52 protein-coding genes and 1 pseudogene (2 of these 53 running past the window's edge) are annotated in these 56932 nt (G+C 73.9%); 14 read left to right on the top strand and 39 right to left on the bottom strand.

The window, feature by feature from the left end:
• On the top strand, positions 1-1149 hold the 3' portion of the coding sequence (locus RM590_RS23265) for a glycoside hydrolase family 13 protein (protein ID WP_311706623.1). The gene continues 528 nt to the left of window position 1, outside the view; only the last 1149 of its 1677 coding nucleotides appear in the window; its start codon lies off the left edge, out of view; it ends in the stop codon at positions 1147-1149.
• Here the strand turns inward: RM590_RS23265 and RM590_RS23270 are convergent.
• Entirely contained in the window at positions 1146-1517 is a 372-nt protein-coding gene (locus RM590_RS23270) for a GntR family transcriptional regulator (RefSeq protein WP_311706624.1), read from the bottom strand. The genes RM590_RS23265 and RM590_RS23270 overlap by 4 nt on opposite strands.
• Before the next feature lie 25 nt (positions 1518-1542).
• Positions 1543-2007, bottom strand: a complete 465-nt coding sequence (locus tag RM590_RS23275) for a MarR family winged helix-turn-helix transcriptional regulator (RefSeq protein ID WP_311706625.1) — start codon at positions 2005-2007, stop codon at positions 1543-1545.
• A gap of 101 nt (positions 2008-2108) precedes the next feature.
• Between RM590_RS23275 and RM590_RS23280 the strand changes: the two genes are divergently transcribed.
• Both RM590_RS23280 and RM590_RS23285 read left to right on the top strand, forming a co-directional pair.
• The gene (locus RM590_RS23280; protein WP_311706626.1) at positions 2109-2663 is read left to right on the top strand and encodes a DoxX family protein; all 555 of its coding nucleotides are present in this window, start codon (positions 2109-2111) and stop codon (positions 2661-2663) included.
• 37 nt (positions 2664-2700) lie between these two features.
• The gene (locus tag RM590_RS23285; RefSeq protein ID WP_311706627.1) at positions 2701-3489 is read left to right on the top strand and encodes a dioxygenase family protein; all 789 of its coding nucleotides are present in this window, start codon (positions 2701-2703) and stop codon (positions 3487-3489) included.
• Here the strand turns inward: RM590_RS23285 and RM590_RS23290 are convergent.
• The 5 genes from RM590_RS23290 to RM590_RS23310 form a co-directional block, all read right to left on the bottom strand.
• Positions 3477-4808 carry a lysine N(6)-hydroxylase/L-ornithine N(5)-oxygenase family protein gene (locus RM590_RS23290; RefSeq protein WP_311706628.1) on the bottom strand — a complete coding sequence of 444 codons (1332 nt, stop codon included), beginning with the start codon at positions 4806-4808 and terminating at the stop codon, positions 3477-3479. The two genes, RM590_RS23285 and RM590_RS23290, sit on opposite strands and share 13 nt — an antisense overlap.
• Complete coding sequence (locus RM590_RS23295; protein ID WP_311706629.1) at positions 4805-6298, bottom strand: pyridoxal phosphate-dependent decarboxylase family protein; 1494 nt, start codon at positions 6296-6298, stop codon at positions 4805-4807. Before RM590_RS23295 ends, RM590_RS23290 begins: the two co-directional genes overlap by 4 nt.
• Before the next feature lie 269 nt (positions 6299-6567).
• The gene (locus tag RM590_RS23300; RefSeq protein ID WP_311706630.1) at positions 6568-7437 is read right to left on the bottom strand and encodes an esterase/lipase family protein; all 870 of its coding nucleotides are present in this window, start codon (positions 7435-7437) and stop codon (positions 6568-6570) included.
• 154 nt (positions 7438-7591) lie between these two features.
• Positions 7592-8581 (bottom strand): DNA polymerase Y family protein, encoded by a 990-nt coding sequence (locus RM590_RS23305; protein ID WP_311706631.1) that lies wholly within the window; start codon positions 8579-8581, stop codon positions 7592-7594.
• Positions 8578-12024, bottom strand: a complete 3447-nt coding sequence (locus RM590_RS23310) for a DNA polymerase III subunit alpha (protein ID WP_311706632.1) — start codon at positions 12022-12024, stop codon at positions 8578-8580. Before RM590_RS23310 ends, RM590_RS23305 begins: the two co-directional genes overlap by 4 nt.
• A 200-nt stretch (positions 12025-12224) precedes the next feature.
• Here RM590_RS23310 and RM590_RS23315 point away from each other — a divergent pair, with 200 nt between their 5' ends.
• Complete coding sequence (locus RM590_RS23315) at positions 12225-12881, top strand: HAD family hydrolase (RefSeq protein WP_311706633.1); 657 nt, start codon at positions 12225-12227, stop codon at positions 12879-12881.
• 30 nt (positions 12882-12911) lie between these two features.
• On the opposite strand, the gene RM590_RS23320 is transcribed toward RM590_RS23315, so the two are convergent.
• Positions 12912-13790 (bottom strand): LysR family transcriptional regulator, encoded by an 879-nt coding sequence (locus RM590_RS23320; protein ID WP_311706634.1) that lies wholly within the window; start codon positions 13788-13790, stop codon positions 12912-12914.
• Between the two features lie 101 nt (positions 13791-13891).
• Between RM590_RS23320 and RM590_RS23325 the strand changes: the two genes are divergently transcribed.
• Positions 13892-14257, top strand: coding sequence for a YybH family protein (locus tag RM590_RS23325; RefSeq protein WP_311706635.1), 366 nt, complete (start codon positions 13892-13894; stop codon positions 14255-14257).
• A 240-nt stretch (positions 14258-14497) separates the two neighbouring features.
• On the opposite strand, the gene RM590_RS23330 is transcribed toward RM590_RS23325, so the two are convergent.
• Positions 14498-15328 carry a phytanoyl-CoA dioxygenase family protein gene (locus tag RM590_RS23330; protein ID WP_311706636.1) on the bottom strand — a complete coding sequence of 277 codons (831 nt, stop codon included), beginning with the start codon at positions 15326-15328 and terminating at the stop codon, positions 14498-14500.
• Between the two features lie 387 nt (positions 15329-15715).
• Between RM590_RS23330 and RM590_RS23335 the strand changes: the two are divergent.
• A pseudogene (locus RM590_RS23335) lies at positions 15716-15892 on the top strand (helix-turn-helix domain-containing protein); the annotation flags it as partial.
• Here RM590_RS23335 and RM590_RS23340 read toward each other — a convergent pair.
• Genes RM590_RS23340 through RM590_RS23365 form a run of 6 tightly spaced genes read right to left on the bottom strand, consistent with a single transcriptional unit; the run spans position 15859 to position 20398 of the window.
• Positions 15859-16611, bottom strand: a complete 753-nt coding sequence (locus RM590_RS23340; protein WP_311706637.1) for an urease accessory protein UreD — start codon at positions 16609-16611, stop codon at positions 15859-15861. The pseudogene RM590_RS23335 and the gene RM590_RS23340 overlap by 34 nt on opposite strands.
• Positions 16608-17306, bottom strand: coding sequence for an urease accessory protein UreG (gene ureG, locus RM590_RS23345; protein ID WP_311706638.1), 699 nt, complete (start codon positions 17304-17306; stop codon positions 16608-16610). The genes RM590_RS23340 and ureG overlap by 4 nt, the downstream gene beginning before the upstream one ends.
• Positions 17307-17347: 41 nt before the next feature.
• Positions 17348-18022: an urease accessory protein UreF gene (locus tag RM590_RS23350; protein WP_311706639.1), complete on the bottom strand. Its 675-nt coding sequence runs from the start codon at positions 18020-18022 to the stop codon at positions 17348-17350.
• A 27-nt stretch (positions 18023-18049) separates the two neighbouring features.
• Positions 18050-19771, bottom strand: coding sequence for an urease subunit alpha (locus RM590_RS23355; protein ID WP_311706640.1), 1722 nt, complete (start codon positions 19769-19771; stop codon positions 18050-18052).
• Positions 19768-20073: an urease subunit beta gene (locus RM590_RS23360; protein ID WP_311706641.1), complete on the bottom strand. Its 306-nt coding sequence runs from the start codon at positions 20071-20073 to the stop codon at positions 19768-19770. Before RM590_RS23360 ends, RM590_RS23355 begins: the two co-directional genes overlap by 4 nt.
• Before the next feature lie 22 nt (positions 20074-20095).
• Positions 20096-20398 carry an urease subunit gamma gene (locus RM590_RS23365; RefSeq protein ID WP_311706642.1) on the bottom strand — a complete coding sequence of 101 codons (303 nt, stop codon included), beginning with the start codon at positions 20396-20398 and terminating at the stop codon, positions 20096-20098.
• Positions 20399-20616: 218 nt separating this feature from the next.
• Here RM590_RS23365 and RM590_RS23370 point away from each other — a divergent pair, with 218 nt between their 5' ends.
• Positions 20617-21639, top strand: a complete 1023-nt coding sequence (locus tag RM590_RS23370) for an aspartate-semialdehyde dehydrogenase (protein WP_311706643.1) — start codon at positions 20617-20619, stop codon at positions 21637-21639.
• A gap of 70 nt (positions 21640-21709) precedes the next feature.
• On the opposite strand, the gene RM590_RS23375 is transcribed toward RM590_RS23370, so the two are convergent.
• Both RM590_RS23375 and RM590_RS23380 read right to left on the bottom strand, forming a co-directional pair.
• Positions 21710-22792 (bottom strand): S1 family peptidase, encoded by a 1083-nt coding sequence (locus RM590_RS23375; RefSeq protein ID WP_311706644.1) that lies wholly within the window; start codon positions 22790-22792, stop codon positions 21710-21712.
• A 451-nt stretch (positions 22793-23243) separates the two neighbouring features.
• Positions 23244-24164 (bottom strand): S1 family peptidase, encoded by a 921-nt coding sequence (locus RM590_RS23380; protein ID WP_394813947.1) that lies wholly within the window; start codon positions 24162-24164, stop codon positions 23244-23246.
• Between the two features lie 370 nt (positions 24165-24534).
• Here RM590_RS23380 and RM590_RS23385 point away from each other — a divergent pair, with 370 nt between their 5' ends.
• A complete protein-coding gene (locus RM590_RS23385) occupies positions 24535-24978 on the top strand; it encodes a cell division protein SepF (RefSeq protein ID WP_311706646.1) in 444 nt (147 codons plus the stop codon).
• Positions 24979-25012: 34 nt separating this feature from the next.
• Here RM590_RS23385 and RM590_RS23390 read toward each other — a convergent pair whose 3' ends face one another.
• From RM590_RS23390 to RM590_RS23400, 3 genes are read right to left on the bottom strand one after another with little or no spacing between them, the layout of a single operon-like run.
• Positions 25013-26200: a glycosyltransferase family 39 protein gene (locus tag RM590_RS23390; protein ID WP_394813948.1), complete on the bottom strand. Its 1188-nt coding sequence runs from the start codon at positions 26198-26200 to the stop codon at positions 25013-25015.
• Between the two features lie 40 nt (positions 26201-26240).
• Positions 26241-27443 (bottom strand): acyl-CoA dehydrogenase family protein, encoded by a 1203-nt coding sequence (locus RM590_RS23395; RefSeq protein WP_311706647.1) that lies wholly within the window; start codon positions 27441-27443, stop codon positions 26241-26243.
• A gap of 9 nt (positions 27444-27452) precedes the next feature.
• Entirely contained in the window at positions 27453-29030 is a 1578-nt protein-coding gene (locus tag RM590_RS23400) for an MFS transporter (protein WP_311706648.1), read from the bottom strand.
• A 364-nt stretch (positions 29031-29394) separates the two neighbouring features.
• On the opposite strand from RM590_RS23400, the gene RM590_RS23405 reads away from it, so the two are divergent.
• Complete coding sequence (locus RM590_RS23405) at positions 29395-30354, top strand: phosphatase PAP2 family protein (protein ID WP_311706649.1); 960 nt, start codon at positions 29395-29397, stop codon at positions 30352-30354.
• Positions 30355-30384: 30 nt separating this feature from the next.
• Here RM590_RS23405 and RM590_RS23410 read toward each other — a convergent pair whose 3' ends face one another.
• Positions 30385-30600, bottom strand: a complete 216-nt coding sequence (locus tag RM590_RS23410) for a proteinase inhibitor I78 (protein ID WP_311706650.1) — start codon at positions 30598-30600, stop codon at positions 30385-30387.
• Positions 30601-31020: 420 nt separating this feature from the next.
• Here RM590_RS23410 and RM590_RS23415 point away from each other — a divergent pair, with 420 nt between their 5' ends.
• Entirely contained in the window at positions 31021-31827 is an 807-nt protein-coding gene (locus RM590_RS23415; RefSeq protein ID WP_311706651.1) for a hypothetical protein, read from the top strand.
• Positions 31828-31906: 79 nt separating this feature from the next.
• Positions 31907-32239 carry a hypothetical protein gene (locus RM590_RS23420; protein ID WP_311706652.1) on the top strand — a complete coding sequence of 111 codons (333 nt, stop codon included), beginning with the start codon at positions 31907-31909 and terminating at the stop codon, positions 32237-32239.
• Positions 32240-32274: 35 nt separating this feature from the next.
• Here RM590_RS23420 and der read toward each other — a convergent pair whose 3' ends face one another.
• From der to RM590_RS23485, 13 genes are all read right to left on the bottom strand, one after another.
• Positions 32275-33741 (bottom strand): ribosome biogenesis GTPase Der, encoded by a 1467-nt coding sequence (der, locus tag RM590_RS23425; protein WP_311706653.1) that lies wholly within the window; start codon positions 33739-33741, stop codon positions 32275-32277.
• 49 nt (positions 33742-33790) lie between these two features.
• The gene (locus RM590_RS23430; RefSeq protein WP_394813949.1) at positions 33791-34459 is read right to left on the bottom strand and encodes a lysophospholipid acyltransferase family protein; all 669 of its coding nucleotides are present in this window, start codon (positions 34457-34459) and stop codon (positions 33791-33793) included.
• Entirely contained in the window at positions 34438-35127 is a 690-nt protein-coding gene (cmk, locus tag RM590_RS23435) for a (d)CMP kinase (protein ID WP_311706654.1), read from the bottom strand. Before cmk ends, RM590_RS23430 begins: the two co-directional genes overlap by 22 nt.
• A 117-nt stretch (positions 35128-35244) precedes the next feature.
• On the bottom strand, positions 35245-36330 hold the full coding sequence (locus tag RM590_RS23440; protein WP_311706655.1) for a prephenate dehydrogenase: 1086 nt from the start codon (positions 36328-36330) through the stop codon (positions 35245-35247).
• Between the two features lie 65 nt (positions 36331-36395).
• The gene (locus RM590_RS23445; RefSeq protein ID WP_311706656.1) at positions 36396-37364 is read right to left on the bottom strand and encodes a pseudouridine synthase; all 969 of its coding nucleotides are present in this window, start codon (positions 37362-37364) and stop codon (positions 36396-36398) included.
• Positions 37364-37969 (bottom strand): SMC-Scp complex subunit ScpB, encoded by a 606-nt coding sequence (gene scpB, locus RM590_RS23450; RefSeq protein ID WP_394813955.1) that lies wholly within the window; start codon positions 37967-37969, stop codon positions 37364-37366. The genes RM590_RS23445 and scpB overlap by 1 nt, the downstream gene beginning before the upstream one ends.
• Positions 37970-38025: 56 nt before the next feature.
• Positions 38026-39231 carry a segregation and condensation protein A gene (locus tag RM590_RS23455; RefSeq protein ID WP_311706658.1) on the bottom strand — a complete coding sequence of 402 codons (1206 nt, stop codon included), beginning with the start codon at positions 39229-39231 and terminating at the stop codon, positions 38026-38028.
• A gap of 7 nt (positions 39232-39238) precedes the next feature.
• On the bottom strand, positions 39239-39832 hold the full coding sequence (locus tag RM590_RS23460; protein WP_311706659.1) for a hypothetical protein: 594 nt from the start codon (positions 39830-39832) through the stop codon (positions 39239-39241).
• Positions 39817-40851 carry a ParA family protein gene (locus tag RM590_RS23465; protein ID WP_311706660.1) on the bottom strand — a complete coding sequence of 345 codons (1035 nt, stop codon included), beginning with the start codon at positions 40849-40851 and terminating at the stop codon, positions 39817-39819. The genes RM590_RS23460 and RM590_RS23465 overlap by 16 nt, the downstream gene beginning before the upstream one ends.
• A gap of 474 nt (positions 40852-41325) precedes the next feature.
• Positions 41326-42441: an alanine dehydrogenase gene (gene ald, locus RM590_RS23470; protein WP_311706694.1), complete on the bottom strand. Its 1116-nt coding sequence runs from the start codon at positions 42439-42441 to the stop codon at positions 41326-41328.
• Between the two features lie 91 nt (positions 42442-42532).
• The gene (locus RM590_RS23475; protein ID WP_311706695.1) at positions 42533-44671 is read right to left on the bottom strand and encodes a tetratricopeptide repeat protein; all 2139 of its coding nucleotides are present in this window, start codon (positions 44669-44671) and stop codon (positions 42533-42535) included.
• A gap of 54 nt (positions 44672-44725) precedes the next feature.
• The gene (locus RM590_RS23480; protein ID WP_311706661.1) at positions 44726-45370 is read right to left on the bottom strand and encodes an NUDIX hydrolase; all 645 of its coding nucleotides are present in this window, start codon (positions 45368-45370) and stop codon (positions 44726-44728) included.
• Between the two features lie 5 nt (positions 45371-45375).
• Entirely contained in the window at positions 45376-47052 is a 1677-nt protein-coding gene (locus RM590_RS23485; protein WP_311706662.1) for a CTP synthase, read from the bottom strand.
• Positions 47053-47340: 288 nt separating this feature from the next.
• Here RM590_RS23485 and RM590_RS23490 point away from each other — a divergent pair, with 288 nt between their 5' ends.
• Together RM590_RS23490 and RM590_RS23495 are read left to right on the top strand one after the other, a co-directional pair.
• Complete coding sequence (locus RM590_RS23490; RefSeq protein ID WP_311706663.1) at positions 47341-49200, top strand: glycoside hydrolase family 15 protein; 1860 nt, start codon at positions 47341-47343, stop codon at positions 49198-49200.
• A 47-nt stretch (positions 49201-49247) separates the two neighbouring features.
• Positions 49248-49787: a GrpB family protein gene (locus tag RM590_RS23495; protein WP_311706664.1), complete on the top strand. Its 540-nt coding sequence runs from the start codon at positions 49248-49250 to the stop codon at positions 49785-49787.
• Between the two features lie 76 nt (positions 49788-49863).
• Here the strand turns inward: RM590_RS23495 and RM590_RS23500 are convergent, their stop codons facing one another.
• Both RM590_RS23500 and RM590_RS23505 read right to left on the bottom strand, forming a co-directional pair.
• Entirely contained in the window at positions 49864-51015 is a 1152-nt protein-coding gene (locus tag RM590_RS23500) for a beta-1,3-glucanase family protein (protein WP_311706665.1), read from the bottom strand.
• 5 nt (positions 51016-51020) lie between these two features.
• Complete coding sequence (locus RM590_RS23505) at positions 51021-51962, bottom strand: glycoside hydrolase family 16 protein (protein ID WP_311706666.1); 942 nt, start codon at positions 51960-51962, stop codon at positions 51021-51023.
• A 139-nt stretch (positions 51963-52101) separates the two neighbouring features.
• Here RM590_RS23505 and RM590_RS23510 point away from each other — a divergent pair, with 139 nt between their 5' ends.
• The gene (locus RM590_RS23510; protein ID WP_311706667.1) at positions 52102-53145 is read left to right on the top strand and encodes a LacI family DNA-binding transcriptional regulator; all 1044 of its coding nucleotides are present in this window, start codon (positions 52102-52104) and stop codon (positions 53143-53145) included.
• A 6-nt stretch (positions 53146-53151) separates the two neighbouring features.
• On the opposite strand, the gene RM590_RS23515 is transcribed toward RM590_RS23510, so the two are convergent.
• The 3 genes from RM590_RS23515 to RM590_RS23525 all read right to left on the bottom strand — a co-directional run.
• A complete protein-coding gene (locus RM590_RS23515) occupies positions 53152-54279 on the bottom strand; it encodes a glycosyltransferase family 4 protein (RefSeq protein ID WP_311706668.1) in 1128 nt (375 codons plus the stop codon).
• Positions 54280-54464: 185 nt separating this feature from the next.
• Complete coding sequence (gene recN, locus RM590_RS23520; RefSeq protein ID WP_311706669.1) at positions 54465-56264, bottom strand: DNA repair protein RecN; 1800 nt, start codon at positions 56262-56264, stop codon at positions 54465-54467.
• 41 nt (positions 56265-56305) lie between these two features.
• Positions 56306-56932, bottom strand: partial view of an NAD kinase gene (locus RM590_RS23525; protein WP_311706670.1) — the 3' portion only. It continues 288 nt past the right edge of the window; 627 of the gene's 915 nt are visible here — the last part of the coding sequence; its start codon lies off the right edge, out of view; it ends in the stop codon at positions 56306-56308.

The following is a 56932-nucleotide window of genomic DNA, read 5'->3' on the forward strand; positions in this document are numbered from 1 at the left end:
CTGCATCTGTTCGCGCCGGAGCAGCCCGACCTCAACTGGGCGAGCCGGGAGGTGCGGGCGGAGTTCGAGTCCATCCTGCGCTTCTGGTTCGACCGCGGGGTGGACGGGTTCCGCATCGATGTCGCGCACGGCCTGGCCAAGGATCCGGCGCTGCCCGATCTGGGCCTCCCGGAGGAGGCGCTGTTCGACGACGACCGGCGGCGGGAGGAGCATCCGCACTGGGATCAGGACGGCGTGCACGAGATCTATCAAACGTGGCGCAAGATCGCGGACTCCTACGCCGGCGACCGGCTGTTCGTGGCCGAGGCGCATGTGCGCGACCAGCGGCTGCCGCTGTACGTCCGGCAGGACGAGCTGCACCAGGCGTTCAACTTCTCGTTCCTGAAAGCCGCTTGGGCGTACGACGAGCTCCGCTCGGTGATCGACCGCAGCATCTCCGCGCTGGGCACGGTGGGCGCCCCCTCGACCTGGGTGCTGTCCAACCACGACGTGCCCCGGCACGCCACCCGCTACGGCCGCGGCTCCACGCGGACGGTGGAGCACGACGTGGACGCGGGGCCCTGCGACCGGGAGCTCGGGCTGCGCCGGGCGCGGGCGGCGGCGCTGCTGATGCTGTCACTGCCGGGCAGCGCGTATCTGTACCAGGGCGAGGAGCTCGGCCTGTGGGAGGTCGAGGACCTCCCGGAGGAGTCGCTGCGCGACCCCACGTGGGAACGGTCGCGGCACACGGTGCGCGGCCGGGACGGCTGCCGGGTGCCGCTGCCGTGGTCGGGGCTGGACAGCCCGTTCGGCTTCGGTCCCAAGGGCAGCAAGCCGTGGCTGCCGCAGCCGGCCGCGTTCGAGAAGGTGACCGCGTCGGCGCAGTCGGGGATGCCCGGCTCCACGCTGGAGCTGTACCGGGCGGCGCTGCGGCTGCGGCAGGAGCAGCCCGGGTTCCGCGGGGAGTCGCTGCGCTGGCTGGACGCGCCGAAGGGCGTGCTCGCCTTCGAGCGTTCGCCGTTCCTGCGCTGTGTGGTGAACCTCTCCCAGGAGCCGTTCCCGCTGCCGCGGAACTGGGGTGTGCTGCTGGCCAGCGACCGGATCCTGGGCGGCATGCTGCCGCCGGACACCACGGTGTGGCTGTGGGGTGGCGGCGCCGCGCTGGCCTAATCCCGGGCGTAGGCGGCGCGAATCGCGTCCTGGACCGCGGCCAGTGCCGCGGCGCGGTCCAGGCCGAGCCGCCGGGCGCGCTGGGCGTACGCCTGGGCCGCCGCCGCAACCTCCCGCGCGGCGGCGTCCCCGGCGGCGGCGATGAACGTGCCGTGGCGGCCCCTGGTCTCCACGACTCCGTCACTCTCCAGCGCCCGGTACGCCTTGGCCACGGTGTTCGCCGCGAGCCCCAGCTCGTCGGCGAGGCCGCGGACGGTCGGCAGGCGGTGGCCGACGGGCAGCCTGCCGTCCTGGGCCTGCGCGGCGATCTGGGCCCGCAACTGCTCGTAGGGGGCGGTCGCGGCCCCCGGATCGATCCTGATTCGCACCCGCCGATTGTCCCGCAGAACGCCGCTACGCGTTTTTCTCGCGCAGGCGGGCGCTGATGTCGCCCAGGGCCTCGGCGAGGACGGCCAACTGGGCGCGGTCGAGGCCGTCGATCAGCGTCTCGCGGACGCACGTGACATGGCCGGGGGCGGCCTCGCGCAGCTTGCGGGTGCCCTCCTCGGTGAGAGTGGCCATCACGCCCCGGACGTCGGTGGGGCAGGCGCCGCGGGCGACCAGCCCGCGCTTCTCCAACTGGCCTATCTGATACGTGAGTCCGCTCTTGGACGTGATCAGGGACTCGGCCAGCTCGGTCATCCGCAGCCCGGCATCGCCTGCGGCGGCGAGCTTGACCAGGATCTCGTACTGCGGGTGGGAGAGCCCGGCATCCTCCTTGAGCTGCTGTTCCACGACGCGGAAGACCCGGTGGCTCGCCTCCAGGAAAGCCGTCCAGGCCGCCATCTCACGCTCGTCCAGCCACCGCGTTGTCGCCATGACGTCATCATAGGCATGTTGTTCAAATTCGAAGAAACGCGGTACGGTCGTCGCAGCAGTGGTTCCAATTTGAACGAGCCCCCTCATACAGGAGACCGTCGATGACCGCCCCCACGCTCACCACCGCCCCCGCCTCTCCCGGGCCCGCCGCCGCGGCCCCGCACCCGGGGTACGACCTCGGGCTGCTGCTCCTGCGCGTCGCGGTCGGCCTGACGATGGCCGCGCACGGCAGCCAGAAGCTGTTCGGCTGGTTCAACGGCTCCGGCCTCGACGCCACCGGGCAGTTCTTCGACAGCCTCGGCTACCCCTCGGGCGAGACCATGGCCCTGGTGGCCGGGACGTCCGAGACCTTCGGCGGGCTGGCCCTCGCGCTGGGCCTGTTCACCCCGCTGGCCGCCGCCGCGATCGTCGGCACCATGCTCAACGCGGTGGCCGCCGTCCACTGGGAGGGCGGCTTCTTCTCCCCCGCGGGCATCGAGTACCCCATGATCCTGGGGCTGGGCGCCGCGTCCCTGGCGCTCACCGGCCCGGGCCGTTACGCCGCCGACCGCTTCCTGCCCGTTCCGGCGCTGCGCTCGCACCGGCTGGTCACCGGCCTCGCGGCCATCGCGCTCGCCCTGGTCACCGCGGCCCTGGTGCTGCTGTTCCGCGACTGAAAGACACCCGCGAAACCCTGAAAGCCCGAGGAAGAACATGAGCGACACCGCCGACCGCATGCCCGTGCTGTACCTGAGCCATGGGGCGCCGCCCCTGGCCGACGACGGCCTGTGGACCGCGCAGCTCGCCGGCTGGGCGGCCGAGCTGCCCCGCCCGGCGGCGATCCTGGTGGTGTCCGCGCACTGGGAGGCGGCCCCCGTCACCCTGGGCGCGACCACCACGGTGCCGCTCGTGTACGACTTCTGGGGCTTCCCGGAGCGGTACTACCGGGTGACCTACCCCGCCCCCGGTGCCCCGGGGCTGGCGGCGCGCGTGCGCGGGCTGCTCGCCGGCCCCGGCACCCCCGTGCACGACGCGCCGGACCGCGGGCTGGACCACGGCGCCTACGTTCCGCTGGTCGAGATGTATCCGGACGCCGACATACCGGTGCTCCAGCTCTCCCTGCCCACGCTGGAGCCCGAGCGGCTGCTGCGCCTCGGCCGGCGGCTGGCGCCGCTGCGCGACGAGGGCGTCCTGATCGTCGGCAGCGGCTTCTTCACCCACAACCTGAGCGAGCTGTCCTGGGGTTCGGGCCCCGACGAGGCGCCCGGCTGGTCCCGGGAGTTCGACGCCTGGGGGCGGGAGGCGCTGGACGGCGGGGACATCGACGCCCTGCTGGACTTCGAGCACACCGCCCCGGCCGGGCGGCGGGCCCACCCGCGCACCGAGCACTTCGCGCCGCTGTTCGTGACGCTGGGCGCGGGCGAGGCCGACCTGGCCGGCCAGCGTGCCGTCATCGACGGCTTCTGGGCCGGCCTGGCCAAGCGCTCGATTCAGGTCGGCTGACCCGGCTGACCTGGCTGGCCGAAGGTCTGGAACGCGGTGCGGCGCGGGATGCGGAAGACCTCCCGGCCGCTGACCGCGTTCAGGATCAGCGCGCCCCGGTAGGCGCCGATGCCGAGGTCGGGGGCCGCGGCGCCGTGGGTGTGCAGCTCGGCGTTCTGCACATACAGCCCGGCGCCGACCTCGGGCACCGTGGTGACGCGGTGGCCCGCGGTGATGTCGTAACGGCCCTTGGCGTCCCAGGCGATCAGCTTCTCCACCGGTGCCAGGCAGTCGGGGCGGCGGCCGGCGTAGCCGGTGGCCGCGACGACCGCACCGGTGACGCGCGCCGTCTGCCCGCCGGTGTCGGCGTGCGTGATGGTCAGCCGCACGCCGTCGCCCTCGTCCGCCGCGTCCGCCACGGCCGTGGCGGGCAGCAGCGTGACCGGCGGCCGGTCGCCGTCGAGCATGTGGTCGTACAGCTCGTCGTGGATGAGGTCGATCGTCTCCGTGTCGATGCCCTTGTAGAGCTGCCACTGGGAGGCGATCAGCCGGTCGCGCACCTCGGGGCCGAGGCCGTGGAAGTACCGCATGTACGCGGGTGTCGTGTACTCCAGGACCAGCTTGGAGTAGTCCAGCGGGGCGAACCCCCAGGAGCGGGTCAGCCAGGTGACGGCCCAGCCCGCGGTGCGCTGGCGGCGCAGCAGGTCCAGGAACACCTCGGCGCCGGACTGCCCGGAGCCGACCACGGTGATGTCCCGCACGCCGGCCGCGGTCAGGGCGTCGATCCGGTGCAGATACTCGCCGGAGTGGAAGACGCGTTCCCCGGCGGCCTTGGCGAGCGCGGGCGGCAGCGCCGGCTCGGTGCCCACGCCCAGGACGACGTTGCGGGCCTGCCGGACGTGGCCGGCGCCCGTGTCGGTGTCCCGCAGCGTCAGCTCCCACAGGTCGCGGGCGGCGTCCCAGCGGACCTCGTCCACCGAGGTGCCGAAGTGGCAGCCGGGCAGCCGGGCGGCGGCCCAGGCGCAGTAATCGGCATATTCACGCCGGGGCACATGAAAGCGCTCGGCGATGTAGAAGGGGTACATCCGGTCGTGCTCGACCAGGTAGTTGAGGAACGACCAGCGGCTGGTGGGCCGGATCAGGGAGACCAGATCGGCCAGGAAGCCGACTTGAAGCGACGCCCAGTCGAACATCAACCCGGGGTGCCAGTCGTAGGCGGGCCGCCGGTCCCAAGCGGCGAAGGAGAGCCCGTCCACCTCGTCGGCGAGCGCCGACAGCGAGAGGTTGAACGGCCCGATTCCGACCGCCGCCAGGTCCAGCACGTCATCGGTGCCGCTCACGACAGCTCCTTCTCCACGGCCGCGCCGGCCTCGGCCACCGCGGTCAGCACCTCGTCGATGTCGGTCTTGGTGGCCTGCGGGTTGAGCAGGGTCAGCTTGAGCCGGACCGTTCCGGCCGCCTCGGTGCGGCCGATCAGCGCGGCGCCCTCGCGCAGCAGACGGCGGCGGAGCGCGCCGTTGACCGCGTCGGCGGGGGCGTCGGCCGTGCCGGGGAGGTAGCGGAACACGACGGTGGTCAGCACCGGTTCGGCGGCGAGTTCCAGTTGGGGGTGGGCGGCGACGGTGACGGCGGCGTGCCGGGCGAGATCGTGGCAGGCGTCCAGCATCGCGCCGATGCCGTCCCGGCCCAGGGCGAGGAACGTGGCGGCCACCTTCAGGGCGTCGGCGCGGCGGGTCGTCTGCAACGAGTGGCCCAGCAGCCCGTCGTAGCCGGCGGCGCCGTCGTCGTCGGGGTTGAGGTAGGCGACCCGCAGTCCGGTGGTGGCGGTGAAGTCCTCGCCGTCGCGGGCGAGGAGCACGCTGGCCGCGGCGGGCTGCCAGGCCGTCTTGTGCAGGTCGATGGTGACGGTGTCGGCCGCCTCGATGCCGGCCAGCAGGGGGCGCATCCGGTCGGAGAACAGCGCGCCGCCGCCGTAGGCCGCGTCCACGTGCAGCCGGACGCCGTGCCGGGCGGCCACGGCGGCGATCTCGGGCAGCGGATCGACCGAGCCGTAGTCGGTGGTGCCGGCGGTGGCGACGACCGCGAGGGGTACCTCGTTCTCGCCCAACCCGGCCAGGGCGCGGTCGAGTTCGCCGGGGAGCATGCGGTGCCGGGCGTCGGTGGCGACGGGCCGGACGGCGTCCTCGCCGAGGCCGAGCACGGCGCAGGCGCGGGAGACGGAGAAGTGGGCGAGCTCCGAGCAGTACACGACGGGCTGGACGGCCAGGCCGGTCAGCCCGGTGCCGCGTATGTCCCGGCGGGCGCGCAGCGCGGTGTCGCGGGCCATCAGCAGCGCCTGGAGGTTGGAGGCGGTACCGCCGGGGGTGAGCACGCCGCCGGCCTCGGGCCCGTAGCCGGTGAGCGCGGTGAGCGAACGGACCAGGCGGCGTTCGAGTTCGACCGCGTAGGGGCCGCTGTCCCAGGTGTCGACGGAGGCGTTGAAGACGGAGGCGAGCACGTCCGCGGCGGCGGCCACGCTCAGGGACGGCGGCTGGAGGTGGGCGGCGGCGCGCGGGTCGGCGAGGTCCACGGTGTTGGCCGCGTAGGAGCGGGCCAGCGCCAGGACGGCGCCGCGCCCGCCGCCGGTGCGCGGCAGCGGACCCTCCGGGAGCTGGGCGTCCAGCAGCCGGGCCAGCTCCTGCGGAGTCAGGGCGGGCAGCGGGCCGGAGCGGCGGCGCAGGGCGCCGGCGGCCTCCCGGGTCAGCTCGGTGACGAGCCGTCCGACATCGGCGAGACCGGCCGGGTCGGCGGCCAGCAGGTCGGGCTCCAGGAGGGTGGGGGGTGCGGGCACGGGTGGGGCATGACCGGGCATGCTCATGGCTTCTGGGGTGTCCCTTGTCTTGGCCGCGTGGGCGCGGCGTCGTGGCGGCTGGGGGCGCTCGCGGCTTATCGCGCGGGGCTTTCGCGACTCTTCCTGCGGTCTCCGTTCACCCGGCCAATTTAGGTTAGGCATACCTAACCTTGTCAACCGGGCCCGGAGCCGGCCGCCCCTCCCCCGGCCCGGCCGCCGGGACACCTGGGCATACAACGGCCGGGCTGGGGTGAATACTTGATGTGACGTCAGAGAAAGTGCCGGCAGGTGGTCGGTTCGGCGTTGGCCGGATCGAGGGCGTTGGCCACCTCGTGGAAGGCCAGCCGGTCGACCAGCCCGATGGCCAGATGCTCGGAGATGTCCAGCGGACACAGGTCCTGGAGCAGGACGTTGGTGACACCGGGCTCGTTGATGAACTGGCTGCGGTACGGGGTCACCACCTCGTCGTACCGGGTGGCGATGACCGTGTAGGTCACGCCGGGCACGGTATAGCCGTCCGCGTTCAGCTCGGTCATGAACTCCGAGCCGACGACCTGCTGCGTCAGGGCCGGGGTGTGCTCGTCCAGCAGATCGCCAGCGCCGGGGAAGAGGTCGAGCAGCCGGGTCAGGCCGCTCAGGGTGGTGCCGTTGGTGTTGGGGGCGATGCCGACCAGGGCGTTCACCTTGGCCGCACCCTCGGGGTCGTGCTTGAGGTAGTGGCGCGGCAGCACGCCGCCCTGTGAGTGGCCGACGACGTCGACTTCGGCGGCGCCGCTCGCCGCCAGCACCTCGTCGACGTGGTCGGCGAGTTCGGCCGCGGACTCCTCCATCGGGCCCAGCCCGTGGAAGAACGGCACCCCGGGCAGCTCCCCGTAGTCGAAGGAGTGGACGCAGTAGCCCCGGTCGGCCAAGTAGGGCGCGAGTCCGAGCCAGTTGTCCACGGCGTTCCCGAAGGTGCCGTGCACCAGGACGACGGGACGGGGGTGTTCGGGGGCGGGGACGCAGTCGGCGTCGTTCCAGCCGCCGTGCTGCTGGGCGGCGGTGGCCGCGGCACCCGGCGCCAGGGCCAGCGGAACGGCCAGCACGGCGCCGGCGAACAGGGGTCGCGTTCGTTTCAGGGCCTGTTTCCGGGACAGCATGATGTGGTTCTCCTCACTGAGCGCACCTGAGAGGGGGGCGGCACCATCGCTCGGTGTGGTCCGGACCACAGTTACTGCCTGGTTACTCGACAAGTTACGTTCGAGTAATACGGCTGCCCACACGGCGGACCGTGCAGATCTCTCCACAACTCCGTTACGCCGCGTCCAGATTCGCCGCCGGACCGGCCGCCTTCCGGCCGAAGAGCCGGCGGGCGCGGTCGGCCGCCGCCTCCGCGCGGCGGCGGCGCTCGTCGGCCGGGTCCAGGGAGAGCTGCCGGGCGGCGTGTGCCGCGTCCACCAGGTCCTCGGCCCGCAGCGCGACCGCGCGGACCCGGGCCCGCTGGAGGCCGAGCGCGTCGTGCAGCGCGTAGGCCAGACCGGCCAACGCCGGGGTGTGCGCGGTCGGTTCGGGCAGGGTCCGGCCGCGGGTGGTGGCGCTCCGGTCGGCGTAGCGGACGGTGAGGGTGAGGGAACGGGCGACCTGCCCCTCGCCGCGCAGCCGGTAGCCGAGTTCGTCGGCGAGGGTGAGCAGGGCGCGGCGGCGGGTGCCGGGATCGAGCTCGTCGTGGCCGAACCGGTGCTCGGCGGACGCCGACCGGGGCGGGGCGCTCGGGGTGACGGGCGTGGGGTCGACGCCCCGGGCGAGCGCGTGGACGCGGCGGGCCGTGGCGGCGCCCAGGATGCGCTGGAGGGTGGCGGGCGGCGCGGCGGCGACCCGGCCGACGGTGTCGAGCCCGTAGGAGGACAGGGCGCGGGCGGTGGCGGGGCCGACCCCGTGCAGGGCGTCGGTGGGCAGGCCGGCCAGGAACGCGGCCACCGCGGCGGGGTCGTCGGGGACCTCGGCCACCCCGGGGCCGCCGAGCCCGTCGGCGGCCAGCCGGGCCAGCAGCGGGTTGGCGGCCACGCCGATGACGCAGTCGGTGCCGTGCAGGGCCAGCGTCCGGACCCGGATGAGGGCGGCCAGCCGGGCGGCGTCGCGCCCGAAGTAGCGCAGCGCGCCCCGGACATCGGCGAGCGCGGCGTCGGGCGGCAGGGCCTGGACGACCGGGGTGATGCCGTGCAGCAGCCGCAGCAGCGCGGGGTATCCGGCGACCGCGGCGGCGCCCAGGAAGCGGATGTGGAGCACCCGCCGACCGGCCGTCATCCGGCGCTCCCCGGGCTGGCGTGCCACAGCTTGCGGGGGCTCTTGGCGGAGTCGCCGGCCGGCCGCAGGTCGGCCCAGGGGTGCAGGGAGTAGCCGGTGGACAGCTCGATGCGCCGGTCCGTCGTACCGTCGCCGCTCTCGTCCCCGTCGGCACCGTTCTCGGCGTCGCCGTCGTCGTCGCCGCCCCCGGCGAGCCGTTCCGCCACCGCGTCGAGGCCGCCGGTGCGGCGGAGCTCGGCCAGTTCGGCGAGGTCCCAGGCCGCCTCGCCGACGACGCTCAGCGTGCGCGGCCCGCGCCGCTGGACCGTGCCGCGCACCAGCAGCAGCCAGGAGTGGAAGACGGTGTGGGCGCAGGCGGCGTGGCTGTCCTCGAAGAAGGCCAGGTCGACCAGGCCGGAGGTGTCGTCCAGGGTGACGAAGATGACCCGGCGGCCGGACCGGATCGGCGGCGTCTGGGTGGCGGCCTTGGCCCCGGCCACCAGCACGGTCTGCCCGTGCGCGGCCTCGCGCAGCCGGTGGGCGGACAGGACGCCGAGCTCGTCGAGGAAGGCGCGGTGGCCGGCCATGAGGTGGCGGGAGGTCTCCATGCCCAGCACGCCGAGCTCGGCGCCGAGCCGTTCGTCCGGGTCGAGGTCGGGCAGCCCGGCGGGAGGGGCCTCCTCGCCGTCGCCCAGCGGCAGTTGGGGCCCGCCGGATCCGCCGCGCCCGGCGGCCCGGCGCTGCCGGTGCTGTTCGGCGATGTGCAGCAGCAGGTCGCGGCGGTTGCCGCCGAACGCGTCCAGGGCACCGACCTGGGCCAGCCGTTCGGCGACCGGGCGGGAGGGGCCGGCGCGGCCCAGCAGGTCGGTGAGGGAGGCGTACGGGCGCCCGTCGGCGATCCGCCGCGCCTCCTCCTCGGTGATGCCCTGCACCTCGCCGAGGGCGAGCCTGATCCCCCACCGTCCAGATTCAGACTCCAGTTCGATTCGATAAGTGGCGTCGGACCGGTTCACATCCAGCGGCAGCACCGGCACCCCGCGCCGCCGCGCGTCGGCGAGCAGCAGCCGCTTGGGGTACATGCCGGGGTCGTGCGCGAGCAGCCCGGCGTAGAAGGCGGCCGGATGGTGCGCCTTGAGCCAGGCCGACTGGTACGTCGGCACGGCGAAGGCGACGGCGTGCGCCTTGCAGAAGCCGAAGCTGCCGAACGCCTCCACGATCTCCCAGGTGCGGGCGACGGCCTCCGGCGGGTAGCCGCGCCGCTCGGCCTCGGCGGTGAACCAGGCGCGCACCCGCCCCTGGCGCTCCGGGTCGGACAGCGCCCGCCGGGCCTCGTCGGCCAGCGCCCGGTCGCAGCCGGTCATGGTGGACAGCACGCCGATGACCTGCTCGTGGAAGATCACCACGCCGTGTGTCTCGCGCAGCACCGGCTCCAGGTCCCGGTGCGGGTAGCGCGGCGTCCGTTTCCCGTGCCGGGCGTCGATGAACGGCCGCACCATGTCGGCGCCCACCGGACCGGGCCGGAACAGCGATATGTCGACAACGAGGTCGTGGAACGTCCCCGGCTGGAGCCGGCCGACGAGATCCCGCTGTCCCGGCGACTCGATCTGGAAGCAGCCCAGCGTCTCGGTCGAGCGGATCAGCGCGTAGGTGGCCGGGTCCTCCTGCGGAATCCGCTCCAGGTCGATCCGTTCCCCGGTGGCCCGTTCGACCTCGTCCAGCGCGTGCGCCATGGCGGACTGCATCCGCACCCCCAGCACATCGAGCTTGAGCAGGCCCAGGTCCTCCACGTCCTCCTTGTCGAACTGCGACATCGCGAAGCCCTCGCCGCTCGTGGGCACCACGGGGGTGCGCGCCCGCAGGGAGGCGTCGGAGAGCAGTACCCCGCACGGGTGCATGGCGACGCCGCGCGGCAGCCCGTCCAGCGCCTCCACCAGCTCCCACATCCGGGGGCCGCCATAGGCGTCGGCGTCGATGCCGCGCAGCTCCGGGAGTTCGGCCAGCGCGGCGCGCGCGTCCCGGGCCCGGATGTGCGGGAACGCCTTGGCCAGCCGCCCGACCTCGTCCGGGTCCAGGCCCAGCGCGAGACCCACGTCCCGCACGGCGTGCCGCACCCGGTAGGTCTCGGGCATGGCGACGGTGGCGACCCGTTCCTCGCCGAAGCGCTCGAAGATGGCCCGGTACGCCTCCAGCCGGCGGGCGGACTCCACGTCGATGTCGATGTCGGGCAGCGCGCCGCGGCGCAGGGAGAGGAAGCGTTCCATCAGCAGGCCGTGCTCGACGGGGTCGGCGTGGGCGATGCCGAGCAGGTGGTTGACCAGCGAGCCGGCGCCCGAGCCCCGGGCGGCGACCCGGATGCCCAGCCGTTTGATGTCCTCCACGACCTGGGCGACGGTCAGGAAGTACGAGGCGTAGCCGAGGCGTTCGATGACCCGCAGCTCCTCGTCGAGGCGGTGCCAGCGCTCCGCGTCCCGCTCGTGGCGGCGCAGCACCATGCCCGCGGCGCAGCGCGAGCGCAGCACGCGGTCCGCGGTGCGGCGGGCCGCGCCGACCAGCCCCGGCTCGGGGAAGTGCACGCCGCCGAGGCCCAGATCGCGCACGGGGTCGACCCGGCAGGCCGCCGCCGTCTCCTCGGTGCAGGCGAGCAGCCGGTGCGCGGCGGACCGCCCGAAGCCGGCCGCCTGGGCGACGCGGGCCGCGGCCTCCGCCATCGCGGCCGGGTCCTTCAGCCAGCGTTCGCCGTTGTCGAGGCCGCCGCGCGGGTCGATGGGCACCAGCCGCCGCGCGGCGTCCAGCACGTCGGCGACCGGGCCCTGGCCGGGGTCGGCGTAGCGCACGGCGTTGGTGAGCACGGGGGTGACGCCCTGCTCGGCGGCCAGGCCCAGGGTGCGGGCGGCGGTGCGCGCGGAGCCGGCGGCGTCGACCTCCAGCCGCAGCGCGTCGCCGAACCGTTCGCGCCAGGGGGCGAGCAGCCCGGCCGCCAGGTCGGGGCGGCCGGCGGCCAGCGCCCGGCCGGGTTCGGAGTCCGGTCCGAGCAGCACGATCAGGCCCTCCCCGGACGCCTCGGCCCACGGCAGCAGGGGCCGCCCGTCGCCGGCCGCGTGCGCGGCGGTGACCAGCGCGCACAGCCGCGCCCAGCCGGCCACGCCGTCCCGGGCGAGGAAGACCACGCGCGGCGCGGACTCGTCGGTGAAGGCGCCGCCCCGCGCCGGCGTCCGCCGGCGCCGGGGCCCGGCCGCCCGCTCGCCGAGCGCCGGCACGGCCAGGTCGGCGCCGTACACCGGGCGCACCCCGGCCCGCAGGCACGCCTTGGCGAAGCGCACGGCGCCCGCGAGGGTGTCGCGGTCGGTCAGCGCCACCGCGTCCATCCCCCGCTCACCGGCCCGTTCCGCCAGCCGTTCGGGGTGGGAGGCGCCGTATCGCGCGGAGAATCCGGAGGCGACGCGCAGATGCGTGAAGCCCGACATCCGCACCTCCTGTCACGCCCGGCCCCCCTGCCTCGTCGCTGTCCGCCTCCACCATAAACCAGCCATCGAACGCGTGTACGAATCTGACGAACGAGCAGGTCACACCTCGCGCGAACGTCCCCGGCCTGGCCGAAAACGAACGGCCCGGGCAGTGCCCGCCCGCCCCTGCCCCCGTCGGCCCGACAGGTTAGGCTGCCCGGGTGGCCCCTCCCATAGAGCCCTTCGAGCTCCTCATCTTCGACTGCGACGGCGTCCTGGTGAACAGCGAGCCGCTCGCGCTGCGCGTCTGTGTCGAGCTCGGCGCGGAGCTGGGCTGGCCGCTCACCGAGGACGAGATCGTCGACCGCTTCCTCGGCCGCTCCGAGCGCGCGGTCCGCGCGCAGATCGCCGAGCGGCTCGGCGAGGAGGCGGCGGCCCTGTGGGGGGAGCGGTACCGGGAGCGGCTGGACATCGCCATCGACGCCGAGCTGACCGCGGTGGACGGCATCGCCGAGGCGCTGGACGCGATCCTGGTCCCGGGCTGCATCGCCTCCAGCGGCAGCCACACCAAGATGCGCCGCACCCTGACCCGCACCGGCCTGTTCGAGCGTTTCGCGGGCCGGATCTTCAGCGCCTCCGAGGTGACGCACGGCAAGCCCGCGCCCGATCTGTTCCTGCACGCGGCGGCGCGGATGGGCGTCGACCCGGCGCGCTGCGCGGTGATCGAGGACAGCCAGTACGGCGTCCGGGCGGCCCGGGCCGCCGGGATGCGCGCGTTCGGCTACGCGGGCGGGCTCACCCCGGCCGCGTGGCTGGCCGGCCCGGACACGGTGGTCTTCGACGACATGCGGAAGCTGCCCGTTCTCCTGACCTCCTAGGCCGGCCCTCCTTCCCAGGACACCAGGGCGTCACGGCAGGCCGAACGCCCGGCGGGCGTGGGTGAGCGCGGCCCGCGCCGCGGGGCTCGGCGACGGCTTCCAGACCAGGGCCAGCAGGGCGCGCTCCGGCACGTCGTCGATCGTGCGGGCCGTGAGGCGGTCGCGGTAGCCGGCCGCCATGGACTCGCTGAGGATCGCCGCGCCCAGGCCCCGCACGGCCAGGTCGGCGATGGCGTCCGCCGCGCCGGCCTGCAACGCGATGGCCGGGCGCAGGCCGCGCGCCGCGCAGGCGCCGTCGAACAACGCGCGCAGGCCGGTGCCGGGCGGCATGCAGACGACCGGGTGGGCGACCACCTCGCGCAGCGTGACCCGCCGTGCCTCCTTCAGGGGGTGGCCGTCGGGGACCGCCACCACGAGCCGTTCGCTGATGATCGTCATCGCGTCCAGCCCCTCGGGAACGGCGGTGGTGCCGACGAGCGCCAGGTCGAGGGCGCCGGCGCGCACCCCCTCGACGAGCCGGTCGGAGCCGTCCTCCAGCAGCGCCAACTCCACGCCGGGGTGGGCCCGGTGGAACGCGGCGAGGGCGTCGAACAGCGGCGTGACCGTACAGCCGATGACCATCCCGACCGCCAGCCGGCCCCGGATCAGGCCGGTCACCTCCCCCACCGCCTCGCCGACCGCCCCGGCCGCGGCCAGCGCGGCGCGGGCGTGTTCGAGCGCGGCCTTCCCGGCGGCGGTGAGCCTGGCGGTCCGCGCCGACCGGTCGAACAGCTCGGCGCCCAGCTCGCGTTCGAGCTGGCGTATCTGGGCGCTGACGCCGGACTGGCTGATGCGCACGCGCTCGGCGGCGCGCGTGAAGTTCCGCTCCTCGGCGACCGCGACGAAGTACTCGAGCTGCCTCAGTTCCATACGCGTAGATTCTAGTTACCAGCAGAAGCATCTGTTGGACTTCTGACTTCGCCGGGGCCAGGCTGGAGGTGTTCCAGACACCGCGCACATCGGGAGACACCATGCCGGAGTACGAGAAGGCCATGCGGCCGGAGGACATCACCCGTCTGTTCGTCGAGCGGTCCAACGCGGGGGACGCGGCCGGGGTCGCCGCCCTCTACGAGGAGAACGCGGTGGTGGCCTACCCGCCCGGCGAGCGGACGGTGGGGCGGGAGGCCATTCACGCGCTGTGGGAGAAGGTCCTGGCGGGCCGTCCCCACTTCGAGCCGGAGGAGCCGCTGCCCACGCTGGTCAGCGGGGACATCGCTCTCACCTCGACCCCGCCGAAGGACGGCAGCGGCGCCCGGGCGCAGGTGGTCCGGCGCCAGCCGGACGGCAGTTGGCTGCGCCTGCTCGACCAGCCCGAGTTCGCTCCCCCGGCTCGCTAGCGGGCCGCCGGCCCTAGGGCCTGTATCGAGTTCCCGCCCGGGCCCGCGACGCCAGTCACGGCACCTCGCCGCTCCCCCAGACTCCGTCTGGGAGGTGCCCCCAGCCGAATCACGCGAATACGGCCGGGTATGAGCTGCGATCCGGTGCCTTGCTGGGGGTACCTCCCAGGCCCCCAAGGGCCTGGGGGGGCACCGCGTCTGACGCCGCGGGCTGATCCGACCGGGAACTCGATACAGGCCCTAGTGCGGGCCCGCCGGGGCGAACTCCGTGCCGCAGGGGCCCGCGCCCTCGCTCTCCCCCAGTGGGACCGGGTCGCCGCTCATCGACAGCGTGCGGTACCAGTGCCCGATCCGCTCCGCCGAGCGGCCGACGTAGTGGCAGATGAACGAGCGCCGGAAACGGTCGGCGGTCCGGTTCGGCTGCGAGCCGTGCACCAGGCTGCCGTTGAAGAACAGCACGTCGCCCGGCGACATGTCGACCGGCACCGCGGTCAGCCCGGGCGGCGGCGGCACGTACTCGCGGACGAACGACAGCTCCGGATCGGCCTCCTCCGGGCAGAACAGGTCCATCCGGTGGGTGCCGGGCACCACTTCGAGCCCGCCGTTCTCCCGGTCGATCTCGTCGCAGGCGACCCAGGCCGCCACACAGGTGCCGGGCTCGACCCGCAGATAGAAGTTGTCCTGGTGCAGCGCCTGTCCCCGGGCCCCCGGCGGCTTGAAGTAGAACATGCTCTGCGCCGCCAGCACCTCCTCCCCCAGCAGCGCCTCCAGGATCTCCCGCAGCCGCGCGTCGAGCAGATACCGCAGCGCCAGCTCGTTGATCCGGTGCGGGTGCATCACTCGCGGATAGGCGTGCAGCGGGTCCACCGGGCCGTCGCCCTCCCGGCCGCGCGGCTCGAAGTGGCCGGGTATCGGTCCGGCCGCGTGCAGGGCCATGAACTCCCCGCGCAGCGCCTCGATTTCCGCCGCGCCGAACAGGCCGCGCACCACCAGGAAACCGTCGTCGTGGAAGCGCGCGACGCGGTCGTCGTCCGCCCGCGCCGCGTTCGCCGTGGCCGTTGTGGCTGTCATCCGCGTACTCCTTCTCGGTCGGCCTCGTCGCCTGCGACGCTAGGCGCGACCGACCACGCTGAGGATGCCTTTGACCCCTCCCCCAGCTGACTGAAGCAGGAGGATTCCTGGCTCAGGAAGCCCCACAGGCCAGCGACCTGCAAGGTCTTACTCCATCAACACCAGCCGGGACGGAACCTGCCCGGTTTGTTGAGCAAAGTTTGGGTGTGCCGTCTTGATTCTCGACCGGCACGGTGTACGCGCTTGGTTCTCGCAACGCACAGCGTGCAGCTTACCCACTCGTGCGGGCGGTCTATCGCCCCGGCGGAGGGCGCCGGGCGCTGGGCGTTCTGGTGGGTGCACTGCCGGGCCCGGCCCGCGTGGGGCGCCTGGCTCCGGCCGCACGCGCGCGGCGACCGGCTGCGGCACGCGGCGCGGCTGCTGGAGGTGACCGGGCTGCCGGTGGCGCGGGTGGCGGCGGCCTCCGGGTTCGCCAGCGCGTTCCACTTCAGCCGGATCTTCCGGGAACGGTACGGGGTGCCGCCGAGCGCCTACCGCGACAGGTTCAGGACCTCCGCGCCCTGATCCAGCAGCCGGCGCAGCGCCAGCGCGTCGGGGGCGACGGCGGTCACCAGCGCGGCCGGCCCGGCCAGCGGGGTGAGCACCGCGGTGTCGCCGAGCGGCGTGGACTCGGCGGGTTTGTCGGCCAGTTCGGGGTCCACCACCAGAAGCTGGCCCAGCGCGCGGTGGCCGCCCAGGACCGCGCCGCCGTCCCAGCCGGGCGCGCCGGGGCCGCAGGCGAACTCCTGGTCGAGCAGCGGCCGGCCCGCGCGGCGCACCACGAGCCGGGCGGTCAGGCTGCCCGGCTCCTCGCCCGCCCGGCCCAGCACCTGCTGCTCGCGCAGCACGAGGCGGGCGGTGGCGGCCAGTTCGACGCGGGTGGTCATCCGCAGGTCGCTGCCCCGGACGGAGATCAACGGCTCGGGCAGCCACCGCAGTTCGGCGTCCTCGCCGACGGCGAGCGCGGTGTCGTAGGTGGCGGGCCCGGCCGGTGCGCGGCCGGGGAGGGCGAGGGTGGCGGCGGCCGAGGTGACGCGCAGGGCGGCGCCGGGCTCCACCTCGGCGGTGAGCCGCAGCCGGTCGCCGCCGAGCGGGCCGCTCATCGCGCCGACGATCGTGACCTGCGCGTAGGGCCCGGCGGCCCGGGTGCGGCGCAGGGCCAGCGGGCCGCCGCCGCGCAGCACCGGCAGCGCGCCGCCGGGGGCGGCGGTGATCCGGGCGTGGCCGGTGACGCCCGCGGTCACGCGCCGGCCCGGGCCGCCGGCGCGGCGGTCCAGGCGGCGAGCCGCTCCAGCACCCAGTCGGCCACCGGGCGGATGCCGTCCTCGGCGGTGAGCGAGGTGAACGCGACGGGCAGCTCGCCGCGCTGGGCCCGGGCGTCGCGCGCCATGGCGGCCAGGTCGGAGCCGACGTAGGGGGCGAGGTCGGTCTTGTTGACGACGAGCAGGTCGGCGGTGGTGACGCCGGGGCCGCCCTTGCGGGGGATGTCGTCGCCGGCCGCCACGTCGATCACGAAGATCTGCGCGTCGACCAGGCCGGTGGAGAAGGTCGCGGTGAGGTTGTCGCCGCCGGACTCCACGAGGATCAGGTCCAGCGGGCCGGTCCGCTCCTCCAGCTCCTCGACGGCCTCCAGGTTGGCTGAGATGTCGTCCCTGATGGCGGTGTGCGGGCAGGCGCCGGTCTCCACGGCGGTGATGCGGTCGGCGGGCAGCACCGCGTTGCGCAGCAGGAAGTCGGCGTCCTCGCGGGTGTAGATGTCGTTGGTGACGACGGCGATGGACAGCCTGGCGCGCAGGTCGCGGCACAGGGCGGCGACGGTGGCGGTCTTGCCGGAGCCGACGGGGCCGCCCAGGCCGACGCGCAGGGCGCGGCGGGTGCCGTCGGGGCGGTGGCTGTAGCTGTGCCGCTGGGGGTAGGTCTCGGGGTGGTCCAGGTGCATGGCGGGCTCCGGTTCGGAAGGGTCGGAAGGCGACTCGGGGTTCAGGAGGCGAAGAGGCGAACGGGCCAGCTCGCGTGCGCCTCCGCGGCGATGTCCAGCAGCGGGGCCGAGGCCGCGGGCAGCGCGTCGGTGCCCCGGGAACGGACGGCGGCGGCCGCCCCGGCGGCGCGGTCGGCGACCAGGTCGAGGTCGGGGGCGAGCCGGGCGAGAACGGCGGTGGCGTCGAACGGGTCGAGGCTGAGCAGCCGGACGACCGCGGTGGCGGGTCCGCTGACGGCGTCGTAGGCGGCGGCCCGGGCGGCGTCGAGCGGGGTCAGGCCGGCGGCGCGGGCGGCGAGGCCGAGCACGACCGGCTGGTGCAGGCCGCGGGGGTGGGCGGCGGCCAGCGCGTCGAGCGCGGGCGTGGGCCAGGTGGCGCGGGCGGCCCGCAGGAGCTGCCGGCCGAGTTTGCGTGCGGTGGCGCGCAGGGCGAGCGAGGGCGTGCGGGCGTCGGCGGCGGCGTCCAGCTCGCCCGGGTCGTGGCCGTCGCAGGCCGCGGCGGCGAGGGCCGCCGCGACCAGGCCGGTGGTGTGCAGGCGGCCCCGGCAGAACCGCGCCAGCGAGGGCGGGTCGGTGATGCGGCCGGCGCGGACGGCGGCCTCCGCGCCGCCGGAGTGCGCGTGCGCCCCGGCGGGGAAACGGCCGTCCGCGAGCAGCAGCAGCGCCGCGGCGGTCATCGGAGGATGCCCATCAGATCAGGCCCATCAGAAGAGGAAGTACCGCTGGGCGAGGGGCAGTTCGGCGGCGGGCTCGGGAACGACCGGCTCGCCGTCGATGGTGACGGTGAAGCTGTCGGGGTCCACGGTGACCCGCGGTCGGGCGTCGTTCAGCCGCATGTCGGCCTTGGTGGTGGCGCGGGTGTCCTCGATCGCGGCGAACGGCTTGGCCAGGCCCAGCCGGTCCGGGAGGCCGTCGTCGAGGGCGAGGCCGGTGACGAAGTTGACCGAGCCGGCGGCGGCGGCCCGGCCCTGCGCGCCGAACATGGGCCGCGGCAGCACGGGCTGCGGCGTCGGGATGGAAGCGTTGGAGTCGCCCATCTGCGCGTAGGCGATCTGGCCGCCCTTGAGGACGAGCAGCGGCTTGACGCCGAAGAACGCGGGCTCCCACAGCACCAGGTCGGCCAGCTTGCCCGGCTCGACGGAGCCGATCAGATGGCCCAGGCCCTGGGCCAGCGCCGGGTTGATGGTGTATTTGGCGACATAACGGCGCGCCCGCAGGTTGTCCGCGGGGCCGTCGCCCGGCAGCGCCCCGCGCCGGCGCTTCATCACGTGCGCGGTCTGCCAGGTGCGCATGATCACCTCACCGACGCGGCCCATGGCCTGGGCGTCGGAGGAGATGATCGAGATGGCGCCCAGGTCGTGCAGCACGTCCTCGGCGGCGATGGTCGAGGGCCGGATCCGGGACTCGGCGAACGCCAGGTCCTCGGGAACGGCCGGGTTGAGGTGGTGGCAGACCATCAGCATGTCGAGGTGCTCCTCGACGGTGTTGACGGTGTGCGGCCGGGTCGGGTTGGTCGAGCTGGGCAGCACGTTCGGCTCGGAGACGACCGTGATGATGTCGGGGGCGTGCCCGCCGCCCGCGCCCTCCGTGTGGTACGCGTGGATGGACCGGCCGGCGATCGCGGCCAGGGTGTCGGCGACGAATCCGGCCTCGTTCAGGGTGTCGGTGTGGATGGCGAGCTGGGCGCCGGTCTCGTCGCACACGCGCAGACAGGCGTCGATGACGGCGGGGGTGGCGCCCCAGTCCTCGTGGATCTTGAACCCGACGGCGCCGCCGCGCAGTTGGCTGTACATCGCGTCGCGGGAGACGGTGTTGCCCTTGCCGAGCAGCCCGAAGTTCACCGGAACGCCGTCCATCGCCTCCAGCATCCGGGCCAGGTGCCAGGGCCCCGGGGTGACCGTGGTGGCCTTGGAGCCCTCGGCCGGGCCGGTGCCGCCGCCGACGAGCGTGGTGATCCCGGAGGCCAGCGCCTCGTCGGCGATGCGCGGGGAGATCAGGTGGACGTGCGCGTCCACGCCGCCGGCGGTCAGGACGCGCCCGTTCCCGGCGATGATCTCGGTCTCGGGGCCGATCACGAGATCGGGGTGGACGCCGTCCATGGTGTCCGGGTTCCCCGCCTTGCCCAGCGCGACGATCCTGCCGTCCCTGATGCCGATGTCCGCCTTGACGATGCCGGTGTGGTCCAGGACCACGGCGCCGGTGATCACCGTGTCGGGGGTGCCCTCGGCGCGGGTGGCCCGGGACTGGCCCATGGACTCCCGGATGACCTTGCCACCGCCGAACACGGCCTCGTCCCCGGCCCGGCCGGGGCCGCCCGCCAGGTCGTCCTCGATCTCGATCAGCAGGTCGGTGTCGGCCAGCCGCACCCGGTCCCCGGTGGTCGGCCCGAACAGATCCGCGTAGCGGACGCGATCCAGCTCGCTCACAGCTCCCCTCCGATCTCGCCACGGAGACCGGGAACGACGCGGCGGCCCCCGATCGGCACCAGCTCCACCTCGACGGGGATGCCCGGCTCGAACCGCACGGCCGTGCCCGCCGGGATGCCCAGGCGCTGGCCGCGCGCGGCCGCCCGGTCGAATTCCAGGCCCGGGTTGGCCTCCCCGAAGTGGTAGTGGGAACCGACCTGGATGGGCCGGTCGGCGACGTTGCGCACGGTGAGCCGGGTGACGGGGGCGCCCTCGTTGAGCGGCACCGGCGTTTCGGCGAACAGGATCTCTCCGGGAATCACAGCGGAAGCCCCTTCTCGGGTCTCAGGCGATGGGCTCGTGAACGGTGACCAGCTTGGTGCCGTCCGGGAAGGTGGCCTCGACCTGAACGTCGTGGATCATCTCCGGCACCCCCTCCATCACATCCGCCCGGGCCAGGACCCGGCGGCCGGAGTCCATCAGCTCGGCGACGGTGCGCCCGTCGCGGGCGCCCTCCAGGATGTGGGCGGTGATCAGCGCCACGGCCTCGGGATGATTGAGCCGCAGCCCGCGGGCGCGGCGGCGGTCGGCCACATCGGCGGCCACATGAATCAGCAGCCGTTCCTGCTCGTGCGGAGTCAGTTGCACGGTCTCCCACCTCACCGTCTCGGATACGAACCGCCAGGTGGTGGAGATTAGTTCGGCCTCGTTACGGCGGCGTTACTTCCATCCCGAAGTATCCGGCGGACCGCAGCACTCAATGTGACGGGCGTCAAAGAACTGGCCGTCGCCACCCGGTCCGGTGCAGGGTAGGGACAGGGCGGGACACCCACGACAGACGGAACACGCAGGACGTAAGGAGCCACATGAAGATCGGGATCGTCGGAGCCACCGGTCAGGTCGGCGGCGTGATGCGGCAGGTGCTGGCCGAGCGGAAGTTCCCGGTCGACGAGCTGCGGCTGTTCGCCTCGGCCCGGTCGGCGGGCAGCACGCTGCCGTGGCAGGACGCCGCGATTCCGGTCGAGGACGCGGCCACGGCCGACTTCTCGGGGCTGGACATCGTGCTGTTCTCCGCCGGAAAGGGCACCTCCCGGGCGCTCGCCGAGAAGGTCGCCGCCGCCGGCGCTGTGGTGATCGACAACTCCTCGGCGTGGCGCATGGACCCGGAGGTGCCGCTGGTCGTCGCCGAAGTGAACCCGCACGCCGTCGCGCGCCGCCCCAAGGGGATCATCGCCAACCCGAACTGCACCACGATGGCCGCCATGCCCGTGCTCCGCCCGCTGCACGCCGAGGCCGGGCTGACCGCCCTGGTGGTGGCCACCTACCAGGCGGTGTCCGGCAGCGGCCTGTCCGGGGTCGCCGAGCTGGACCAGCAGGTCCGCCGCGCCGTCGCGCAGGACGTCGCCCGCTTGGCCTTCGACGGCGGGGCGGTGGACTTCCCCGAGCCCGAGCTGTACGCGCGGCCCATCGCGTTCAACGTGCTGCCGATGGCCGGCTCGATCGTCGAGGACGGCCTGGCCGAGACCGACGAGGAGCAGAAGCTCCGCAACGAGAGCCGCAAGATCCTGGAGATCCCGGAGCTGAAGGTCTCCGGCACCTGTGTGCGCGTCCCGGTCTTCACCGGCCACTCCCTCCAGGTCAACGCCCGGTTCGAGCGGCCGCTGCCGCCAGAGCGGGCCCAGGAGCTGCTGGCGGACGCCGAGGGCGTGGAGCTCTCCCACATCCCCACCCCGCTGCAGGCCGCCGGTCGGGACGCCAGCTTCGTGGGCCGCATCCGCCGCGACGAGACGGTGGACAACGGCCTGGCCTTCTTCGTCTCCAACGACAACCTCCGCAAGGGCGCCGCGCTCAACGCCGTCCAGATCGCGGAGGTCGTCGCCGCCGAATGAGCGAAGGGGCGGTGGAGCGGCCGCCGGCCGCTCCACCCCCCCCCAGCCATCTGCCTTCCAGGGTGACCGGTTACGGCAGAGTCGCGCCGACCGCCTCCAGGGCGTCGGTGACCGGGTAGAAGAACGTGGTCCCGCCCGAGGTGCAGTCGCCGCTGCCGCCCGAGGTGAGGCCGACCGCCTCGCTGCCGGAGAAGAGCGCGCCGCCGCTGTCGCCCGGCTCCGCGCAGACCGTGGTCTCGATCGTTCCGTAGACCGTGCCCTGCGGGTACGTCACGGCGACGTCCACCGCGGTGACCTCGCCGTCGTGCAGTCCGGTGGTGCTGCCGCTGCGCTGCACCGCCATGCCGACCGTGGCCTCCGCGGCGCCGGTGATCTCCTGCGTGGTGCCGTCGTAGAGGTTGACCTCGCTGGGCGCCTCGACGTCGGCGGTGTACTCCACCAGCGCGTAGTCGCTGTTCGGGAACTCGCCCGCGGTCAGCGTGCCGACCGCCGAGCCGCCGGAGGAGTCCGACCAGGCGCTGCCGACCTCGCCGCAGTGCCCGGCGGTCAGGAAGCCGGGCGCGCCGTCGACCGACACGTTGAACCCGAGCGAGCAGCGGGCTCCCGAGGTGTAGATGGCGTCGCCGCCGGCCAGGAAGGGCTGGAACTGCCCGGCCGACTGCTCCAGCGTGGCCAGGCCGTCGAACGATTCGACGGCCTCGCGGACCCCGGCGAGCTCGGCGCCGGTGACCGTGCTGTCCACGGTGACCCGGACGGTGTTGCTCACCGGGTCGACCGACCAGGCGGTGCCCGGTACGGAGTGCTCCTCGAAGTCGGCCTTGACCTGCGTCAGTTCGGCCAGGCTGTGCTCGACCACCCGGGCCTCGGCGCCCGCCTCCTGGACGGCGGCGACCGCGCCCTCGTCCACCACGTTCACCACGAGGTTCCGGGAGTCGGCGTCGTAGAAGGCGCCGGCGGCGTCGCCGCCGAGCAGGCCGGTCAGGGTTCCGGCCAGCTCGCCGGCCTCGGCCGAGGAGAGGACGTCGGGCACGACCGCGGGGGCCGCGCCGGGAGTGGCGTTCGCCTGTGCGACGGCGAACGATCCGGCGAGCAGCGCGGCGAGCCCGGTGGCCGCCACGGCGATACGCCGGAAGGGGGTACGTCGATGTGTCACGCTCTTTTCCTCCTGTGGGGGTTGGAGCCGCGGGGCTCCGGAGAGAGCACAGACTTGGCCAGCTTCAAGATCGGTCACGTCCATGCCAAGCGGTGCTGGCGAGTATTCCCAGCCCGACCCGGATCACACAAGACCGAGTTCTTGCCCCGGACATACGAACACACCGGGTGTGGTAATGCGCGTAAACCGTTCAGAACACTTCGGGTTTTCCCGCCGTGGGCCGACAGGCCGGGCGACCGGATTCGAACGGGGTGACGACAGGTGAGGGCGGCTGTCGGACCGAGTGAGGCCTAGACCTGTCTGAAAACCGTCGTTACGGTCCGTTCTTCGCGCCTCGGCGTCCGCTTTTCGTGCCGGTGGTACGTGATCTGCGCCACTTCCCGCCGGCGCGCACAGCGAACCGCCCCCGTCCGCGGTGCGGACGGGGGCGGTCGGGGCGGTCAGGCTCCGATCAGTAGACGCTCACACCGTAGGCGTTCAGCGCCTCGACGACCGGCTGGTAGTACGTCGTGCCGCCGGTGGAGCAGTTGCCGCTGCCACCGGAGGTCAGGCCCAGGGCCACGCTGCCGGAGAAGAACGGACCGCCGCTGTCGCCGGGCTCGGCGCAGACGTTGGTCCTGGTCAGACCGGAGACGATGTCACCGCCACCGTAGTTGACCGTGTAGTTCAGCCCGGTGACCGAACCGCTGCGCAGTCCGGTCGTGCTGCCGCTGCGCTGCACGGACTGCCCATTGGTCGCGTTCGCCGCGCTGGTGATGTCGCGCGTCGAACCGTTGTACAGGTTGACCGTGCCCGGGCGCGCGACCGAGCTGTTGGAGTAGCGCACGATCCCGTAGTCGTTGCCCGGGAAGCTCGTACCCGCCGTCGGCCCGATGGACGTGCTCAGGGACGAGTTCGTGTACCAGCTCGGCAGGCCCTCGGTGCAGTGGCCGGCGGTCACGAAGTAGTACGTGCTGCCGGACTGGACGTTGAAGCCCGCGGAGCAGCGCCAGCCGGCGCTGGCGTAGATGGCGTCGCCACCGGCGATGTAGCGCTGGAGCCGGCCCTCGGTGCGCTCGATGGTGAGGGCGCCCCGCAGGCTGCCGGCGCTCTGCCGGAGCTCGGAGATCTCGCCGGCCGAGACGGTCTCGTCGACGGTGACGACGACCCTGTTCGTCGCCTTGTCGACAGTCCAGGCCGTGCCGCCGACGTCGGCGGCGAGCACCGCGTCGCTCACCGAGGCGAGCTGGCTGGTGCTGAAGGTCGACACGGGTTCGGCCTGGGCGGAGTTCGGGATGACGAAGGCCGCCATGGCCAGCAGGCCGGACGCCGCGGCGGTCAGCCCCATGCGTCGCGACAGGCGTCTGTGGGGGTTGGTGCGCTTCATACTCACTGCTCTTCCTCCAGGTAAGGAATCAGGGGGCCGTTGGGTAAGCGGTCCCGTGAGGCGTGGCCAGGGACCGGCCGATAGGGCATGCCCCTGACAAGCGCTGCCCTGAGTCTTCTCAACGTCAGCCTTGTTGCCAAGAACGCCTTTCGGACAGCGGAACACGTTCCGTGTCACCCGGTTGGCGGGGCGTGCGCGACTTACTCTCCGTCAGCGACCCGACACCGCAACGTCGCTGATGGCGCGGCACATCGTATGCACCAGAACCGTTACGAAACCCGGTATCCGTGGCTATCCGCTTGGCGCATCGTCCGCATCATGGACGACCATAGGGGAGCGGACGGGTACGGACCGCGTGAGCAGAGAGGAGGCGTCCATGGGATCGGTGCGCAAGGCGAGTGCCTGGCTGGGCCTCGTCGACGACCGCGACATGCGTTACTACGACGACGAGTACGCCGAGGGGCCCGAGCCGGGCGACGACGCCGCGCCGTGGACCACCGACCCCCGGCTGCGCGTGGCGGCGGAGGCCGCCGAGGAGCAGGGGGGCCGGATCGCCACGGTCACGCCGGGCAGCTTCCGGGACGCCCGGCGCATCGGCGAGCTCTTCCGCGACGGCATCCCGGTCGTCATCAACCTCACGGTGCTGGAGGCCGCCGACGCCAAGCGCGTGGTGGACTTCGCGGCCGGCCTGACCTTCGGGCTGCGCGGCGACATCGAGCGCGTGGCCAACCGCGTGTTCCTCCTGACCCCGGCCGACTACGAGGTCGTCAGCGGCGACAGCCGCCACGCCTCGGACGGCGGCTTCTTCAACCAGAGCTGACCCCGGCTCCGCCGCCACGGCGGAGCCGGGCCGCTCACGGCGGCCCGGAGCCGGTGAGCCAGATGGCGCCGTACACCGCGGCCCCGGCCACCGCGCCGCCCACCACGAGCGCCACGGTGCCCCGGCGCGCGCGGGCCAGCGCCACCGCGGCGGGCAGCAGCAGCGGGAACGCGGGCAGCAGCAGCCGCGGCTTGGACCCGAAGTACCCGGCCGCGCACAGCGCGAGCACCACCATGGCCGCGCCGTAGACCAGCAGCGGCACGGGAAGCCGCAGCCGCACGCACAGCACACAGACCCAGATCAGCAGCGCCACCCCGGCGATCAGCCCCACCCCGGCCAGCGGCGCCGAGCCGGTCAGCCGGTCCAGGACGAACGAGGCGAACGCCCGCCCGCCGTCGAACCCGTTCCCCCACTGCTCCTGGATGTCCAGGTAGCCCAGCGGCTCCCCCGTCCGCCCGGCCACCCACACCACATAGCCCAGCCAGCCCAGCGGCGCCAGCAGCACGCCCAGCAGCATCCGCCGGTGCGCCGACCACGGCACGTCCCGGTCGGACAACAGCGTGACCGCCGCCGTGACGGCCACCGCCGCGGCCACCGCCAGCCCGGCGGGGCGGGTCAGCCCGGCCGCGGCGGACAGCGCGCCCGCCCACAGCCACCGCCCGGTGAGCAGCGCGTACAGCGACCAGGCAGCGAACGCCGTGAACAGCGACTCGGTGTACGCCATGGACTGCACGATCCCGACCGGCACGGCCGCCCACAGCACGGCCAGCAGCACCCCGGCCCGACGGCCGTACAGCCGGTCCCCGATGGCGAACAGACCCCAGGCCGCGGCCAGCGAGGCGACCGCGCTGACCAGCAGCCCCGCCTCCCCCGCCGACAGCGGCGAGACGGCGCCGATCCCTCGCTCCAGCCAGGGCAGCAGCGGAAAGAACGCCAGGTCGGAGTGGACGCCGCCGTCCTCCAGCCGCACGGTGCGCTCGTAGCCGTTCTCCGCGATGCTCGCGTACCAGACCGAGTCCCAGCGCCGGGACAGCAGCCGGACCACGCCCTTCTCCTCGGCCGGGTCCCACAGCGCGAGCACCACCGCGCACAGCAGCCGGACGGCGGCGAAGCCGAGCAGCGCGGGAGCGGCATGGCGCACCGGGGCGGCGAGGGCCCCGAGCCGGCGGGGGCCGGGGCCGTTGCGTACGGGCGGCGCGTCCACGCCGGCGAGGTGAGTCACCCGTCCGATTATTCGCGATCCCCCGACCGCGCTCGCCCCCTCAGCCCCGGAACGCGTCCAGGCCGGTCAGCGCCTTGCCGAGGATGAGCTGGTGCATCTCGGTGGTGCCCTCGTAGGTCAGCACCGACTCCAGGTTCGCCATGTGCCGCATCACCGGGTACTCGAACGAGATGCCGTTGGCGCCCAGGATCGTGCGCGCGGTGCGGCAGATCGCCAGCGCCTCCCGGACGTTGTTCAGCTTGCCGAAGCTGACCTGCTCCGGTCGCAGCCGCCCGGCGTCCATGCGGCGGCCCAGGTGCAGCGCGAGCAGCAGCCCCTTGTGCAGCTCGACCGCCATGTCGGCGAGCTTGGCCTGGGTGAGCTGGAAGCCGCCGATCGGGCGGCCGAACTGCTCGCGGGTGCGGGCGTATTCGAGCGCGGTCTCCAGGCAGGTGCGGGCGGCGCCCAGCGCGCCCCACATGATGCCGTACCGGGCGTGGCCCAGGCAGCCCAGCGGCGCCCGCAGTCCGCGCGCCTCCGGCAGGACCGCGTCGGCGGGCAGCCGGACCCCGTCCAGCACCAGCTCGCTGGTGAGCGAGGCGCGCAACGAGCCCTTGTGCCGGAGGGTGGCGGCGGTGAAGCCCGGCGCGTCCGTCGGCACCACGAAGCCGCGCACGCCCTCGTCGGTGCGGGCCCAGACGACGGCGACGCCTGCCGCCGACCCGTTGGTAATCCACATCTTGCGCCCGGTCAGCACCCAGTCGGAGCCGTCCCGTTCGGCCCGGGTGCGCATGCCCGCCGGGTCCGAGCCGTGGTCCGGCTCGGTCAGCGCGAAACAGCCGATCGTCTCGCCCGCGGCCATCGGCGGCAGCCACCGCTCCCGCTGCTCGGCGGAGCCGAACCGGTGGATGGCGTACATCGCGAGCGAGCCCTGCACGGAGACCAGGGAACGGATGCCGGAGTCGGCGGCCTCCAGCTCCAGGCAGACCAGCCCGTACTGCACGGCGGACGCCCCGGCGCAGCCGTACCCCTGAAGCGTCATCCCGAGCGCGCCGAGCGCGCCCAGCTCTCTGGTCAGGCCCCGGATGTCGGGCAGTTCGCCCCGCTCATACCAGTCCGCGATGTGCGGCAGCACACGGTCGGCCGCCCACTTGCGGACCGTGCCGCGCACCGCGAGGTCGTCGTCGCCGAGCAGCTCGTCGAGGCCCAGCGGGTCGGCCGGGTCGAAGGCGGGGAGGTCGGAGGGGGCGGGATCAAGGGCCATGCGCCGACGTTACGGGCGGGTAACGCCGCTCGGCAAGAGCTCCCGCTCGTCCGCCTTCCGGCCCCGCCCGTCGCACAGTTCGCGCGGCAGCCGCAGCGCGGCGAGGGCGCCGAGCACCAGCATCAGCGCGCTGGCCAGCAGCGTCATGTGCATCCCGTGGACGAACGCGTCCCGCGCCGTCCGCCGCAAGTGCTCGCCCGCCTCGCCCCCGAGCCGGGCCGCCACCGTGTACGCCTCGCCCAGCGAATGCCCGGCCGCCTCGCTGTCGGCCGCGGGCACGCCGTTCAGGCCGCGCACGGCCGGGCCGTACATCGCGTTCATCACGCTGCCCAGCAGCGCGATGCCGATGCCCGCGCCGAACTGGTACGCCGTCTCGCCGATCGCCGCCGCTCCCCCGGCCTGCCCCGCCGGGACATCGCTGAGCATGGACTCGTAGGAGCCGAACAGCGTGGTCTCCAGCCCGAAGCCGAGCAGCACGAAGCCCAGGGTCATGACCAGCGGCTTGTCCTGCTCGCCCAGGCAGGTCAGCGTGAGCACGGCGACCGCGGTCAGCCCGAAGCCGAACGCGACCATGGTGCGCGGGCCCAGCCAGTGCAGCATGCGCGACCCCGCCAGCCCGGCGGCGATCGCGGCCAGGCTCAGCGGCAACAGTCGCAGCCCGGTCTCCAACGGCGAGAGCCCGAGCACCAGTTGCAGATACTGGGCGGCCACCAGCGCCAGGCCGACCAGCGCCAGCACCGTGAGCACGATGCAGCCCACGGAGGTACCGAAGGCGGGCCGGGAGAACGCCGACAGGTCGATCAGCGGATCGCCGCGCCGCCGCTGCCGGCGGACGAACGTGACGAGCAGCGCGGCCCCGAGCCCGGCGGCCAGCGCGGTGCCCGGGGTGAACAGGTCGCCGCCGCCGGCCCGTTTCACCGCGAGGATCACGGCGAACAGCCCCGCCGCGGCCAGCAGCGCGCCCGCCACGTCCCAGGGGCCCGACCGGTCGCCGGTGGACTCGGGCAGCAGCAGGGCGCCCACGGGCAGGCAGAGCGCCATCAGCGGGATGTTGACCAGGAAGACCGAGCCCCACCAGAAGTGCTCCAGCAGCACGCCGCCCACCAGCGGGCCTATCGCGGCACCCACCGCCGCGACCGCGCTCCAGACGCCGATGGCCAGCGCCCGCTCGCGCCGGTCGGGGAAGACCTGCCGCAGGATCGACAGCGTGGCCGGCATGATCATGGCGCCGCCGACGCCGAGCAGCGCCCGGGCCAGGATCAGCACCCCGGCGGTGGGGGCGTACGCGGCGAGCGCCGAGGCCAGCCCGAAGCAGCCGTAGCCCAGCAGCAGCACGCGGCGCCGTCCGACGCGGTCGCCCAGCGTGCCGAAGAGAATGAGGAGTGCCGCGCACACCAGCGGGTAGACGTCGACGATCCACAACAGCTCGACGCCGCTGGGCCGCAGCTCCTCGGAGACGGCGGGCACGGCCACGTGCAGCACGGTGGCGTCGACGGCGACCAGGAGCAGACTGGCGCACAGGACGACGAGGACCATCCAGCGGCGACGGTCGTCTGCGGGGGCTCCGGGCGGGGTCATCCCGGACATCTACGCACCTCCTGCTCTCGCGCCGGTCCCTCGCCACCACGGGGGAGTCCCGGTGGTGGCGCGCACACCGGGCACGGTGGGAGGCAGATGGTCAGACAGACTACGACAGCCCCTCCGGGCCGCCGCACCTGTCCCCCGGGGCCGGCGCCGGCCGCCGTCCGGGGGACACCGTTCACCTAGGCATTTCCGGCGGCAACGCGATCAAGGTGCCCGCCGGCGACCCCCGGAGCGACACATTCCGCGCCGGCGAATTTCTTAAAGCAGGGAAATAGGAGGGCATAAAATATCTGCCCTACATCACATCGCCATTACGAAGGCGGGCCATGGCAGGAAGCCCGCTATCACGGGCTGTAATCTTGCGAGTGTGCGTACCGACCGATTCCTGGCCCGCCTCGAACAGGAGCCACAGCCGCCGAACGTGCCGGCTCCCGTTATGAGCCGTACCCGCATGATGCTCATGTGGGTCACCCTGGGCTTCTACGCGGTCATCGTGGCGGCGGTGCTCAGCACGTCGTGGCTGGTCCGGCTGGACTGGCAGGTGATGCTCTTCCGGCCCTATAAGCAGTGGCCCGGCCTGCACGCGTTTCTCGACTATTTCGTGGTCCTGGGCCAGCGCGGCCCCACCGCGGTGCTGATCGCCGCCTGGCTCGGCTGGCGCTGCTGGCGGCAGCGGACGCTCCGCCCGCTGCTGGTGATGGCCAGCGCCCTGCTCCTGCTGAACGTGAGCGTCGGCGCCGCGAAGCTCGGGATGGGCCGCGAGGGGCCACACTACGCCAACGCCATCGGCTCGAACGAGATGTTCCTGACCGGCGATATATTTCCCTCCGGCCACACCGCCAACGCGGTGGTGACCTGGGGAATCCTGGCCTATCTGGCCACCACCCCCACCGCGCGACGGACCCTGTCGGTCATCGCCGCCGTCTTCGCCCTGGGCGTGGGCGCCACCACCGTCTACCTCGGCACGCACTGGGTCAGCGACGTGCTGCTGGGCTGGGCCGCCGGGCTGCTGGTGCTGCTCGCCCTGCCGTGGTGCGAGCCGCTGATCGCCCGGGTCGAGCGGAGGGTGCTGACCATCCGGGACCGGCTGCGCGGCGCGCCCGCCCGGCCGGACTCCCGGCCCGCCCCACTGGAGGCGGCCCCGCAGCCGATGCCGGCCGCGGCCCGGCAGGGCGAGGAGACCAGGCCGCACAGTGAGCCCGCCGTGGCCGGTGCCCGGCCGGGCACCGCGCCGCGCTCGGTGGCGCCGGTGCGGCTGCGGCAGCCGGGGCGGAGTGCCCACCCGGGCCGCCCGGAGCGGCCGGTCCGGCCGGTCAGCAGTCACTGAGCGGGCGCCCGGCGGCGCCCGCGCCGGGCCTCAGCCCTGCCAGCAGCGGACAACCTCGCCGTCCCGCACCGAGAAGTTGAGGCGGCCGGCCATGTACTCCATGGTGATCACCGCGTCCGGCGGCAGGCGGCGGACGCGGGGCCAGCCTCGGTCACGGGCCCGCCGTTCCGCGGTGTCGGCGTCCAGGCCGACATACGCGTCGGGGCTGTCGTCGGGGGTCTGCGGCTGACGGGGCAGGGGGGCCATGCGGCCACCGTACGGCCTCCGCGGACCACCCGGAAGTCCCGCCCGGATCAGGGGACTGTCACGCTTTTGTCACAGACCGCGGGCCCGCGACCCGTTCGGCGTAACGCGCGCACTCCGTAATTGACGGCCGACAGAAATTTCCGGCGGCCGCGCCGCAGGCCATTTATCGACGCCATTTTCGGGTGGGATTCGAATAATTTCCGGCCACCCACGATTCACCTTTGAAGTGAACACGGTGAACTTCCGGTTTATAGCGGCTCACCGGCGCCCGGCCGTCGCTCAGCCGTGCGACCTTCGGCGGCACGGGCGGAGCCATGGGCGATTCCGGGGCGCCCGGGCGTGACCCCGCGCGCCTCACGCCGTTGTGCACGGGGCACCCCGCCGCGGAGGGCGGGGGAGATCCCGAACCGAGGAGCGACCGTGTCCCCCTTGCTCGACGTCAGCGACGACGTACGCGCCGAGATCGGCGACGAAGAAGCCGACCGTCTGCTCGCCGGGGAGAACGCCCCGGGCAGCTACGACTGCACCTCGTGCCGCACGCCCGGGAACCCGGAGCAGGAGCGCACGAGCACCGTTCTCTTCGTGGGCGGGGAGACCGCGGTGCTCGCCTTCGCCCACGCCTCCTGCATCCCCTCCCAGGTCGTCTCCGTCTCCGAGGAGCAGTTGCAGGGCGCCGTGCGGTCCATCACCGGCGAGACCGCCGCTCCCGCCGCCCCCGCGGCCATCGCCGCGCCGGGCGGGGGCGCCGACCCGGGACAGGCCGTGCTGGGCGTGACCTGCGGCCAGATCCTGATCGACGACGAGCTGCACCCGGCCATCGTGGTGGAGCCGACCGGCCCCGTCGTCCGGCCCGGCTCCACCGGCCCCGGCGACGACTTCCTGCCGCTGCTGATCGAGGCCGGCTTCCTGCCGGTGACCAGCGTCTCCCGGGCGCCCGCGCGGCTGCCCGGCTGGTCGGTGCTGGTCGCCATGGGGCAGTTGCACGCGGTGCTCCAGGGCGACCCGGCCGGCGGCCAGCCGAGCGCCTGGTGGCAGGCGCACCAGCCGCTGCCGCTGACGGACGGCTGGCGGGCCAGCGCCAACCAGCGGCACACCGTGTTCGTCTACGCGGCGCCGGCCGGCGCGATCGGGCAGCAGCCGCGCGAGGACCTGCTGCGCGACGCGCTGGAGAAGGCCGCCGCCGGCGGCCTCCTGGTGTCCGCGGCGATGCCGCTCACCGGCACCTGAGGGTGACGGCGCCTGCGACGATCAGGTAGACCGTCGCGCCGGGCCGCATCCGCCCGCACCGCTTGCTCGTTGGACGGGCGTGCAATCCTATGAACCCTCCCGGTCGCAGCAGACCCACCGCGTCATTCCCGGGATGCGCTCGTCCTACGAGCGGCCCGCCGCCTCCGCCACCCCCATCTACGACGCGCTGTGCGCGGAGTACCGCAGGCAGTTCCGGACGCTCCCCGGAGACCGCTCCGGGGAGGAGGACCTGCGTTTCGTGGGCTTCTCCACCAGCTACGGCGTGGGCGCGGGGAGCTGGCGGTGGCGGGACTCACCGTACTCGGGGTGGAGCGGCGTGGGGTCCACCTCGGCGTCCCGGCTCACCCCGGCGGCGCTGCCCGCGGGCCACCGGGACACCGATCCCCGCTGACCGTCCGGGGCCGCGACGGCCCCGGACAGCCCTGCTCACTTCTTCCGGCCGCGCTTCTCCCGCACCCGCACCGACACCTGGATCGGGGTGCCCTCGAAGCCGAACTCCTCGCGCAGCCGCCGCTCGATGAAGCGCCGGTAGCCCGCCTCCAGGAAGCCGGAGGCGAAGAGGACGAACCGCGGCGGGCAGGTGCCTGCCTGGGTGCCGAAGAGGATCCTCGGCTGCTTGCCGCCCCGGACCGGGTGCGGGTGGGAGGCCACGAGCTGGCCGAGGAAGCCGTTGAGCTTGCCGGTGGGCACCCGGCTCTCCCAGCTCGCCAGCGCGGTCTCGATCGCCGGGACCAGCTTCTCCATGTGCCGCCCGGTGCGCGCGGAGATGTTGACGCGCGGCGCCCACTGGACCTGGACGAGCTCCTGCTCGATCTCCCGTTCCAGGTAGAAGCGGCGCTCGTCGTCCATGACGTCCCACTTGTTGTAGGCGATCACCAGCGCCCGGCCCGCGTCCACGGCCATGGTGATGATCCGGGTGTCCTGAACGCTGATGGGCTCGCTGATGTCGATCAGCACCACCGCGGCCTCGGCCTTCTCCAGGGCCGCCGCGGTCCGCAGCGAGGCGTAGTAGTCGGCGCCGTCCTGGAGGTGCACGCGGCGCCTGATGCCCGCCGTGTCGACGAAACGCCACGTCTTCCCGCCGAGGTCGATCAGCTCGTCCACCGGGTCCCGGGTCGTGCCCGCCTTCTCGTCGACGACTACCCGCTCCTCGCCCGCCACCTTGTTCAGCAGGGACGACTTGCCGACATTCGGCCGGCCGATGAGGGCGATGCGGCGCGGGCCGCCGACCGTGGCGCCGAACGTCTCCCGCGGCGCGTCCGGCAGCACCTCCAGCACCGCGTCCAGCATGTCGCCGGTGCCGCGGCCGTGCAGGGCGGAGACGGGGTGCGGCTCGCCCAGGCCGAGCGACCACAGGTAGGCGGCCTCGGCCTCCATGGAGGGGCCGTCGACCTTGTTGGCGCACAGCACCACGGGCTTGCCGGCGCGGCGCAGCAGCTTGACCACGGCGTCGTCGGTGTCGGTGGCGCCCACGGTCGCGTCGACGACCAGCACGACGGCGTCGGCGGCCTCGATGGCGAACTCGGCCTGGGCGGCGACGGACGCCTGGATGCCCAGCACGTCCTGCTCCCAGCCGCCGGTGTCGACGACCTTGAAGCGGCGCCCGGCCCACTCGGCCTCGTACGTCACGCGGTCCCGGGTGACGCCGGGCCGGTCCTCGACGACGGCCTCGCGGCGGCCAAGGATGCGGTTCACCAGGGTCGACTTGCCGACATTCGGCCGGCCGACGACCGCGAGGACGGGCAGCGGGCCGGACGCGGCGGCGGCCAGTTCGCTGTCGACCTCCTCGGCGTCGAAGCCCTCCTCCGCGGCGAGCTCCATGAACTCCGCGTACTCGGCGTCGCCGAGCGCGCCGTGCGCGTCGGCGGTGCCCGGGTGGTTCTGGTCGGTCATGGAGTCCTGTACCTCGTCGTCGTGGGTGGCTGCGCGGGGTGCCCGCGCATCAAGTGTCGCTCGCGCGGCGCGTGTGGCGCCTGGCGTCCTTCAGATGGGCCGTGAGCCGCTGCCGCAGGCGGTCGGTCGCGGCGTCCAGCGCCGCCCCGGTGCGCCGCCCGCCGCCGACGGTGAACGGGTCGCCGAAGACGACGTCGATCCGGCCGCGCAGCGGGGGCAGCGCGGCTATGACGCGGCCGGGCCGCTCGCCGCTGCCGAGCACCGCGACGGGCACGACCGGCGCGCCGGAGCGCAGCGCGAAGTAGGCCAGCCCGGCGCGGAGCGCCGCGAAGTCGCCGGTGGTGCGCGTTCCCTCGGGGAAGATGCCGAGCACGCCGCCGGCGGCGAGCACGGCGAGCGCCGAGCCGATGGCGGCGCGGTCGGCGCCGGCGCGGTCCACGCGTATCTGCCCCATCCCCCGCAGGAACGTGCCCAGCGGCCCGGTGAACGCCTCCTTCTTGATCAGGAAGTGCACCGGGCGCGGCGCGGTGCCCATGAGCACCGGGCCGTCCACGTTGTGCGTGTGGTTGACCGCGAGGATGACGGGGCCGGTGGCCGGGACCCGCCACGCGCCCAGCACCCGGGGCCGCCACACGGTGTGGATGACACCGCAGGCCAGCCGGCGGCCGGCGACCGCGCCGCGGGCGCCGGGCCGGGTCACCGACCTCGCCGCTTCCACTCTTCGACGAGAGTGACCACGCACTCGATGACCTGCGGCAGGGTCAGCTCGGTGGTGTCGACCTCGACCGCGTCGTCGGCCTTGGCCAGCGGGGAGGTCTTCCGGCCGGAGTCGGCCGCGTCGCGCCGGGCCAGCGCCTCCTTGGTGGTGGCGAGGTCGGCCGCCTCCTTGCCCTTGAGCTCGGCACTGCGGCGGGCGGCCCTGGCCTCCGGGGAGGCGGTCAGGAAGATCTTCACGTCGGCGTCGGGCAGCACGGTGGTGCCGATGTCCCGGCCCTCGACCACGATGCCGCCGGGCGCCTCGGCGGCGAGGGAACGCTGGAGCTCGGTGATCCGGGAGCGCACCTCGGGAACGGCGCTGACCGCGCTCACCGCGGCGGTGACCTCACGGCCGCGGATGGGCGCGGAGACGTCGGTGCCGTCGACGGTGATGGTGGGGTTCTGCGGATCGGTGCCGGAGACGATCGACGGCTTGGCCGAGGCGGCGGCCACGGCCGCGGGGTCGTCGACGTCGATGCCGTTCGTCAGCATCCACCAGGTCATGGCCCGGTACTGGGCGCCGGTGTCGAGATAGCCCAGGCCCAACCGCACGGCCACCGCCTTGGAGGTGCTGGACTTGCCCGTGCCGGAGGGGCCGTCGATGGCGACGACGACGGGAGATTCAGCCACGGCGGTGCGCACCTTTCTCAGACATTCGAACGCGTCGAAGCGCGGGAGGAGGGGAGAGCCGGCGCCCACGGGGCGGGGACCTCGAGGAAGAAGCGTACCGGCACCGGGAGCGGCGCCCTACTGGCGGATGGACCAGCCCCGTTCGCGCAGGGAGGCGATGAGCCCCGGCGCCGCGCTCGGGTCGACCATGAGCTGCACCAGGCCGGCCTGCTGGCCGGTGGCGTGCTCGATGCGGACGTCCTCGATGTTGACCCCGGCCCGGCCGGCGTCGGCGAAGATGCGGGCCAGCTCGCCGGGGCGGTCGGTGATGGGAACGGCCACCGTCTCGTACGCGGCGGGCGCGGCGCCGTGTTTGCCCGGCACCCGCTCGCGGCCGGCGTTGCCGCGCCGCAGCACCGCCTCGATGCCCGCCGCGCCCTGGCCGCGCTTGGCCTCGTCGGCGGACTCCAGGGCCCGCAGGGAACGCACGGTCTCGTCGAGGTCGGCGGCGATCTCGGACAGTATGTCGGCGACCGGGCCCGGGTTGGCCGAGAGGATGTCGATCCACATCCGGGGGTCGGAGGCGGCGATGCGGGTGACGTCCCGGATGCCCTGCCCGCACAGCCGCACCGCGGCCTCGTCGGCGGTGCCCAGCCGGGCGGCGAGCAGGCTGGACAGCAGTTGCGGCGTGTGCGAGACGAGGGCGACGGCCCGGTCGTGGGCCGGTGCCTCCATCACCACGGGCACGGCGCGGCACAGCGCGACCAGCTCCAGCACCAGGTTGAGCACCTCGGTGTCGGTCTCCGGGGTGGGCGTGAGCACCCAGGGCCGGCCGTCGAACAGGTCGGCGGTGGCGGCCAGCGGCCCGGACCGCTCCCGGCCCGCCATGGGGTGCGAGCCGAGGTAGGAGGTCAGATCGGCGCCGAGCGCGGAGAGCTCCCGGCGCGGCCCGCTCTTCACGCTGCCGACGTCCACGTAGCCGCGGGCGGCGCCGCGCCGCTGGAGGGCGTGCACGGTCTCGGCGATATGGGCCGGGGGAACGGCGACGACGGCCAGGTCCACCGCGCCGTCGGGGGCGTCCTCGGTGCCCGCGCCCAGGGCCGCGGCGGTGCGCGGCTGGTCGGGGTCCTGGTCCGTTAGGTGCACCCGAACGCCCCGGCCGGAGAGCGCGAGGGCGATGGAGGTCCCGATCAGGCCGGTGCCGATGACGAGGGCGGTGCGCATTGTCCCAGCGTAATGCCGTCCCGGGAGGCGGCCGACCGCGAGCCGGCCGCCGCCTCCACCGCCCGTTACAGGCCGACCTCCTGCATCAGCCGGCCCACCTCGGTGTTGGTCATCCGGCGCAGCCAGCCGGACTTCTGGTCGCCGAGCACGATGGGCCCGAACCGGGTGCGGACCAGCTTGTCGACCGGGAACCCGGCCTCGGCGAGCATGCGGCGCACGATGTGCTTGCGGCCCTCGTGCAGCGAGACCTCGACCAGGTAGTTCTTCCCGGTGTTCTGCACGACGCGGAAGTGGTCGGCGCGGGCGTAGCCGTCCTCGAGCTGCACGCCCTCCTTGAGCCGCTTGCCGAGGTCGCGCGGGATGGGGCCCTGGATCGCGGCGAGGTAGGTCTTGGTGACGCCGTACTTGGGGTGGGTGAGCCGGTGGGCCAGCTCGCCGTGGTTGGTGAGGAGGATCAGGCCCTCGGTCTCGGTGTCCAGGCGGCCGACGTGGAAGAGCCGCGTCTCGCGGTTCTGCACGTAGTCGCCCAGGCACTGGCGGCCCTCCGGGTCCTCCATGGAGGAGACGACGCCGGCCGGCTTGTTCAGGGCGAAGAACAGGTGCGACTGGGCCGCGATCGTCAGCCCGTCCACCTTGATCTCGTCCTTCTCCGGGTCCACCCGGCGCCCCTGGGAGGTGACGATCTGCCCGTTGACCTCGACCCGGGCCTGGTCGATCAGCTCCTCGCAGGCGCGGCGCGAGCCGAGGCCGGCGCGCGCGAGCACCTTCTGGAGCCGCTCGCCCTCCTCCTCGCCGAACGTCTTGGGCAGCTTGAGGGCCGGCTTGTCGTGCCGCTGACGGTTGCGCTCCTCGATCTGCGCCTCGTACTCGCGGGAACGGGCCGGCGCGGCCCGCTTCTTGCGCGGGGCCGGGCCGCCGCTCTGCCCGTACCTGCGGTCCTCGGGGCGGGGACGGCCGGCGCGCTGCTGCCTGTCGTCACGGCTGTTGCCCGCGCCCCGGTAGTTCCGGTTGCTGTTCCTGCCGCTGCTTCGCATCAAAGTTCCGTTGGGGAGTCGCCGGTGTCGGCTACGTCTGGATCGTCCACGTCGAACGACGGCACCCCCTCCTGGCTCTCGCCCTCGACCTGCTCGGCCTCCGGTAGGAAGGGCGCGAGCTCCGGGAGCTCGTCCAGGCCGCGCAGGCCCATCCGCTCCAGGAAGTAGTGCGTCGTCACATACAGGATCGCACCTGTTTCGGGTTCGGTGCCCGCCTCGGCCACCAGCCCCCGCTGGAGCAGGGTCCGCATGACCCCGTCACAGTTCACGCCGCGGATCGCGGAGACGCGGGAACGGCTGACCGGCTGGCGGTAGGCGACCACCGCCAGCGTCTCCAGCGCGGCCTGGGTGAGCCGTGCGTGCTGGCCGTCCAGCACGAAGCTCTCCACGGCGTCCGCGTACCGGGGCCGGGTGTAGTAGCGCCAGCCGCCGGCGATCAGCCGCAGCTCGAAGCCGCGGCGTTCCCGGGTGTACTCGTCGGCCAGCTCGCGCAGGGCCGCGGACACCGCCCGGCGGGGGTGACCGATGACCTTGGCGAGGTGCTCCTCCGTGGCGGGCTCGTCGACGACCATGAGGACCGCCTCCAGGGCGGGCTTCAACGGCATCGGCTCGTCCTGGTCCTCGCCCTGGTCCTCGTCCGGCCGCGGCTCGGGCTCCTGGCTCATGCGCGTACTTCTCTCCCGGACTCGGGCGGCCCGGCCTGCGCCGTTCCGCCGGGGTCCGCCGTGTTCCGTCCGGCCCGGCCGGCCTTCCCGGCCCGCTCGGGGTCCTCCTGATCGAACTCGTCGGTGACCAGCGGCCGGTTCGTGGCCGCGCCGCTCCAGCGGATGGTCAACGGCCCGAGCGCCTCGTCCTGGTCGAGGACCACGGCCCGTTCCCGGTAGAGCTCCAGCAGCGCCAGGAAGCGGGCGACGACGGTGAGGGTGTCGGGGGCGTCCCCGGTCAGCTCGGCGAAGGTGGCCTCGCCCAGCTCCTTGAGCCGGCCGATGACGATCTCCGCCTGCTCGCGGACGCTGACCAGCGGGGCGTGGATGTGGTCGACGTAGACCTGGGGCCTCGGCTTGGGCTGCATGGCCTTGACCGCGAGCTTGGCGAACCCCTCGGGCCCGACCCGGATCACCACGTCCGGCAGCAGCTCCGCGTGGTGCGGCTCCAGGCCGACGGTGCGGGGGTAACGCCGCGCCTCGGCGGCGAGGCGGTCGGCGAAGATGGCGGCGACGCGCTTGTACGCGCGGTACTGGAGGAGGCGGGCGAAGAGCAGGTCGCGGGCCTCCAGGAGGGCGAGGTCCGCCTCGTCCTCCACCTCGGCGGTGGGCAGCAGCCGGGCCGCCTTGAGGTCGAGCAGGGTGGCCGCGACGACGAGGAACTCGGTGGTCTGGTCGAGGTCCCAGTCGGGGCCCATGGCGCGGATATGGGCCATGAACTCGTCGGTGACGCGGGAGAGGGCGACCTCGGTGACGTCGAGCTTGTGCCGGGAGATGAGCTGGAGCAGCAGGTCGAAGGGGCCCTCGAAGTTCTCCAGAACGACCTTGAACCGCCCGTCGTCACCGGTTTCTTCGCCGGCCGTCTCGTCCGGCGCCGTCTCACCGTCGCCGGAGTCGTCGCGGGCCAGTTCTCCAACGTCCGGTGCCCCAACGTCCGCCTCCCCGACATCCGGTGCCCCGGCGCCCGCCTCCTCGCCGTCCGTTGTCCCGTCCGGCGTCTCCCCGGCGTTCACCGGCGCCGCCGGGGTCTCCTCCGGGGACTCCGGCTCGGGCGGGGGCCCGGTGGGTGACGGGGCCAGGGGCTCCGCCGTCTCGGCGGGCAGGGGTCCGGGCGTGCCCGGACCCGCGCCGAGTTGCCGCCGGCGGCGGGGGGTCGTGCTCATGGGGTGGTCAACGGCCGCGCAGGCGGCGGACGAGGATGCTCGCGTCGCCGCGCGACTCCAGGTCGGCCAGGACGACGGCGACGGCCTCCCGGACGATTCTGCCGCGGTCGACGGCCAGCCCGTGCTCGCCCCGCAGCACCAGCCGGGCGTGCTCCAGGTCCATCAGCTCCTCGGCGGAGACGTAGACCGTGATCTTCTCGTCGTGGCGCTCTCTCCCGCTGGGACGGCGGGCGGAACGGCCCCGGCGCTGGGCGCCGGCGGCGGTGTTGTTGTTGTTCGCGCGACCGCCCTTGGCCGCGCCGGTCTGCGCCGGCCGCGCGGCCTGGTCGCGCTTCGGCTGGCCGGGCACGGCGGCCTCGCGGCCCCCGCCCGGCGTCCGGCCGGTCCTGGCCTCCTCGGGGGAACCCGCCGCCCGCCGGCCGCCCTCGGTCTCCTCCCCCGGAGCGGCCGACTGGTCGCCGCCGGGAGCGGGCACCCGCGTTGCCGCGGGGCCCTCGGCGGTGCCGGTCGCGCTCTCCGGAGGCGTCGAGGGCTGCACGGCGGCCCCGCCGGTACTACGGAACAGTTCGTCGGCCGCCGGGAGACTCACTCGGCGTGGCACCGGGCGAGCACCTCCCTGGCAAGCTGGCGATAGGCCGCTGCCCCCACGGAGTTGGAGGCATAGGTGGTGATCGGCTCGCCCGCGACCGTGGTCTCGGGAAAACGGACGGTTCGCCCGATGACCGTGTGGTAGACGTTGTCGTCGAACGCCTCGACGACCCGTGCGAGGACCTCCCTGCTGTGCACCGTGCGGGAGTCGTACATCGTCGCGAGGATGCCGTCCAGCCGCAGTTCCGGGTTGAGCCGCTCCTGCACCTTCTCGATCGTCTCGGTGAGCAGCGCCACACCGCGCAGCGCGAAGAACTCGCACTCCAGCGGAACGATCACCTTGTGCGCCGCGGTGAGCGCGTTCACCGTGAGCAGGCCCAGCGACGGCTGACAGTCGATGATGACGAAGTCGTAGTCGCTGACGAGAGGTTGCAGCGCGCGCTGAAGGGTGGACTCGCGCGCCACCTCGCTGACGAGCTGCACCTCGGCCGCCGAGAGGTCGATGTTGCTCGGCAGCAGGTCCATGCCGGCGACGGCCGTCTTCAGCAGCACCTCGTCCGGGGCCATCCCCCGCTCCATGAGCAGGTTGTAGATGGTGAGGTCGAGCTCCATCGGATTGACCCCGAGGCCGACCGACAGCGCGCCCTGCGGGTCGAAGTCGACCAGCAGCACGCGGCGTCCGTACTCGGCGAGCGCGGCGCCCAGGTTGATGGCCGACGTCGTCTTGCCGACCCCGCCCTTCTGGTTGCACATCGCGATGATCTTGGCCGGGCCGCGTTCGGTGAGCGGGCCGGGGATCGGGAAGTACGGCAGCGGACGGCCGGTCGGGCCGATGCGCTCCCGGCGCTGCCGGGCCGCGTCGGGCGCGATGGTCGCCGCGTACTCGGGATCGGGCTCGTACTCCGCGTCGGGGTCGTAGAACTGCCCGTCGGGGAGCTCTTCGTAGTCGGGAAAACGGTCGGCGTCGCCGCCCGTTCGGTTACCTGCCATGGCGTTCGCGTCATGGCTGTCCGTGCTCTGATGCGCTGTCATGCTCGGTTGGCTCTGGTGGGTTGCGTAGGTGTGGACAGCGACGGCGCCCAAGCCCGTCAGATCCGAGGCGCCCTGACGCCGCTCCGGGACCCCTGGTTGTCCTCCCCGGGGAGTAATTGTCGACTCATTCACAAGTCGTCTTACCTCCTTGGGGACCAGGAAACTTCTAGACAGAGTCAGCGTTGCACCATGCCGACGTTTGGCGACTCTATGGCGTGTCGGTGGTTCACAGCAACACAATCTGCCGGACCGGCACGGATGTGTCGGCCGTCGAACATTCACTTGTCAAGGCCACAAGACGCGTCACTGGGACGATTCGGCAGCGCGCGAAACGGTTAAAGCACTGCGTTCACGACGAGTTGACCACCGGAGGAGGGGCGACGGACGGCGTGTCCGCCGTTCCCGGTTCGCCTCGCGCGTGGCGTGGTGTGACATTCCCGATGTTGACGCCGGGAGTTGACCGCCTTCCGGCGGTCAGCCGAGCACGGTGCGCAACTCGGTGTGCGGCAGCTCGTGTGCCTCCGCGACGGGTCCGTAGACGACGTGCCCGTCATGGATGTTGAGCCCGAGGGCGAGCGCCGGGTCGCGGCGAAGCGCCTGCCGCCAGCCGTGGTTGGCGAGCTCCACGATATACGGCAGCGTGGCGTTGGTCAGCGCGTGGGTCGACGTACTGGGCACCGCGCCCGGCATGTTGGCCACGCAGTAGAACACCGATTCGTGCACCCTGAACGTCGGTTCGGCGTGGGTCGTGGGCCGCGAGTCGGCGAAGCAGCCGCCCTGGTCGATCGCGATGTCGACAAGGACACTGCCGGGCTTCATGCGGGCGACGGTGTCGCCGGTGACCAGCCGGGGCGCGCGGGCGCCGGGGACGAGCACGGCGCCGATGACCAGATCGGCGCCGAGGACGGCCCGTTCGAGCTCGTAGGCGTTGGAGGCAAGGGTCCGCACGCGGGTGCCGAAGGCCCGCTCCGCGTCGCGCAGCTTGCGGATGTCCTTGTCCAGCACGGTGACCTGGAAGCCCATGCCCACCGCGATCTGGGTGGCGTTCCAGCCGGAGACCCCGGCGCCGATGACGACCGCGGTGGCGGCCGGGGTGCCGGGCACGCCGCCGGGCAGCACGCCGCGCCCGCCGGCCGGCCGCATCAGATGGTAGGCGCCGACCTGGGGCGCGATCCGGCCGGCAACCTCGGACATCGGGGCCAGCAGCGGCAGCGCGCGGTCCGGCGTCTCGACGGTCTCGTAGGCGATGGCGGTGGTGCCCGAGCGCAGCAGCGCGTCGGCGCACTCCCGGGAGGCGGCCAGATGGAGATAGGTGAACAGGACCTGGTCCTTGCGCAGCCGGTGGAACTCCTCGGCCACCGGCTCCTTCACCTTCAGCAGCAACTCGGCCCGGGCCCAGACCTCGTCGGCGCCGTCGAGCACGGTGGCGCCGGCGGCGGTGTAGTCCTCGTCCGGGATGGCGGAGCCGAGGCCGGCGCCCCGCTCCACGAAGACCTGGTGTCCGCCGGTGACGAGCTCGTGCACTCCGGCCGGGGTGATGGCCACGCGGAACTCGTTGTTCTTGACTTCGCGGGGGATGCCGACCTTCACGTGAATCACGCGTCCTTGCGCTACGGAGGAGCGTTACAGAGGGTTACCACACCCATTCTAACGAAGGGATCAGCGTTGTCCAGCCTTGCTTTCAGTCGCTCTGGCGGGGCTCTGGCTGTGTTTCATTAATGTTTCCCTCTGGAGTGACAGAGGATTCCGGCGAGGCGGGACGGGCGTGGGCCAGCAGGTGCTCGGCCGCCGCCCGGTGCGCGGCGGCGGCCGTGCCGCGGCCCAGCCGGTCGGCGCAGTCCGCGAGGCGCAGCCGCAGCGCGGCCTGGAGCCGCCGGTCCCCGGTCCGCTCCGCCAGCCGCAGCGCCTCCTCGCCGGTGCGCAGGGAGTCCTCCGCCCGGCCCGCGTACTCCTGGACCCGCGCGATCTCCGCCACCGCGCGGGCGTGCGCGCGCCCGTCGCCGACCCTGCGGTGCGTCGCGGCGGCGGCCCGCCAGGCGCGCAGCGCCTCGCCCCACTGGGCGGTGCAGGCGAGGGCGGCGCCGACGCGGCCGTGCAGCCGGGCCTGCGCGGCCAGGTCGCCGCGGGAAAGGGCCAGCGCGACGGCCCGGCCGTACCAGTCGGCGGCCCGCTGCCAGTCGCCGAGCTCGCCATAGGTGCCGGCGATGGACTCCAGGGTGCGGCCGACGGCCAGCGGGTCGGCCTGGTCCCCCTCGCGGCGGGCCGTCTCCAGGGCCTCCCGGTAACGCTCCAGCGCGGCGTTCAGCCGGCCGGCGCGGGCGTCGAGGTCCCCGAGGTTGAGCAGCGCGGCGGCCCGCTCCCGGGCCAGCCCCCGGCGTTCGGCGACGCCCAGGACCAGCTCGTGGAGCCGGTACAGCTCCGGCGCGGCGGCGTCCGCGCCGCGGTGCGCGATCAGGGCCCGGCTGAGCGCGGCCACCAGGCGCCGGGCGAGCGTGTCGAGCTGGCCGTCGGCGACGGCGACGCGGGCGGCGGCCATCAGCGACTGTTCGCGGGAGGCGAGCCAGCCGGCGGCGGCGGGCCGGCTGTCGAAACGGAGCGAGCCGGGCAGCCCGGCGAGCCATTGCCGGGCGGGGCTGCCGTGCGGCTCGGTGACGGCCTGACAGGCGCGCAGCAGCCGGACGGTGCGCTCCAGTATGCGGGCGCGGGCCAGCAGCGCCTCGGCGGGCCGCTCGTGGCGGCGCAGCAGCGCGAGCAGCAGCGGTTCGAGGCAGCCGGGCACCAGGTACTGGGGGCCGCCGGGGGCCACGCGGCCGGGTACGGGCCGCAGCATGCCGGCCTCGGCCAGACCGGCCAGCCGGGCGCGGGCCGCCGGCATCGGGCAGCCGGCCAGCGCGGCGGCGGCGTGGGCGTCGACGATCCCGGAGGGGGCCAGGACGAGCAGCCGCAGCATGCGGGCGACGGGGGCGGGCAGCGTGGAGTGGGCCAGCCGGAACGCGCGCCGCAGCGGCTCGTCGGCGGCGTCGGGCGGCGGGTCCTGGCCGGGGTGGGGGGCGTCGCCGGGCGCGTCCTTGTCCCCGGGCTCGTCGTCGTCCGGGGGCGTCCGCATGCGGCGCACGGCGTCGGCGACGGTGGCCTCGGGGTGGGCGGCCAGCCAGCCGCTGGCGAGGAGCAGCGCCGCGGGCAGGTGGCCGCAGGATTCGGCCAGGCTCTCCCCCGCGCCGGGGTCGACGGTGATCCGGACGTCGCCGGCGCCGCGTTCGAGCAGCCGGATGGCGGCGACCCGGTCCAGCGCGCCGAGCGTGCAGGGGCGCACGTCGGGCACCTTGGTGAGCGGTCCCCGGGCGATGGCGAGCACCAGGCAGTGCCGGCCGTCGGGGATCAGCTCGGCGAGCTGGTCGGCGGTGGCCACGTCGTCGAGGAGCAGCACGGCGCGGCGGTCACACAGCGCCTCCCGCAGGGTGTCGGACAGCTCGTCGTCGCCGGCCCCGGGCGGGGCGGCGGCGCCGAGCTCGCCCAGCAGGGCGCGCGCGGCGCGGCCCACCGGCACCGGCTCGCCACCGGGGTCGGTGAGCCGGGCGCGCAGCAGGCCGTCCGGGTAGTCGCCGCCGGCCAGCAGCTCGGCGGCGAACTCCTCGGCCAGCGCGGTCCTGCCGGTGCCGGGGCGGCCGGCGATCAGCAGGACCCGGCCGCGGTCGGCGGGGCGGCCGGCCAGGGTGTCCAGGCCGGCCCGCTGGATGTCGGAGCGCAACGCCGCCAGCTCGTCGCGGCGGCCGAGGAAGACGGGCGAGCCGGACCCGTCGGTGACTGTCTGTTCGGTCACATCCGTCACGGGCCGAGCGTAAGCCACCGGCCCGGGACGGGCCGGTCAGACACGTCAGGCCGGGAAGGGCCTGGCCGGCCAGGGCGCGTTGGCCGGACGCAGCGCCGCCAGGCCGTCGCCCGCGCGGGCGGCCTGGAGGGCGAGCACGCCGACGGCCAGGCAGGTGTTGTGCAGCCGCCCGGCCAGCACGCCGCGCACCAGGTCGGCCACGGGAACCCGGGCGTGCCGCATGTCGGCCTCCTCGGCGAAGACGGCGAACCGTTCGCCCTCCGCCTCGGACAGCTCGCGGGCCAGGAAGACGCGCACCGCCTCGTCGCTGCCGCCGGGGCTGGTGTAGACGTCGGCCAGCACCCGCCAGTCCTCGGCCTTGACGTGCGCCTCCTCGTACAGCTCGCGCTGCGCGGCGTGCAGCGGGTTCTCGCCGGGCACGTCGAGGAGCCCGGCGGGGATCTCCCACAGCTTGTGCCGCACGGGGTGGCGGTACTGCTCGATGACGACGACCCGGTCTTGCTCGTCGAGGGCCAGCACGGCCACCGAGCCGGGGTGGACCTGGTAGTCACGGCGGGCGGTGCCGCCGTCCGGCATCACGACGTCGTCGGCGCGGACGCCGGTCTTCTTGCCGGTGTAGGGGGTGGACGTGGCGGTGACGGACCAGTTTTCCGGGGTGTCGGCGAGGAAGTCGCGCGGCTGCTCGGTCATGGCCGTCAGTCTGCCCCGCCGCCCGTGCCCGCCGGCTCACCGGCCCGCCCGCGCACCGCCGCCCGGATCAGCCCGGCGAACAGCGGGTGCGGCCGGGTGGGCCGGGAGCGCAGTTCGGGGTGGGCCTGGGTGGCGACCAGGTACGGGTGGACCTCGCGCGGGTACTCCACGTACTCCACCAGCTTGCCGTCCGGGGAGGTGCCGGAGAACAGCAGCCCGGCCTTCTTCTCCAGCTCGGCGCGGTAGGCGTTGTTCACCTCGTAACGGTGCCGGTGGCGCTCCTCGACGTACGGCTCGCCGCCGTACACCTCGCGCACGATGGATCCCTCGACGAGTTTGGCCGGATACAGCCCCAGCCGCATCGTGCCGCCCATGTCCCCCTCGCCCGCGACGATGTCGAGCTGCTCCTCCATGGTGGAGATCACCGGGTGCGGAACGGCCTGGTCGAACTCGGTGGAGTTGGCGCCCTCGATGCCGGCCAGGTTCCGCGCGGCCTCGATGACGATGCACTGGAGGCCCAGACACAGCCCCAGCAGCGGGATGCGCCGCTCCCGGGCGTAGGTGATGGCCGCGATCTTGCCCTCCACGCCCCGGTCGCCGAAGCCGCCGGGGATGCAGATCGCGTCGCAGCCGGCCAACTGCTCGGCGGCGCCGCCCGGCGCGCGGCAGTCGTCGGAGGTGACCCACTTGATCCTCACCCGCGCGTTGTTGGCGAATCCGCCGGCGCGCAGCGCCTCGGTCACCGACAGGTAGGCGTCGGGGAGGTCGATGTACTTGCCGACGAGCGCGACGGTGACCTCGTGCTCGGGGTGGTGAACGCGGCGCAGCAGGTCGTTCCACTCGTTCCAGCCGACGTCCCGGAACGGCAGGTCCAGGCGGCGCACCACATAGGCGTCCAGGCCCTCGTCGTGCAGGACCTTGGGGATGTCGTAGATCGACTTGGCGTCGATGGCCGCCACCACGGCGGCCTCCTCGACGTCGCACATCAGCGAGATCTTCCGCTTGATCGCGGTGGGCACCTCCCGGTCGGCGCGCAGCACGATGGCGTCGGGCTGGATGCCGATGTTACGCAGGGCGGCGACCGAGTGCTGGGTGGGCTTGGTCTTCAGCTCGCCGGAGGGGCCGATGTAGGGCAGCAGCGAGATGTGCACCACGAACACGTTGTCCCGGCCGACCTCGTGCCGCACCTGCCGGACGGCCTCCAGGAACGGCAGCGACTCGATGTCGCCGACGGTGCCGCCGACCTCGGTGATGACCACGTCCACCTCGTCGGTGGCCATCCGGCGGATGCGGTGCTTGATCTCGTTGGTGATGTGCGGGATGACCTGAACGGTGTCGCCCAGGTACTCGCCGCGCCGCTCCTTGGCGATCACGGTCGAGTAGATCTGGCCGGTGGTGACGTTGGCACTGCCGTCGAGGTCGACGTCCAGGAACCGCTCGTAGTGGCCGATGTCCAGGTCCGTCTCGGCGCCGTCATTGGTGACGAACACCTCGCCGTGCTGGAACGGGTTCATCGTGCCGGGGTCGACGTTCAGATAGGGGTCGAGCTTCTGCATGGTGACGCGCAGGCCGCGCGCCTTGAGCAGCGCTCCGAGACTGGAGGCGGTGAGCCCCTTGCCGAGCGAGGAGGCGACCCCGCCGGTGACGAAGATGTGCTTGGTCGTCGTGGTACTGGGCGGCATGGCCAACTGGGCGCTCCCGTGGTCGCGAGGTCGGATTCACAACGCCCCACGCGGGGGTACCTCCGGGGGAACGTCGCTGGGGCTCGGAAGATGCACAGCCTCCGGTCCACGGGCTACCAGCCTAACAGCGGAGGGAACCTAAGGTGACGCCGAAGTGTTTCCAACCCAAGTCATCGACATTTCACAACCAAAGTGAACAAGCTCACCCCGCTGCGCCGACCCAACTCCACGGATGTCGCGCCACAGCGGCGGGCGTCGTCGTAAGCTGCTCGGACGCTCGAATGGGCGATGAAAATCGCACGTCCCCCGTGGGGCGGTGCACAGTTCAACTGGAGTGGCAAAGTGGCCGGGCGCATCGAGGATTACGCACTCGTCGGGGACATGCAGACCGCCGCCCTCATCTGCCGGAACGGTTCGGTGGACTGGCTGTGTCTGCCGCGCTTCGACTCCCATGCCGTGTTCGCCGGACTGCTCGGCACCGATGAACACGGCTTCTGGCGGATCGGCCCGGCGCACGGCAAGGACGCGCCGCCGCCGCCCGCCAGCCGCAGACGTTACCGGGGCGACTCGCTCATCCTCGAGTCGGAGTGGGACACGCCGCGCGGGACCGTTCGGGTGACGGACTTCATGCCGCCGCGCGGGACCGACGCCCCCCAGCTCGTGCGCATCGTCGAGGGCGTCAGCGGCCGGGTGCCGATGCGCTCGGCGCTGCGGATGCGCTTCTCTTACGGCTGGGTCGTGCCGTGGGTGCACAAGGTCGACGACCGCACCGTGGCCGTGGCCGGGCCCGACTCGGTGTGGCTGGACACCTCCGTGGACACCTACGGCAAGAACCTGACCACATACTCCGATTTCACCGTCGCGCCGGGCGACCGGGTGGCGTTCACCATCAGTTGGCAGCCCTCCCACAAGGAGCCGCCGCCGGTGCCGCAGCCCGAGGCCGAGCTGGCGGCGACCGAGGACTTCTGGCGGGAGTGGGTCGCGCAGTGCACCTACCACGGCCCCTACCGGGAGGCCGTGGTCCGTTCGCTGATCACGCTCAAGGCGCTGACCTACGCGCCCACCGGCGGCATCGTCGCCGCGCCCACCACCTCGCTGCCCGAGGAGATCGGCGGCTCCCGCAACTGGGACTACCGCTTCACCTGGCTGCGCGACGCCGCCATAACGCTCTCCTCGCTGCTGCGCACCGGCTACCACGAGGAGGCGCGCGCCTGGCGCGAGTGGCTGCTGCGCGCGGTCGCGGGCGACCCGCAGAACCTCCAGATCATGTACGGCATCGCCGGCGAGCGGGAGCTGGCCGAGGCGGAGCTGAGCTGGCTGCCCGGCTATGAGAACTCCCAGCCGGTCCGGGTGGGCAACGGCGCGGCGGGCCAGCTCCAGCTCGACGTCTACGGCGAGGTCACCGAGGCGCTGCACCTGGGCCATATGACGGGCCTGGCGCGCAACGACCACGCGAACCTGCTCCAGCTCAAGCTCATCCGGTACCTGGAGGACCACTGGGACGAGCCGGACGAGGGCATCTGGGAGGTGCGCGGACCGCGCCGCCACTTCACGCACTCCAAGGTCATGGCCTGGGTGGCCGTCGACCGCACGGTCAAGCTGATCGAGTCCGGCGAGGTGGACGGCCCGCTGGAGCGATGGCGCGACCTGCGCGACGAGATCCACCGCTCGGTGTGCGAGCACGGCTACGACAAGGACCGCAACACCTTCACCCAGTCCTACGGCTCCAAGGAGCTGGACGCCTCGCTGCTGCTCATCCCGCAGATGGGCTTCCTGCCGCCGGACGACAAGCGCGTCATCGGCACGATCGAGGCGATACAGCGGGAGCTCTCCACGCTCGACGGCTTCATCCTGCGCTACCCGACCGCGGGGGACCAGGCCGGCGTCGACGGGCTGGAGGGGGACGAGGGGGCGTTCCTGGCCTGCTCGTTCTGGCTGGCGGACGACCTGGCGATGATCGGCCGGGTCGAGGAGGCCCGCAAGCTCTTCGAGAAGCTGCTGGCCCTGCGCAACGACCTGGGCCTGCTGGCCGAGGAGTGGGACCCGCGCCGGATGCGCCAGGTGGGGAACTTCCCGCAGGCGTTCAGCCACGTGCCGCTGATCGACACGGCGCTGCGGCTGACGGCCTCGGGGGCGTACGGCGGCTGAGCGGCCGCGCGGACCGGTCCGCCTCGGCCGTCCGACGGGTGACGAACATGAGCGAAACGCACCTGGAGGTGGCCGACTACGACCCGGCGTGGCCGGCTCTTGCCGCGGCGGCGATCAGGGAGCTGCACGGCGCGCTGCCCGGGGCGTTCCCGGAGATCGAGCACATCGGTTCCACCGCGGTGCCCGGGCTGGCGGCCAAGCCGGTTATCGACCTGATGGCGGCGGCCGACGACCTCGCCGCGGTGGCGGCCCGTGCGGACGCGCTGGCGGATCTCGGCTACCGGCGGCATGCCAACGGCATGACCGACCGCCTGCTGTATGTCCGCCTGGCCGGCCGGCGCAGGACGCACATCCTGCACGTGGTGGCCGCGGAGAGCTGGCCCACCCGGAACCAGCGCATCCTGCGCGACCACCTGCGGCGGCACCCCCGGGACGCGGCCCGCTACGCGGAGCTGAAGAGGGCTCTTGTCGCCGCCGGCACCACCCCCGGTGACTACGCGCGCGCCAAGACGGCCCTGATCCAGGAGCTCACCGACCGCGCCCGCGCCCGGCTCGGCCTGCCGTCGGTGCCCGTCTGGGAGAAGTAACGCGCCCCGGCGCCACGTTCCCCGGCGGAACCCGCGGCCGCCGGGCCGGACCACGCCCGGCCCGGCGGTCGCCTCGTCACAGCGGTGTGAGGGTCAGCGTCATGGCCCGCGGCGCGCCGTCCTCGATGTAGGAGGCGAAGCCTCCGACGTCGTCGAACGCGAAGCCGTAGGCCCGGCCGTCCTCGGCCGCCTCGTGCAGGACCCGGGCGTAGTGGTGCGCGGGCTCCGTCCGGTAGAACGTGGCGGGGTCGGTGGCGGGCTGACGCGGATGGCTGAGCGCGGTGCCCCGGTTCAGGGCGGCGGCCAGGACCGCCGCGACCGGGCCGGTGACGCCGTCGTTGGGCGCGTGCAGCGCGCCGTCGCAGAACAGCACGTCGCGGGTCGTCGGGCGGGCGAAGGAGACCTCGGCGGGGCCGGTGAACACCAGGCGGTCGCCGGTCACGCGGCCGGTGAACTCCCCGGCGCCCGTCGTGACCGTCAGGCCGCCGCCCGCGTAGGCGCTCCACACGCGGTCGACATACGGGTCCAGGTAGTCGGCCGGGAACAGCCCGGCGTCCAGGCCGTGGCCGGGGGCCAGCACCCGCAGGTCGTCCACCACCAGCGGGCCGAACGCCGCGTGCCCGGCCAGTTCGGCGAACACCCGCGCCCGGGCGCCCTCCCGCAGGGTGCCGGTCGTCTGGTCGCGGGCGCCGGTGAGGCGGATCGCCAGCGGCACGCCGAACATGTCGACCATCGTGGTGTTGCAGTACATGCCCGTCGGCAGATGGGTGAACTCGGCGCAGTCGTGCAGCACTTGGTGGTTGGGATCGGAGGCGACCCAGCCCGCGGGGTAGGCGAGGGCCGGATTGCCGTTGCCGTCCGGCACCGCCTTGAACTTCAGCTTTCCGCCGAGCGCCACATAGATCCGGCCGGAGAGGTAGGGCAGCGGGATCGTGGTGTCGCCGGCCGCGGCCAGCGGGATGGCGTAGTCGGTGTAGCCGTCGGGGCCGTTGTCGGCGAGCGCCACGGGCAGCAGTTGGCCGTCCGGGGTGACGCGGACCTGGCGCCCGCCGTCGTTGCCGACGACATAGAGCCAGATCGACTCGTTGCCGAAACGCCCGGTGCGGTTGACCACGGTCAGCGGCAGCCCGGCCGCCGCCCGCGCGGTGGCCGGCCGGAGGAGGGGCGCCGCGCCGACGAGGCCGGCCGCCCCGGCGGCGCCGCGCAGCAGGGTCCTGCGGGTGACCACGCCGCTCACCCCCCGCTGCCGGAGACGGAGACGGACACGTGGTCGACGAGCAGCGAGCCGCCGGAGGCGGTGGCGGCGGTCGGGGTGGCGTGGCCGGCCACGCCGTTGGGGAACGCGCCGCCCATCGCCAGGTTGAGCAGGATGAAGTGGCCGTGGCCGGTGGCGTCGGACCAAGTCCGGGCGTCCATGTCGGCGGAGCTGACGGAGTGGAACTCCCGGCCGTCCAGATACCAGCGCAGATACTCGGTCCCGCCGGTGCGGTCCAGCTCCAGCGCGTACTCGTGGAAGCCGGAGCCACAGGTGTCGCAGGGGGTGCTCGTGCCGCGGCCGTTGGTCTCGTCGCACGGGCCGCCGGGGTTGACGCCGCAGTGCAGCACGCCCCAGACCTGCCCGAGCCCGTTGACGTTCTCCATGATGTCGAACTCGCCGATGCCGGGCCAGTTCCAGTAGTTGCCGCGGTAGTCGGCGCCCAGCGTCCAGAACGCCGGCCAGTAGCCCAGGCCCGCCTCCCCGGTGATGCCGGGCAGTTGGAGGGACGCCTCGATCCGCAGCAGGCCGCCCTCGGGGGCGGCGAAGTCCGCGCGCCGGGTCTCGATGCGGGCGGAGGTCCAGGTGTCGCCGTTCCTCAGCGCGGTGATCTTGAGGTGGCCGGCGCCGTCGAGCTGGAGGTTGGCCGGGTCGGCGGTGTAGGTCTGCACTTCGCCGGTGCCCCAGTTGGGCGGGCCGCCCGGGTAGCCGGTGCCGGTGTCGATGATCCAGTCGTCGCCGGACGGCTGGGATCCGGCGGGCCCGTCGAAGTCCACGCGCCAGACCTCGGCCAGCGGCGCTGGGTCGGCGGCGGCAGTTGGCTCCTCGGCGGCTGCGGCGGTGAGCGACAGCGTGACCAGGGCCGTCAGGGCGGCGGCGCCGGCCGCGAGGGCGGCGGGCCACCTTCGTTTCACGCTCATGACATTACGCTCCAGCGGTGTGGGGGTGTGTGGGGGAATCCATGCGGGGCATGGATGAGAGCGCTCTCATGCCGTGCCAGTGCACACTGCCGCCGCTTGCCGGTACCGTCAAGGGGCCGCGAGGGAAGAGGACTTAAGAGTGCAAGGTGACCACCCCACCCTGGAGGCCGTGGCCGCCCACGCCGGAGTGTCGCGCGCCACCGTCTCCCGCGTGGTCAACGGCACCGCCGGCGTACGGCCCGAGCTGCGGGAGCGGGTCCGGCGTTCGGTGGCCGAGCTCGGTTATGTGCCCAACATCGCCGCGCGCAGCCTGGTCACCCGCCGCACCGGCGCCGTCGCCGTGGTGATCGCGGAGCCGGAGACGCGGATCTTCACCGACCCGTTCTTCGCGCGGCAACTGCGCGGCATCGGGCGGGAGCTGGCCGCGCACGACCTCCAGTTGCTGCTGATGCTGCTCGAACAGCGCGCGGACTACGACCGCATAGGGCGTTATCTGACGGGCGGCCACGTCGACGGCACGCTGATGTTCTCGCTGCACAACGACGATCCGCTGCCCGCGATCGCCACCGCCTCCGGGCTGCCGACCGTCTTCGGCGGGCGGCCCGGCTGGGCGGGCGCGGACCGGCAGCCCGATCTCCTCTATGTGGACACGGACAACCGCGACGGCGCCCGGCAGGCCGTGGCCCACCTCCGGGAGCGCGGGCGGACCCGCGTCGCGGTGATCACCGGCCCGCTGGACCAGACCTCGGCACAGGACCGGCTCGACGGCTACCTCGACGCGCTGGGCCTGCGGGAGCCGGACCCCGCGCTGCTGGCGCACGGCGACTTCACGGCGGAGGGCGGCGCCCGCGCCATGGCCGAGCTGCTGGACCGCTCCCCCGCGCCGGACGCGGTCTTCGCGGGCAACGACCTGATGGCCACGGGCGCGTTGCGGACCCTGCGGGAGCGCGGGCTGCGGGTGCCGGACGACGTGGCCGTCGTGGGCTACGACGATCTGGAGCCGGCGGCCTGGGCCGACCCGCCGCTGACGACCGTGCGGCAGGACGTGGAACGCATGGGCGAGCTCATGGCAAGCCTGCTGCTGCGGCGGCTGGGGCGCGCGCCGGATCCCGAGGGGCGCGACGCGGAGCCGCCCGCGCCGGTGATCACCCCGGCGCGGCTGATCGTGCGGGGCTCGGCCTGACGCGGGTCAGGCGGGCGCCGCCAGCTCGTCGTACACGCTGAGCACCTGGGCGACCGTGGTGTCCTCGGTGGGCCAACTGCCGGCGCGGATCCGGCCCGCCTCGGCCAACACCGCCCGCCGCTCGGCGTCGCCCAGCAGCACGCCCACGGCGGTGCCCAGCGCCCGGGAGTCGCCGTAGGGCACCAGGACCGCCGCGTCGCCGACCACCTCGGGAACGCCGCCGACCGCCGTGGCCACCAGCGGCACGCCCCGGCGCAGCGCCTCCTCGGCGAGCGGGGCGCGGCCGGCCCAGCGGGCGACGAGCAGGGCCACGTCGGCGTCGGCCAGCAGGGCGGCGGTGTCGTGGCCGCCGCCGAGCAGCCGCACCGGCAACTCCTCGCGGTCCACGCGCCGTTGGAGCGCGCCGCGCTCGGGTCCTTCGCCGGCCACGGCGAGCAGCGGCTGCGGGCGCAGCCCCCGCCAGTGGCGGGCGGCCGACAGCAGCAGGTCGAGGCTGCCGGAACGGTCCAGGCGGGCCTCGGTGATGAGCAGCGGCCGGTCCACGGCGCCCAGCTCGGCGCGGATCTTGTCGGGCTCGGGATCCCGGGCGGCCGGGCCGTCCTCGGCGGTGCGCCGCGCCGGCAGCGCCACCGGCGCGAGCCGCGCGTCGCGCGCGCCCCGGCTGCGCGCCCGGTCCACCAGATCGGAGGTGGTGCCGAGCACCACGGAGGCGGCGCGGGCCACGCAGTGCTCGGTCAGCCGGCGGAGCTGGGCGCGCACGCCGGGCACGGTGGAGCGCGTGTGCCAGGTGACGACGAGGGGGATCGCGCGGCGGCGCAGCGCGAACGTGGCGAGCAGCCCGGCCCGCATGCCGTGCGCGTGCACGAGGTCGGCGTCGGAGCACAGGGCGCCGAACAGAGCGATCGCGGCGGGGCCGGTCCTGACGGGCACCGGCACGAAACGGGCGCCGGCCGCGGTGAAGCGGTAGCGCCGTTCGGCCGAGGGCGAGGCGCCGACGGTGACGCGCACGCCGCGCGCCACCAGGCCCGCGGACAGCGAGCGCACATGCGCGCCGGTGCCCGCGCTGCCGCCGCCGAGCAACTGCACCACGTGGAGCGGCGCGCGGCTGTGCGACGGTGCGGTCGTGCTGCTCACGCCATCCTCTCCCGGGCCGGTCCGCGGTCGCGACTGAGTGTTCATGTCGCCACCGGCCAGCGTACGTTGCGCACGGCGACCTCCCGTTCGCCGGGAGTGGGACGCCGTCCAGGATGCCAGCCGGTCCCGGCCGCGCGGTAGCGCTCACCACTCGCACGGGTGAGTGGGGACAATTCGGATCGGGCTTAGCTCCGTTCCCCGCCGGCCGCGCCGTGGCCCAGGCGGGCGGCGGTGGCCAGCAGTTCCTCGGCGTGCGCGCGGGCCAGTTCGGAGTCCTCCTGCCCGGCCAGCATGCGGGACAGCTCCCGCACCCGGCCCTCGCCGTGCACGGAGCGCACGCCGCTGCGGGTGACCGATCCGTCGCTGGTCTTCTCCACCACCAGGTGCCGGTCGGCGAACGCGGCGACCTGCGGCAGATGGGTGACCACGACGACCTGGGCGGAGTCGGCGAGCCGGGCCAGCCGCCGGCCGACCTCGACGGCCGCCTTGCCGCCCACGCCCGCGTCCACCTCGTCGAACAGGTAGGTGGGCACCGGGGCGGCGCCCGCGAAGACCACCTCGACGGCCAGCATCACCCGGGACAGCTCGCCGCCGGAGGCGCCCTTGGCAATGGGCCGGGCCGGGGCGCCGGGGTGCGGAGCGAGCAGCAGCTCGACCTCGTCGGCGCCCTGCGGGCCGGCCACGACGGTGCGGCCCGCCACGTCGATGGCGTCCTGGTCGCCGGGCGCCGCGTCGGTCTGCCGGACGTCCACCTGGATGCGGGCGTGCGGCATGGCGAGCTGGGTGAGCTCCTGCGTGACGGCGTCGGCGAACCGTTTGGCGGCCTCCTGGCGGGCCTCGGTGAGCGTGCCGGCCAGCCCGGCGAGCCGTTCCCGCAGGGCGTCGCGCTCGGCGGTGAGCTCGCCGATGCGGTCGTCGTCGCCCTCCAGCTCGGCGAGCCGGGCGGTGCCGCGCTCGGCCCAGTCGAGGACGGCCGCGCAACCGTCGGTGTCGGCGTCGCGGTCGGCGTACTTGCGGATGAGGTGGGCCAGGGTGGCGCGGCGCTCCTCGACGGCGGCCAGCCGCAGCGGGTCGGCGTCCAGGCCGTCGGAGTACCCGGCGAGGTCGCCGGACACGTCGGACAGCAGGATGCCGACCTCGGCCAGCCGGTCGGCGAGGCCGGCCAGCACCGGGTCGTGTCCCTGGACGGCCTGGAGCGCGCGGTGCGCCCCGGCGACCAGCGTGACCGCGTCCACGCCCTCGGGGTCGGCCGGGTCGCCGGCCAGCGCGCCGTGCGCGGCGGCGGCGGCCGAGGCCAGGGCCTCGGCGTGGCCGAGCCGGCCGGCCTCGGCCGCCAGCTCGGCGTCCTCGCCCGGGCGCGGCTCGGCGGCGGCGATCTCGTCGAGGCCGAAGCGCAACAGGTCGGCCTCCTGCGCGCGTTCGCGGGCGCGGGTGGTCAGCTCACCGAGCTGGGCGGCCACGGCGCGCAGCCGCCGGTAGGTGTCCTCGTAGGCTGCCAGCGGCGCGGCGACGGCCTCGCCCGCGTACCGGTCCAGGGCGCGCCGCTGCCGCGCGGGGCGCAGCAGCCCCTGCTGGTCGGTCTGGCCGTGCACGGCGATCAGGTCCTCGCCCAGCTCGCCGAGCAGCCCCGCGGGGACCGAACGGCCGCCGACGTGGGCGCGGGAGCGGCCCTCCGCCGAGATGGTGCGGCTGATCAGGAGCGCCCCCTCGTCCAGTTCGGCACCGGCCTCGGCCGCGCGGCGCGCGGCGGCCGAGTCGGGGGCGACGGCGACGCGGCCCTCCACGACGGCCGAGGCGGCGCCCGCCCGCACATAGCCGGCGTCCCCGCGCCCGCCGAGCAGCAGGCCGAGGCTGGTGACGACCATGGTCTTGCCCGCGCCGGTCTCCCCCGTCACCGCGGTGAAGCCGGAGGACAGCTCGACGACGGCGTCGTCGATCACGCCCAGGTCCTTGATCCGCATCTCCTCCAACACGGATACGACCATACGAGGTTAACGGGGCGGCTGGCGACGACGGGCCTCGTACATCAGTGCGGAGCCCCCCGCCAGCCCGCCACGGGCAGGGCGAACTTGGCCACCAACCGGTCGGTGAACGGCGCGTGATGGAGCCGCGCCAGCCGGACGGGGACCGCGCCGCGCCGCACCTCGACGCGGGATCCGGGGCGCAGGTCGACGGTGCGCCGGCCGTCGCACCACAGGACGCCGGGCTGGGTGTGGTGCCTGAGTTCGACGGCGAGAATCGAGTCCGGCGCGGTGACCAGCGGCTTGGCGAACAGCGCGTGGGCGCTGATCGGCACCATGAGCAGCGCCTCGACCTCGGGCCAGACGACGGGCCCGCCGGCGGAGAACGCGTAGGCCGTGGAGCCGGTGGGGGTGGCGCAGACGACGCCGTCGCCGCCGAATCCGGAGACGGGGCGGCCGTCCACCTCGATGACGACCTCCAGCAGCCGTTCCCGGGCGGCCTTTTCGACGGACGCCTCGTTGAGCGCCCAGTCGCTGTGCACCACTCCCCCGTCGTCGCGCACCAGGACGTCCAGCGTCATGCGCTCCTCGACCTCGTAGGCGCGGCCGACGACGCGGTCCACGACCTTGTCGAGGTCGTCGCGTTCGGCCTCGGCGAGGAAGCCGATGCGGCCGAGGTTGACGCCGAGCAT

The organism is Streptomyces litchfieldiae (assembly GCF_031845365.1).
Taxonomy (GTDB): Bacteria; Actinomycetota; Actinomycetes; order Streptomycetales; family Streptomycetaceae; genus Streptomyces; species Streptomyces litchfieldiae.

Coding starts and splice junctions, on each gene's coding strand:
- RM590_RS23275 (WP_311706625.1), bottom strand. CDS start 2,007: ATGGCGACAACGCGGTGGCTGGACGAGCGTGAGATGGCGGCCTGGACG.
- RM590_RS23280 (WP_311706626.1), top strand. CDS start 2,109: ATGACCGCCCCCACGCTCACCACCGCCCCCGCCTCTCCCGGGCCCGCC.
- RM590_RS23285 (WP_311706627.1), top strand. CDS start 2,701: ATGAGCGACACCGCCGACCGCATGCCCGTGCTGTACCTGAGCCATGGG.
- RM590_RS23300 (WP_311706630.1), bottom strand. CDS start 7,437: ATGCTGTCCCGGAAACAGGCCCTGAAACGAACGCGACCCCTGTTCGCC.
- RM590_RS23305 (WP_311706631.1), bottom strand. CDS start 8,581: ATGACGGCCGGTCGGCGGGTGCTCCACATCCGCTTCCTGGGCGCCGCC.
- RM590_RS23310 (WP_311706632.1), bottom strand. CDS start 12,024: ATGTCGGGCTTCACGCATCTGCGCGTCGCCTCCGGATTCTCCGCGCGA.
- RM590_RS23320 (WP_311706634.1), bottom strand. CDS start 13,790: ATGGAACTGAGGCAGCTCGAGTACTTCGTCGCGGTCGCCGAGGAGCGG.
- RM590_RS23325 (WP_311706635.1), top strand. CDS start 13,892: ATGCCGGAGTACGAGAAGGCCATGCGGCCGGAGGACATCACCCGTCTG.
- RM590_RS23330 (WP_311706636.1), bottom strand. CDS start 15,328: ATGACAGCCACAACGGCCACGGCGAACGCGGCGCGGGCGGACGACGAC.
- ureG (WP_311706638.1), bottom strand. CDS start 17,306: ATGCACCTGGACCACCCCGAGACCTACCCCCAGCGGCACAGCTACAGC.
- RM590_RS23350 (WP_311706639.1), bottom strand. CDS start 18,022: ATGACCGCCGCGGCGCTGCTGCTGCTCGCGGACGGCCGTTTCCCCGCC.
- RM590_RS23370 (WP_311706643.1), top strand. CDS start 20,617: ATGAAGATCGGGATCGTCGGAGCCACCGGTCAGGTCGGCGGCGTGATG.
- RM590_RS23385 (WP_311706646.1), top strand. CDS start 24,535: ATGGGATCGGTGCGCAAGGCGAGTGCCTGGCTGGGCCTCGTCGACGAC.
- RM590_RS23395 (WP_311706647.1), bottom strand. CDS start 27,443: ATGGCCCTTGATCCCGCCCCCTCCGACCTCCCCGCCTTCGACCCGGCC.
- RM590_RS23400 (WP_311706648.1), bottom strand. CDS start 29,030: ATGTCCGGGATGACCCCGCCCGGAGCCCCCGCAGACGACCGTCGCCGC.
- RM590_RS23410 (WP_311706650.1), bottom strand. CDS start 30,600: ATGGCCCCCCTGCCCCGTCAGCCGCAGACCCCCGACGACAGCCCCGAC.
- der (WP_311706653.1), bottom strand. CDS start 33,741: ATGACCGACCAGAACCACCCGGGCACCGCCGACGCGCACGGCGCGCTC.
- RM590_RS23440 (WP_311706655.1), bottom strand. CDS start 36,330: ATGCGCACCGCCCTCGTCATCGGCACCGGCCTGATCGGGACCTCCATC.
- RM590_RS23445 (WP_311706656.1), bottom strand. CDS start 37,364: ATGCGAAGCAGCGGCAGGAACAGCAACCGGAACTACCGGGGCGCGGGC.
- scpB (WP_394813955.1), bottom strand. CDS start 37,969: ATGCCGTTGAAGCCCGCCCTGGAGGCGGTCCTCATGGTCGTCGACGAG.
- RM590_RS23455 (WP_311706658.1), bottom strand. CDS start 39,231: ATGAGCACGACCCCCCGCCGCCGGCGGCAACTCGGCGCGGGTCCGGGC.
- RM590_RS23465 (WP_311706660.1), bottom strand. CDS start 40,851: ATGACAGCGCATCAGAGCACGGACAGCCATGACGCGAACGCCATGGCA.
- RM590_RS23480 (WP_311706661.1), bottom strand. CDS start 45,370: ATGACCGAGCAGCCGCGCGACTTCCTCGCCGACACCCCGGAAAACTGG.
- RM590_RS23485 (WP_311706662.1), bottom strand. CDS start 47,052: ATGCCGCCCAGTACCACGACGACCAAGCACATCTTCGTCACCGGCGGG.
- RM590_RS23490 (WP_311706663.1), top strand. CDS start 47,341: ATGAAAATCGCACGTCCCCCGTGGGGCGGTGCACAGTTCAACTGGAGT.
- RM590_RS23495 (WP_311706664.1), top strand. CDS start 49,248: ATGAGCGAAACGCACCTGGAGGTGGCCGACTACGACCCGGCGTGGCCG.
- RM590_RS23505 (WP_311706666.1), bottom strand. CDS start 51,962: ATGAGCGTGAAACGAAGGTGGCCCGCCGCCCTCGCGGCCGGCGCCGCC.
- recN (WP_311706669.1), bottom strand. CDS start 56,264: ATGGTCGTATCCGTGTTGGAGGAGATGCGGATCAAGGACCTGGGCGTG.